Annotated in this window: 57 protein-coding genes, 1 tRNA gene and 1 pseudogene; 27 read left to right on the top strand and 32 right to left on the bottom strand. The window is 55.5% G+C overall.

The genetic code is table 11. The features are described 5' to 3' along the window. The first annotated feature begins 154 nt into the window (after positions 1-154). Positions 155-913, top strand: coding sequence for a metalloprotease LoiP (gene loiP, locus KCR01S_RS13595; RefSeq protein WP_061283257.1), 759 nt, complete (start codon positions 155-157; stop codon positions 911-913). Positions 914-1,301: 388 nt separating this feature from the next. Continuing rightward, positions 1,302-2,570 carry an OprD family outer membrane porin gene (locus KCR01S_RS13590; protein ID WP_061283256.1) on the top strand — a complete coding sequence of 423 codons (1,269 nt, stop codon included), beginning with the start codon at positions 1,302-1,304 and terminating at the stop codon, positions 2,568-2,570. A gap of 66 nt (positions 2,571-2,636) precedes the next feature. On the opposite strand, the gene KCR01S_RS13585 is transcribed toward KCR01S_RS13590, so the two are convergent. The 14 genes from KCR01S_RS13585 to KCR01S_RS13520 all read right to left on the bottom strand — a co-directional run bounded on the left by KCR01S_RS13585 (position 2,637) and on the right by KCR01S_RS13520 (position 15,343). Continuing rightward, positions 2,637-4,277, bottom strand: a complete 1,641-nt coding sequence (locus KCR01S_RS13585) for a thiamine pyrophosphate-binding protein (RefSeq protein ID WP_061283255.1) — start codon at positions 4,275-4,277, stop codon at positions 2,637-2,639. Between the two features lie 13 nt (positions 4,278-4,290). Then, positions 4,291-5,760, bottom strand: coding sequence for an aldehyde dehydrogenase (locus KCR01S_RS13580; RefSeq protein ID WP_061283254.1), 1,470 nt, complete (start codon positions 5,758-5,760; stop codon positions 4,291-4,293). Positions 5,761-5,769: 9 nt separating this feature from the next. Continuing rightward, complete coding sequence (locus tag KCR01S_RS13575; protein WP_061283253.1) at positions 5,770-6,540, bottom strand: aspartate dehydrogenase; 771 nt, start codon at positions 6,538-6,540, stop codon at positions 5,770-5,772. 9 nt (positions 6,541-6,549) lie between these two features. Further along, a complete protein-coding gene (locus KCR01S_RS13570) occupies positions 6,550-7,344 on the bottom strand; it encodes an SDR family oxidoreductase (RefSeq protein WP_061283252.1) in 795 nt (264 codons plus the stop codon). Next, on the bottom strand, positions 7,328-8,098 hold the full coding sequence (locus tag KCR01S_RS13565; protein ID WP_061283251.1) for an alpha/beta fold hydrolase: 771 nt from the start codon (positions 8,096-8,098) through the stop codon (positions 7,328-7,330). The genes KCR01S_RS13570 and KCR01S_RS13565 overlap by 17 nt, the downstream gene beginning before the upstream one ends. A 9-nt stretch (positions 8,099-8,107) precedes the next feature. Continuing rightward, complete coding sequence (locus KCR01S_RS13560) at positions 8,108-8,638, bottom strand: cupin domain-containing protein (RefSeq protein WP_061283250.1); 531 nt, start codon at positions 8,636-8,638, stop codon at positions 8,108-8,110. Between the two features lie 10 nt (positions 8,639-8,648). Next, a complete protein-coding gene (locus KCR01S_RS13555; RefSeq protein ID WP_061283249.1) occupies positions 8,649-9,905 on the bottom strand; it encodes an MFS transporter in 1,257 nt (418 codons plus the stop codon). Between the two features lie 26 nt (positions 9,906-9,931). Then, positions 9,932-11,119, bottom strand: a complete 1,188-nt coding sequence (locus tag KCR01S_RS13550) for an NAD(P)/FAD-dependent oxidoreductase (RefSeq protein WP_061283248.1) — start codon at positions 11,117-11,119, stop codon at positions 9,932-9,934. Continuing rightward, positions 11,116-12,042, bottom strand: coding sequence for a VOC family protein (locus KCR01S_RS13545; RefSeq protein ID WP_061283247.1), 927 nt, complete (start codon positions 12,040-12,042; stop codon positions 11,116-11,118). Before KCR01S_RS13545 ends, KCR01S_RS13550 begins: the two co-directional genes overlap by 4 nt. A gap of 88 nt (positions 12,043-12,130) precedes the next feature. Next, the gene (locus KCR01S_RS13540; RefSeq protein ID WP_061283246.1) at positions 12,131-12,919 is read right to left on the bottom strand and encodes an IclR family transcriptional regulator; all 789 of its coding nucleotides are present in this window, start codon (positions 12,917-12,919) and stop codon (positions 12,131-12,133) included. 13 nt (positions 12,920-12,932) lie between these two features. Next, positions 12,933-13,682: an SDR family oxidoreductase gene (locus tag KCR01S_RS13535; protein ID WP_061283245.1), complete on the bottom strand. Its 750-nt coding sequence runs from the start codon at positions 13,680-13,682 to the stop codon at positions 12,933-12,935. Further along, the gene (locus KCR01S_RS13530; protein WP_061283244.1) at positions 13,682-14,704 is read right to left on the bottom strand and encodes an aromatic ring-hydroxylating oxygenase subunit alpha; all 1,023 of its coding nucleotides are present in this window, start codon (positions 14,702-14,704) and stop codon (positions 13,682-13,684) included. The genes KCR01S_RS13535 and KCR01S_RS13530 overlap by 1 nt, the downstream gene beginning before the upstream one ends. 10 nt (positions 14,705-14,714) lie before the next feature. Then, entirely contained in the window at positions 14,715-15,023 is a 309-nt protein-coding gene (locus KCR01S_RS13525) for a recombinase-like helix-turn-helix domain-containing protein (RefSeq protein WP_061283243.1), read from the bottom strand. Continuing rightward, positions 15,020-15,343 (bottom strand): Rieske (2Fe-2S) protein, encoded by a 324-nt coding sequence (locus KCR01S_RS13520; RefSeq protein ID WP_061283242.1) that lies wholly within the window; start codon positions 15,341-15,343, stop codon positions 15,020-15,022. The genes KCR01S_RS13525 and KCR01S_RS13520 overlap by 4 nt, the downstream gene beginning before the upstream one ends. Before the next feature lie 417 nt (positions 15,344-15,760). On the opposite strand from KCR01S_RS13520, the pseudogene KCR01S_RS13515 reads away from it, so the two are divergent. Then, positions 15,761-16,973: pseudogene (locus tag KCR01S_RS13515) on the top strand (MFS transporter). 3 nt (positions 16,974-16,976) lie between these two features. Here the strand turns inward: KCR01S_RS13515 and speB are convergent. The 4 genes from speB to KCR01S_RS25870 all read right to left on the bottom strand — a co-directional run bounded on the left by speB (position 16,977) and on the right by KCR01S_RS25870 (position 20,420). Next, positions 16,977-17,897, bottom strand: a complete 921-nt coding sequence (gene speB / locus KCR01S_RS13510; RefSeq protein WP_002434404.1) for an agmatinase — start codon at positions 17,895-17,897, stop codon at positions 16,977-16,979. 171 nt (positions 17,898-18,068) lie between these two features. Next, positions 18,069-20,045 carry a biosynthetic arginine decarboxylase gene (speA, locus tag KCR01S_RS13505; RefSeq protein ID WP_072129034.1) on the bottom strand — a complete coding sequence of 659 codons (1,977 nt, stop codon included), beginning with the start codon at positions 20,043-20,045 and terminating at the stop codon, positions 18,069-18,071. An 8-nt stretch (positions 20,046-20,053) separates the two neighbouring features. Continuing rightward, positions 20,054-20,185 carry an acid stress response protein YqgB gene (gene yqgB / locus KCR01S_RS24240; RefSeq protein WP_072129037.1) on the bottom strand — a complete coding sequence of 44 codons (132 nt, stop codon included), beginning with the start codon at positions 20,183-20,185 and terminating at the stop codon, positions 20,054-20,056. Between the two features lie 97 nt (positions 20,186-20,282). Beyond that, on the bottom strand, positions 20,283-20,420 hold the full coding sequence (locus KCR01S_RS25870) for a hypothetical protein (protein WP_420883587.1): 138 nt from the start codon (positions 20,418-20,420) through the stop codon (positions 20,283-20,285). 417 nt (positions 20,421-20,837) lie between these two features. Between KCR01S_RS25870 and metK the strand changes: the two genes are divergently transcribed. The 8 genes from metK (at position 20,838) to ruvX (ending at position 28,162) form a co-directional block, all read left to right on the top strand. Continuing rightward, positions 20,838-21,992 (top strand): methionine adenosyltransferase, encoded by a 1,155-nt coding sequence (metK, locus tag KCR01S_RS13495; protein ID WP_061283240.1) that lies wholly within the window; start codon positions 20,838-20,840, stop codon positions 21,990-21,992. A 377-nt stretch (positions 21,993-22,369) separates the two neighbouring features. Continuing rightward, positions 22,370-23,764 carry a sugar porter family MFS transporter gene (locus KCR01S_RS13490; RefSeq protein ID WP_061283239.1) on the top strand — a complete coding sequence of 465 codons (1,395 nt, stop codon included), beginning with the start codon at positions 22,370-22,372 and terminating at the stop codon, positions 23,762-23,764. A gap of 76 nt (positions 23,765-23,840) precedes the next feature. Next, positions 23,841-24,341, top strand: a complete 501-nt coding sequence (locus KCR01S_RS13485; RefSeq protein ID WP_061283238.1) for a SprT family zinc-dependent metalloprotease — start codon at positions 23,841-23,843, stop codon at positions 24,339-24,341. Positions 24,342-24,435: 94 nt separating this feature from the next. Beyond that, the gene (endA, locus tag KCR01S_RS13480) at positions 24,436-25,143 is read left to right on the top strand and encodes a deoxyribonuclease I (protein ID WP_061283237.1); all 708 of its coding nucleotides are present in this window, start codon (positions 24,436-24,438) and stop codon (positions 25,141-25,143) included. A gap of 201 nt (positions 25,144-25,344) precedes the next feature. Further along, positions 25,345-26,076, top strand: a complete 732-nt coding sequence (rsmE, locus tag KCR01S_RS13475) for a 16S rRNA (uracil(1498)-N(3))-methyltransferase (RefSeq protein WP_061283236.1) — start codon at positions 25,345-25,347, stop codon at positions 26,074-26,076. 12 nt (positions 26,077-26,088) lie between these two features. After that, positions 26,089-27,036, top strand: a complete 948-nt coding sequence (gshB, locus tag KCR01S_RS13470) for a glutathione synthase (RefSeq protein WP_061283235.1) — start codon at positions 26,089-26,091, stop codon at positions 27,034-27,036. Positions 27,037-27,182: 146 nt separating this feature from the next. Continuing rightward, on the top strand, positions 27,183-27,746 hold the full coding sequence (locus tag KCR01S_RS13465; protein ID WP_061283234.1) for a YqgE/AlgH family protein: 564 nt from the start codon (positions 27,183-27,185) through the stop codon (positions 27,744-27,746). Next, the gene (ruvX, locus tag KCR01S_RS13460; protein WP_052281945.1) at positions 27,746-28,162 is read left to right on the top strand and encodes a Holliday junction resolvase RuvX; all 417 of its coding nucleotides are present in this window, start codon (positions 27,746-27,748) and stop codon (positions 28,160-28,162) included. Before KCR01S_RS13465 ends, ruvX begins: the two co-directional genes overlap by 1 nt. Positions 28,163-28,310: 148 nt before the next feature. Here ruvX and KCR01S_RS13455 read toward each other — a convergent pair whose 3' ends face one another. Both KCR01S_RS13455 and KCR01S_RS13450 read right to left on the bottom strand, forming a co-directional pair. Next, complete coding sequence (locus KCR01S_RS13455; protein ID WP_061283233.1) at positions 28,311-28,964, bottom strand: LuxR C-terminal-related transcriptional regulator; 654 nt, start codon at positions 28,962-28,964, stop codon at positions 28,311-28,313. Between the two features lie 515 nt (positions 28,965-29,479). Further along, complete coding sequence (locus KCR01S_RS13450) at positions 29,480-30,478, bottom strand: type IV pilus twitching motility protein PilT (RefSeq protein ID WP_061283232.1); 999 nt, start codon at positions 30,476-30,478, stop codon at positions 29,480-29,482. 16 nt (positions 30,479-30,494) lie between these two features. On the opposite strand from KCR01S_RS13450, the gene KCR01S_RS13445 reads away from it, so the two are divergent. The 8 genes from KCR01S_RS13445 (at position 30,495) to KCR01S_RS13410 (ending at position 36,949) form a co-directional block, all read left to right on the top strand. After that, a complete protein-coding gene (locus KCR01S_RS13445; protein ID WP_061283231.1) occupies positions 30,495-31,199 on the top strand; it encodes a YggS family pyridoxal phosphate-dependent enzyme in 705 nt (234 codons plus the stop codon). Between the two features lie 18 nt (positions 31,200-31,217). After that, the gene (locus tag KCR01S_RS13440; RefSeq protein ID WP_061283230.1) at positions 31,218-31,784 is read left to right on the top strand and encodes a YggT family protein; all 567 of its coding nucleotides are present in this window, start codon (positions 31,218-31,220) and stop codon (positions 31,782-31,784) included. After that, positions 31,781-32,071, top strand: coding sequence for a DUF167 family protein YggU (gene yggU, locus KCR01S_RS13435; protein WP_061283229.1), 291 nt, complete (start codon positions 31,781-31,783; stop codon positions 32,069-32,071). The genes KCR01S_RS13440 and yggU overlap by 4 nt, the downstream gene beginning before the upstream one ends. A gap of 8 nt (positions 32,072-32,079) precedes the next feature. Further along, on the top strand, positions 32,080-32,673 hold the full coding sequence (locus KCR01S_RS13430; protein ID WP_061283228.1) for an XTP/dITP diphosphatase: 594 nt from the start codon (positions 32,080-32,082) through the stop codon (positions 32,671-32,673). Further along, complete coding sequence (gene hemW / locus KCR01S_RS13425) at positions 32,666-33,802, top strand: radical SAM family heme chaperone HemW (protein WP_061283227.1); 1,137 nt, start codon at positions 32,666-32,668, stop codon at positions 33,800-33,802. Before KCR01S_RS13430 ends, hemW begins: the two co-directional genes overlap by 8 nt. Before the next feature lie 310 nt (positions 33,803-34,112). Beyond that, positions 34,113-35,099, top strand: a complete 987-nt coding sequence (locus tag KCR01S_RS13420; protein ID WP_061283226.1) for a TRAP transporter substrate-binding protein — start codon at positions 34,113-34,115, stop codon at positions 35,097-35,099. A gap of 45 nt (positions 35,100-35,144) precedes the next feature. Then, positions 35,145-35,648, top strand: a complete 504-nt coding sequence (locus tag KCR01S_RS13415) for a TRAP transporter small permease (protein WP_061283225.1) — start codon at positions 35,145-35,147, stop codon at positions 35,646-35,648. Continuing rightward, entirely contained in the window at positions 35,648-36,949 is a 1,302-nt protein-coding gene (locus tag KCR01S_RS13410) for a TRAP transporter large permease (protein ID WP_061283224.1), read from the top strand. The genes KCR01S_RS13415 and KCR01S_RS13410 overlap by 1 nt, the downstream gene beginning before the upstream one ends. A 58-nt stretch (positions 36,950-37,007) precedes the next feature. Here the strand turns inward: KCR01S_RS13410 and KCR01S_RS13405 are convergent, their stop codons facing one another. The 3 genes from KCR01S_RS13405 to trmB are packed head-to-tail and all read right to left on the bottom strand — an operon-like array spanning position 37,008 to position 38,826. Then, positions 37,008-37,727, bottom strand: coding sequence for a YggN family protein (locus KCR01S_RS13405; RefSeq protein WP_061283223.1), 720 nt, complete (start codon positions 37,725-37,727; stop codon positions 37,008-37,010). Between the two features lie 52 nt (positions 37,728-37,779). Then, positions 37,780-38,106 carry a YggL family protein gene (locus tag KCR01S_RS13400; protein ID WP_052281933.1) on the bottom strand — a complete coding sequence of 109 codons (327 nt, stop codon included), beginning with the start codon at positions 38,104-38,106 and terminating at the stop codon, positions 37,780-37,782. Further along, positions 38,107-38,826, bottom strand: a complete 720-nt coding sequence (trmB, locus tag KCR01S_RS13395; protein ID WP_061283222.1) for a tRNA (guanosine(46)-N7)-methyltransferase TrmB — start codon at positions 38,824-38,826, stop codon at positions 38,107-38,109. A 154-nt stretch (positions 38,827-38,980) separates the two neighbouring features. On the opposite strand from trmB, the gene mutY reads away from it, so the two are divergent. From mutY to KCR01S_RS13375, 4 genes are all read left to right on the top strand, one after another. Further along, positions 38,981-40,033 (top strand): A/G-specific adenine glycosylase, encoded by a 1,053-nt coding sequence (mutY, locus tag KCR01S_RS13390; RefSeq protein WP_061283221.1) that lies wholly within the window; start codon positions 38,981-38,983, stop codon positions 40,031-40,033. Positions 40,034-40,059: 26 nt separating this feature from the next. Continuing rightward, positions 40,060-40,335, top strand: coding sequence for an oxidative damage protection protein (locus KCR01S_RS13385; protein ID WP_061283220.1), 276 nt, complete (start codon positions 40,060-40,062; stop codon positions 40,333-40,335). A 44-nt stretch (positions 40,336-40,379) separates the two neighbouring features. Next, a complete protein-coding gene (gene mltC / locus KCR01S_RS13380; RefSeq protein WP_072277148.1) occupies positions 40,380-41,462 on the top strand; it encodes a membrane-bound lytic murein transglycosylase MltC in 1,083 nt (360 codons plus the stop codon). Between the two features lie 241 nt (positions 41,463-41,703). Continuing rightward, on the top strand, positions 41,704-42,960 hold the full coding sequence (locus KCR01S_RS13375; RefSeq protein ID WP_061283218.1) for a nucleoside permease: 1,257 nt from the start codon (positions 41,704-41,706) through the stop codon (positions 42,958-42,960). Positions 42,961-43,079: 119 nt separating this feature from the next. Here KCR01S_RS13375 and citG read toward each other — a convergent pair whose 3' ends face one another. From citG to KCR01S_RS13335, 8 genes are read right to left on the bottom strand one after another with little or no spacing between them, the layout of a single operon-like run. Next, complete coding sequence (gene citG / locus KCR01S_RS13370; protein ID WP_061283217.1) at positions 43,080-43,886, bottom strand: triphosphoribosyl-dephospho-CoA synthase CitG; 807 nt, start codon at positions 43,884-43,886, stop codon at positions 43,080-43,082. After that, complete coding sequence (gene citX, locus KCR01S_RS13365) at positions 43,864-44,403, bottom strand: citrate lyase holo-[acyl-carrier protein] synthase (protein ID WP_061283216.1); 540 nt, start codon at positions 44,401-44,403, stop codon at positions 43,864-43,866. The genes citG and citX overlap by 23 nt, the downstream gene beginning before the upstream one ends. A gap of 4 nt (positions 44,404-44,407) precedes the next feature. Continuing rightward, positions 44,408-45,925 (bottom strand): citrate lyase subunit alpha, encoded by a 1,518-nt coding sequence (citF, locus tag KCR01S_RS13360; protein WP_061283215.1) that lies wholly within the window; start codon positions 45,923-45,925, stop codon positions 44,408-44,410. Positions 45,926-45,935: 10 nt separating this feature from the next. Next, a complete protein-coding gene (gene citE, locus KCR01S_RS13355; protein ID WP_061283214.1) occupies positions 45,936-46,811 on the bottom strand; it encodes a citrate (pro-3S)-lyase subunit beta in 876 nt (291 codons plus the stop codon). Beyond that, the gene (gene citD / locus KCR01S_RS13350; RefSeq protein ID WP_061283213.1) at positions 46,808-47,101 is read right to left on the bottom strand and encodes a citrate lyase acyl carrier protein; all 294 of its coding nucleotides are present in this window, start codon (positions 47,099-47,101) and stop codon (positions 46,808-46,810) included. Before citD ends, citE begins: the two co-directional genes overlap by 4 nt. Before the next feature lie 16 nt (positions 47,102-47,117). After that, a complete protein-coding gene (gene citC / locus KCR01S_RS13345; RefSeq protein WP_061283212.1) occupies positions 47,118-48,137 on the bottom strand; it encodes a [citrate (pro-3S)-lyase] ligase in 1,020 nt (339 codons plus the stop codon). Positions 48,138-48,150: 13 nt separating this feature from the next. Further along, positions 48,151-49,014: a fumarylacetoacetate hydrolase family protein gene (locus KCR01S_RS13340; protein ID WP_061283211.1), complete on the bottom strand. Its 864-nt coding sequence runs from the start codon at positions 49,012-49,014 to the stop codon at positions 48,151-48,153. A gap of 21 nt (positions 49,015-49,035) precedes the next feature. Further along, positions 49,036-50,397: a 2-hydroxycarboxylate transporter family protein gene (locus KCR01S_RS13335; protein WP_061283210.1), complete on the bottom strand. Its 1,362-nt coding sequence runs from the start codon at positions 50,395-50,397 to the stop codon at positions 49,036-49,038. Between the two features lie 346 nt (positions 50,398-50,743). On the opposite strand from KCR01S_RS13335, the gene KCR01S_RS13330 reads away from it, so the two are divergent. Both KCR01S_RS13330 and KCR01S_RS13325 read left to right on the top strand, forming a co-directional pair. Continuing rightward, positions 50,744-52,381 (top strand): ATP-binding protein, encoded by a 1,638-nt coding sequence (locus tag KCR01S_RS13330; protein ID WP_061283209.1) that lies wholly within the window; start codon positions 50,744-50,746, stop codon positions 52,379-52,381. Further along, positions 52,371-53,063, top strand: a complete 693-nt coding sequence (locus KCR01S_RS13325; RefSeq protein WP_061283208.1) for a response regulator — start codon at positions 52,371-52,373, stop codon at positions 53,061-53,063. The genes KCR01S_RS13330 and KCR01S_RS13325 overlap by 11 nt, the downstream gene beginning before the upstream one ends. Before the next feature lie 36 nt (positions 53,064-53,099). Here the strand turns inward: KCR01S_RS13325 and KCR01S_RS13320 are convergent, their stop codons facing one another. After that, positions 53,100-55,235 carry an ornithine decarboxylase gene (locus KCR01S_RS13320; protein ID WP_061283207.1) on the bottom strand — a complete coding sequence of 712 codons (2,136 nt, stop codon included), beginning with the start codon at positions 55,233-55,235 and terminating at the stop codon, positions 53,100-53,102. A gap of 429 nt (positions 55,236-55,664) precedes the next feature. On the opposite strand from KCR01S_RS13320, the gene KCR01S_RS13315 reads away from it, so the two are divergent. After that, positions 55,665-56,372, top strand: a complete 708-nt coding sequence (locus tag KCR01S_RS13315; RefSeq protein ID WP_061283314.1) for a DUF554 domain-containing protein — start codon at positions 55,665-55,667, stop codon at positions 56,370-56,372. A gap of 105 nt (positions 56,373-56,477) precedes the next feature. Continuing rightward, positions 56,478-56,553, top strand: a tRNA-Phe gene (locus tag KCR01S_RS13310). The last annotated feature ends 12 nt before the right edge of the window (positions 56,554-56,565 follow it).

Here is a 56,565-nt window from a genome sequence, read left to right as displayed (position 1 = left end):
TGGAGCATCCTTTTGCGAATTCAGAAATCTCTGGAACAGACGTTAAGCCGATGTAATCCCCTCGCCCGCAACTGACGATATTCTTTATACTTAGCGTAACTCTGGCAATACCATTCCAGGGCACTATCAGATAAACGACTTTGGAAGCACTCTCATGAAAAAACGGGCGATAGTTCTGGCTTTCGGCGCGACTTTACTGCTTAGCGGCTGCCAGAATATGGATTCAAACGGCTTATTAAGTTCAGGTACTGGCGCACTGCAGGCGTTTTCCTTAAGCGATCAGCAGGTGCAAGCCCTGAGCGATCAGGCCTGTAAGGATATGGACAGCAAAGCTACCATCGCTCCGGCTGGCAGCGACTACGTTAAACGATTAAATAAAATTGCCGCTGCCCTTGGCGACAATATCAACGGCCAACCGGTGAACTACAAAGTCTATGTTGCCAAAGACGTTAACGCCTTCGCCATGGCCAACGGCTGCATCCGCGTTTACAGCGGTCTGATGGACCTGATGAATGATAACGAAGTTGAAGCGGTTGTAGGCCATGAAATGGGCCACGTCGCGTTAGGCCACGTGAAAAAAGGTATGCAGGTCGCCATTGGTACCAACGCCCTGCGCGCGGCGGCGGCCTCTGCGGGCGGTATCGTTGGCAGCCTGTCGCAGTCGCAGTTGGGCGATCTGGGCGAGAAGCTGGTGAATTCTCAGTTCTCGCAGCGTCAGGAATCTGAAGCTGACGACTATTCCTACGATTTGCTGCGCAAACGCGGCATTAACCCAACCGGCCTTGCCACCAGCTTTGAGAAGCTGGCGAAGCTGGAGGACGGGCGCCAAAGCTCAATGTTTGACGATCACCCGGGCTCACAGGAGCGCGCGCAGCACATCCGCGATCGCCTGAACGCCGACGGGATTAAATAATCCTCTACCGGGGGGCAATATTGCCCCCTTGCTATAATAAGTAAAAAATATTAAAAGAAGCTAAACGGCATTAATTGATAATTTAACCGCACAAACCGTTAAATATGCTTAGATGTCAACCAGGACGAATATATAAGTGACACACTCCGCCGCCAAACACTCGTTCTAAAAATGAAAGCAAAAATATATTAATTCTCTTCCAGAAAGGCCTTCAGCCATATTTTCAAATAGTCTACACCTTCCCACAGAAACCAGACACTGCAAGGCGTGAAAGGCGACACTCGCGAAATACCTGTTCATACAATGATTGCTTTTGACACGGTTTCAGGCGAATATCGAAATTGTAACAACACAATTCGACAGTTATATAAACAGAGAAGTTCCCTCCGTGAAAAATAAATTAGCTTTAATCACCTTAAGTATTATTGCCTCTGCGCCAGCTTTTGCCAGCCAGCAATCCGATAGCCAGGGTTTTGTTGACGACAGCCATCTGGATCTGTTTTTACGCAACGCCTATATCAAACGCGACTATCGCGATGGCCTACACGATAAAAGCGAATGGGGTCAGGGTATTATTGCCACCTTTGAATCCGGCTTTACTCAGGGCCCAATCGGCTTTGGTGTAGATGGTATCGCGCAGTACGCCGTACGCCTTGACGGCGGTCGCGGCAACAGCGGTGCAGGCGGCATTGACTTCTTTGCACAGGACAACGATGGTCGCGCAAAATCCGACCTGGCGAAATTTGGCGCTACCGCCAAAATGCGTTTTTCTAACACCGTATTAAGCTACGGCAGCCAGCGCCCAGCGCTGCCTATCATCAATGCCGATGATTCCCGCCTGCTGTATGAAAGCTACACCGGGACCATGCTGACCTCCCAGGAGATCGCCGGTCTGGAAGTCAACGCGGGTTACCTGACCGACGAACAGCGTAAAAGCGACGACAGCCACAATAGCGGACTGAAGAGCATTACCTTCGGCGGCGCCAGCTACCAGTTCAACGACCAGTTGAGCGGTGCACTGTATGCTTCCCACGTGGAAGATGTTCTGAACAAGCAGTACCTTGGCCTGAACTACGCGCAGCCGTTGACCGACGCTCAGAAACTGGTCTTCGATTTCAACGGCTATAACTCTCGCCTTGAGCAGGAATATGCCGATTCACTGGATACCGGCCGTAGCAACTCCATCTGGAGCCTGGCGACCAGCTACATCTGGGACATCCACACCTTCAAAATCGCCTACCAGCAGAGCAGCGGCAGCACCGGCTATAACTACGGCGGCTACCAGAACCAGGGCGGCGTCGGCGACGGCGGCAATACCATCTGGCTGGCAAACTCCTACTGGTCTGATTTTAACGGCGAAGATGAGCGTTCATGGCAGGCGTCCTATGCGCTGGACTTCGGCGGTCTGGGCTTGCCGGGTCTGAGCTGGACCACCGCCTACGTTCGCGGTGACAACATCAAGACGGCTGAGACCAACAACGGTAAAGAGCACGAGTGGTTTAACCAGGTGCAGTACCAGGTCCAGGACGGCCCGGCAAAAGATCTGAAATTTAAAGTTCGCTACTCGGTACTGCGCGTTTCCAGCAACGCCAGCGACTACAACGTCAGCGGCAACGAAGTCCGCGTTTACGTCGAGTATCCGTTCAACGCGTTCTAAGTTTTCGCCACCGTTTCACGGTAAGCATGCCCCTTTCCCGCCCGGGAGAGGGGCAATTTTTTCACCTTAATAAAGCGTCTTTTGCGGCGGCCCGGCAAACTTCAGCGCGCCAATCTGCCCCATCTTCACTTCCACCACCGATGGTCCCGGCATGGCAAGCGCTTCGGTCATCACCGCAGCGAAATCCTCCGCCCGATCCACGCTCCAGGCCTGCAGCCCAATAGCCTGCGCCAGCAGAGTAAAGTCAGGCGTATGCAGCTCGTTATAGTATTGGCGCCCGCCGAAATACTTATCCTGAATACCGCGCATCACGCCGTAGCCGCCGTCGTTCATAATCAGCAGCGTCACGTTGGCTTTCTCCTGCGCCAGCGTCGCCAGCTCACCGAGATTCAGACTCAACCCGCCGTCGCCAACCAATCCCACGACTTTGCGCTGTGGATTGGCAATCGCGGTACCGATAGCCATTGGCAGCCCCATACCAATCGCGCCGGCTAACGAATGAATATTCATCAATGGGCCATTGGCGCGGAACAGACGGCTGCCCCACAGGCTGCCAGAAACGGTAATATCGCGAACCAGCAGGCCATCTTCCGGCAACGCCTGATCGATAGCATCGTTGAGTTTGGCATACTCGCCGCACTGCTCACGCAGCCCCTGTTCCGCTTTCACCACCGCACCGCGCACCAGCGCATCCCACTGCGCGTTGCCCCATTCGCGTCCCTGTACTCTTTCCGCCAGCGCCGTCAGCAGCGCTGGGCAATCGGCAATCAGCGTGTTATCCATCAAATAGTTGCGGCTGGCCGCCGCCGGGTCGATATCAATTTGCACGCGCGGATGCGGCAGCTCCAGCGTCCATGACCGGGTTTCATTACTGCGCAACCGTGAGCCGGCCACCAGCGTGAAATCACAGCCCGACATCACCGCCTCGACCGATGGCGAGTTGTGGAACGCCCGCAGGCTCGCGCGGTGACTATCCGGCAACACGCCGCGCGCATGGGTGCTGGAAATGACCGTCATTCCGGCATCCGCCAGCTTTTTCACCGCCTCAGCGCAACCGAGCGCACCACCGCCCAGCCACAGCAAAGGCAGTTTCGCCTGTTTGAGCTGCGTCCACAGTGCGTCCACCACATGGCGGTCGACACTCTCCACCACACGCGCTTTAACCGGCGCGGTCACCAGCGACAGCGGGATCTTCGTCCCTTGAATATCAATCGGGATTTCCACCGACACCGGACCACACGGCGGCGTTTGTGCGTCCTGAATCGCCTTGTGCAAAATGGCGATAGCCTGATTGGCATTGCTAATACGATAGGCGCGCTTAGAACTGGCCTTGAGGAACGTCAGCTGATCGCGGGTTTCGTGAATAAAACCGGTATCCGCATCCAGCCAGGCCTTTTCTACCTGCCCGGTCAAATGCAGCAGCGGCGTGCAGGCGTTCATCGCCTCCACCAGCGCGCCCACCGCGTTGCCCGCACCGGCGCCGGTGCTGGTCAGCGCCACGCCAAGCCCGGAGAAACGGCCGTGGGCATCCGCCATGGTGACCGAGCCGGCTTCGCCGCGCGCCGGTACAAAACGGATGTTGCCGCGCTGGCCGACCGCATCGGCAATCGGCAGGTTATGAATCGAGATGACGCCATAAATGGCTTCAACGTGATACTGCTCCAGCGTTCTGGCGATAGCGTCGCCGACGGTAATCATTTCGCTCATTGCTCACCCTTTCTTAGTCGCACCAGTGGTTGACGCCATTACCCGTCGCCAGATAAATGCTCTTTTGTTGCATCCAGGCCTTTAATCCCTGAATGCCCTTTTCGCGGCCCAGGCCGCTCTCTTTAAAGCCCCCAAACGGGGTCGAAATCGAAAAGACTTTGTAGGTGTTGATCCACACCGTGCCGACTTCCAGCGCGTCGCTCAAGCGCAGCGCACGCCCGCTATCACGTGTCCAGATACCGGCCGCCAGCCCATAAATGGAATCGTTGGCTTCCGCAATCAGTTCCGCTTCGTCATTGAACGGCATCGCGATAAGCACCGGCCCGAAGATCTCTTCCTGGCAGACGCGGGCCTGATTATTCAGCCCCTCGATGATGGTCGGCATGAAGAAGCTGCCCGCCGCCAGCGCCGGATCGGCAGGAACCTCTCCCCCGCACAGCACGCGTCCCCCTTCACGCTTGGCCAGCTCGACATACTCCAGCACGCTCTGGCGATGCTTTTCACTGATGAGCGGCCCCAGATGGGTATCCGCGCTGAAGGGATGGCCCACGCGTAAGCCGCGAGTCAACTCCAGCAGTCGCGCCATCAGCGGTGCATAAACCTGCTCATGAATGAACAGGCGCGATCCGGCAATGCAGGCCTGCCCGGCAGAGCTGAAAATGCCATAGCAAATCCCCCGTGCCGCCAGCTCAATATCGGCATCCTCCAGCACAATGGTCGGTGACTTCCCACCCAGCTCAAGCGAGGTAGGGATCAGTTTTTCCGCCGCCACGTGCGCCAAATGACGTCCGGTGGTGGTGCCGCCGGTAAAGGATATTTTGCGCACCCGAGGATGACGCGCCAGCGCATCGCCAATCACCGAACCTTTGCCCGGCAGCACGCTCAACAGGCCCGCCGGAAGCCCGGCTTGCTCAAAAATACGCGCCAGCTCCAGCGCCATCAGCGGCGTGGCTTCCGCAGGTTTGAGGATCACCGCGTTACCGGCGGCAATCGCCGGAGCGACTTTTTGCATCTCGCTGGCAATTGGCGAGTTCCACGGCGTAATGGCGGCCACCACGCCCAGCGATTCATAGCGGCTAAGCGTCAACACATCCTGCTGGCGCGGGGTTGGCAGTTCGCCCTCCAGCAGCTCGCAGGCGGCGGCAAAATAACGCGCGGTACCCGCCGCGCTCATCACCAGCCCGCGCGCTTCTGCCAGCGGTTTACCGTTATCACGGCTCTGCATCCGTGCCAGCTCATCGACGCGCGATTCAATATTGTCCGCCACCTTATGCAGCAGCTTTGCTCTCTGGTGCGGCAGCGTATTACGCCACTGCGGGTCGCGCCACGCGCGCTCCGCATGGGTAATCGCCTCCTGTAAATCCTCAAGGCTTGCCGCATTCAGCGTGGCGTTGACGGAGCCGTCGGCCGGAAAATAGCTGTGCATCGTCTCTCCGCGACCAGTACGCCAGATGCCGCCAACAAAAATCGGTAATGGTTCCATAACAACCTCTTAGCGCATCGCCAGTTCACGGCAGGCGCGAACCGCGCTTAATGCTGCCAGGGTGGAGGTTTTAGGGTTGCTCGCCAGCGGCAACCCGCTGAGTTCCAGATGGAATTCGCCAAACAACCCTTTGACGTGAATGGTGTGGGTATTACGTTGAGTGGCCGGGTCGACCATCAGCTGCACCCGGGTTTCGTCCATGCCGACGCCGCCAAGCGCTACGGTCGCCGCCACGTTGGCATTGGCCGGAAACAGTCTGGCCGCCTCGCGGGCGCTGCCCTCAAAAAACACCTGCGCTTCAGAGACCGCATTAAGGTCGATAAGCTGCTCGGCGTAGCTGCCGCGCCAGCTGGCCGGGCTTTTACGCGACTGATAGGTCACGTGTTCCAGGCCGCCCTCTTTCGCCGCCGCCAGACCGTCAATCCCCGCCACCGCGCCGGACAGCAGCGTCAGTTGGCCGCCGGCGCGGTGCAAACGATTTTCCAACGTGCTATCGGCCAGCGCACCGGTTGAAATCACCGCCAGATGCCAGCCGCGTGCCAGCACCGCTTCACCGTACTGCGCCACCGCCTGCTGGCTGGCACATTCCAGTACCAAATCCGGCGTGTCGAGGCACGCCAGCGGTGATGTCAGCGCGTCTACCGCGTCGCCAAACTGGGCGCGAATGGCCGCATGATGCGACTCGCGCGCCACTATCCAGCCAATCGCCACCTGCGGTGGCAGACGTTCAATCACCGCCTGCGCCATCGCGCCATAGCCAATTAACATGATTTTTTTCATCACGCTTCCTTAAAGGTGACGGCAGAAACCGCCGGAGACATCGAGCGCCGCACCGGTGGTAAATGAGGCCAGCGGTGAGGCGAGGAATAACAGCGCCTGCGCCGGTTCCTGCGGCTTGCCAAGGCGCGCCATTGGGATCCCGCGCTTACGGGCAATTTCTGCCGTCCACTCCGTCCAGCCCTGGCTTTTATCGCTACGATTCTCAAAGCGGCGTCGCCACTGGCCGGACTCAACCATCCCCAGCAGAATGGAGTTCACGCGAACCCCTTTCTCCACCAGCTCTTTTGACAGCGTCAGAGTCATGTTCAGTAGCGCCGCACGGGCCGCTGAAGTGGCAATCATGTGCTCTTCAGGCTGCAGCGCCAGCAGCGAGTTCACGCAGGTAATCGACGCGATATCCGATTGTTCCAGCTGCGGCAGGAAAGCCTGCACCGGGTTAATGACGCCAAACAGCTTGAGCTCCGCTTCATGCAGCCAGGCCTCACGCGGCGTATCGGCAAAATGCGCCACGTAGCCCTGGCCGGCGTTGTTAATCAACATATCGACGGCGCCAAAGCGTGCGATGACCGCATCGGCAAAGGCCTGTACCTCATCGCTGTTCAGCACGTCGCAGCAGCAGGAGAAAATTTCACCTGCGGGATATTCGTTTTGTAACGTCGCGTGCGCGCTGGCGAGCCGGTCGGGATCGCGGCCGCAGAAGGCGACGTTTGCCCCCTCAGCCAGCAGCAGGCGTAGCGTTTCAAAACCGATACCTGAAGACCCTCCGGTGACTACCGCTACGCGCCCATCAATTTGTGCATTCATCGCGCACCTCTTCTTTAATACGTAAAAGCTGTTGATTGAAAAACACATCGTTATCGAGATAGCTGGCGTGTCCGGCCTGCGGTATCGCGGTAAACGGCATGGCATATCGCAGAGCCAGTCCCTGCACCAGCTCCGGCTGGGTGATGGCATCCTGCTCGCCGCACCACACCTCAAACGCCCCGGAATAGGATTTCAGCCAGCCGTGAATATCGTCATGCGCCAGCATCCATGCCGCCGCCAGATACCCCTCGGAACGCAGCTTGCGCATCCCGGCGGCCACGGTGGCGATATCCGCTTCGCGCGCACCGGGGCGCAACAGCTTCGCCGCGCGGGTCTGCGCCAGGATTTCACCACCGAGTGCCATTTGCTGCTCGCGGCTGCGCCAGATTTTTTCACGCTGCTCCGGCGAGCTTTGGCCATAGCCCTGCGCCGCATCGGCCAGCACCACGTGCAGCACGCGCTGCGGGTACTTCGCCGCAAACGCACAGGCCACCAGCGCACCGAGCGAATGCCCCACCAGCACCGTTTGCTTGACGCCCGCGCGGTCGAGCAACGCCGCCAATGCATCGGCATAATCCCCGGCATTCGCCCGCGTCACGTTCAGCATTGGGCTTTCGCCATAACCCGGCATATCCCACGCCAGGACGCGAAAACCGGGGAGTGCCATCTGCTTATGCCAGGAGGCCGCTCCGGAGCTAATACCGTGCAAAAGCATCAGCGGGATACCGGTTCCCTGCTCACGAAAACCCGTCATCATGCCCCCTTAGCTCCGCTTCACTTTGGACAGCGGATGATCCGCCGGATAGGTCGGAATATGCGGCTTCTGCGTGCCGAGCATGACGCACATCAGCGCTTCCTCTTCACCGTGGTTAAACAGCCCGCGGTAAATTCCCGGCGGAACAGAAATCAGGTCACGTTCGTGCAGCACGGTTTCGGTGTACTGGTCGCCGTCCTGGATCATCAGCGTGATCTGCCCTTTGAGCATGAAGAACACCTCTTCAACATCATCATGCAGATGCAGCGGCCCTTCGCACTTCGACGGCAGCACCATCGTCGAGAAGGTGAAATGCTCGGCGGGAACGGTGTTGGTATCGCTCGCCACGCCGGTCGCCCCGGTGCCGATATAGCGCATCTGCGCACGGCGATATTTCGGGTCATAGTCGGCCTGGAACTTCAGCGCATTCCAGTCATATTTGCGGCCTTCGAAACGCGCGATACGCGATTCGACCCACTCTTCCATGGTCAGATGCTCAGGTTTAATGCCCGGTTTTGCGGATACAGTTGAATCAGTCATGACACTCTCCTCAATAACGTCTTAACAGCGGCAGTAACAGGAAGCAGCCCACCGCCGCCATCACCGCCAGAAAAATCAATCCGGAATCCATGCTGTGAGTAAACGCGATAAGCGCGCCCATAACCGCTGGCGACAACGCCCCAGCAAAGTTTCCCAGCCCGTTGAAAATGCCCCCCGCCGTGGCGCTCACCCGTGGATGCGTCGCTTTAGCCAGCAGGGCAAAAATGTTGGGTGCACCGGTTCCCCACATAAAGGTGCTGAAGCTCATCGCGGCGATAATCGCCAGCGGGGTATTAAGATGCATCACCACCGCCAGCCCGACGCCGGCCCCCGCCATCGAGATAAAGCAGGCGGCGGCGCGTTTATCGACCCGGTCAGACAGCCATGCGCCAATCACTTCCCCCGCCAGCATGGCGATAAACGGCATCGACGAGAGCCAGCCCGCGTGTTCAAGGTGGATACCTTTCCCCTTGATCAAATAGCCCGGCAGCCAGCCGTTGATGCCCCACAGATAGGTCAGGAAAGTGATGTTAAAGATGCAGATAATCCAAAAATGCGGGCTGACAAACAGCTCACGGCGCGCGGCGCGCCGTTCGTCCTGTGACGTCTGAGTGGTTGAGGCTTTTGCCTCCAGACGGATCCCGCGCAGACCGATGCGCACAAAAACCAGTACCGGCACGGTGAGCATGGCCATCACGAAGAAGGTGCTCTGCCAGCCAAAGGTGTTGAGCAGCCAGAGAGAAAGCGGGAAACCAATCGCCGCGCCCACCGGCGTACCGAGCAGCCACAACATGGTGGCCCGCGCCTGCAGGTGCTGCGGAAAGTTGTGGCGGACGATGGCAAACGCCAGCGGGAACAGCGGCCCTTCGGCCACGCCAAGTAAAATGCGCAGCACAATCATCAGCGTGTAGTTATGGGTAAAGCCCATCGCCACCATCAGTACGCACCACACTGCCATCATGCCGGTCAGCAGACGCAGCGGCGCAATCTTGTCACCGAGTCCGCTTAAAAAAACGGAGGAAAAACCGTAGCTGAGCAAAAAGGCGCTCATCAAAATGCCCAGCCGCGTGGTATCGAAATCGATCCCCATCGCCTGTTGAAAATGGCCGTCGGAAAACAGCGCAGCAATGCTGATTTTGTCGAAAAAGGCCAACAGTACGCAGGCCAGTAGCGACAGCGGAATGGCCCAGCGAACGGCTTTTTCAGGCGTACGGATGCCCTCACCGCTCGCCTCAACCGGCGCGGTGTTCGTCTCTAATGTGGTCATTTATCCCCCCTGAGGGTGCGCGCGTTTTAGCGTAATGACATCAGTGAAAAGGTCGGGTCAGCGAGCGGTACGTCCGACAAATCTCGTCCCGCCGCCATCCAGCGTTTTGCCAGCTTGACGGTGCGTGCATCGTTAAACGCCACCAGCTGCGTGAGCCGTCCGTTATCATCCAGCGAGAAATAAAGGGCATTATCGCGAACGACTGTTTCACTCCCCTGAGATGGGATCCCGAGGATCTGAATGTTGTATTGATATTGATCCGACCACAGCCACGGCGCTTCGTCATAGCCTGCGGCCTGCGGGTCGAGCATCGCTTTGGCCGTTGCCACCGCCTGATTTTGCGCAAAGGCCCACGACTGAATACACAGGCCATAGTGATGGTGCTGAGCCACATCCCCGGCGGCAAAAATGGCCGGATCCGAGGTGCGCCCCTGCGCATCCACCACGATCCCCTGCGCGATATCCAGCCCGGCGTTGCGCGCCAGTTCGAGGTTAAGATCGACGCCGATCCCCACCACTACCGCGTCGAAGGTTTCGCGCTTGCCGTCGCATTGAATCACCGGGTGACCATTATCGTCCTCCAGCTCCAGCCCACCGCAGCCGGTGCGCACATCCACGCCCTGCTGGCGATGCATCAGCGCTAAATGTGCTGAAACATCGCGGCTGACCGAGCGCATGCACAGCGTCGGCTGCTGCTCGAATAACGTCACCGCAACGCCGCACTTGCGCGCCGAGGCGGCAATTTCCAGGCCAATCCAACCGCCGCCAATAATGGCCAGCCGTTGGCTTTGCGCCAGCCGCTGCTTCAAACGCTGCGCATCCTGCCAGTGGCGTAAGGTATAGACCTGCGGATGTTTCGCCCACTCGGCGCCCGGCAGGCGTGCGCGGCCGCCGGTCGCGATCAGCAACTGGTCGTAGGCCAGAGACTCACCGTTGCTCAGACGTACCGTTTTTGCCTCGCGATCAATCGCCTCGGCGCGCTGCGGACGATACCAGCGTAAATTCAGATTCTGCTGCACCTCTTCGCTGAACAGACGCGGCAGCGCGGCATCGGGCTCCAGCAGGGAGGCCTTCGACAACGGAGGGCGCTCGTAAAAATCCCACGCCTCTTCCGCCACCACGCAGATTTCACCGCTAAAGCCTTCATCGCGCAGCGTTTTTGCCGCCCAGCCGCCCGCCTGACCGCCGCCAATAATGACAATGCGTGCCGTCATACCGCCTCCGACTTCTGCTGCTGGCGACGAGTATCATGGTCAATCCCGCCTTCAACTGCCCATTCGGTAAACGACACCAGGGAGTGCTCCAGCTCGCGCGGCTGCCAGTTTTCCGTCAGGTAGTCATCGTTGGTGTAGTACTCAAACGCGCCGCCGGTTGGGCTGTTGACGTACCAGAAATAGGCCGAGGACACGGGATGGCGGCCAGGACCGATAAAGGTGCTCCAGTCGTGCTTGTTCATGGCGATACCGCCGCCAATCACCTCATGGATATCACGCACGGTGAACGCCACATGGTTCAGCCCACGTTTCCGATTAGGTAACTGAAGCAAAAAGAGGTTGTGGTGACCGCCGCGTGCGCCACAGCGCAGGAACACCGCGCGGTTGATGTAACGGTCAGAGACCTGGAAACCGAGCATTTCGCGATAGAATTTCTCCGCCGCCGCCAGCTCTTCAACAAAGAACACCACATGGCCGATGTTTATCGGCTGGGCGCGATCGTAAACCGGGCTTGGGGTATCGATGCGGCGCACGTCGCCCCACTGATTAATCGGCTCAACGTTGAGTTCAACCGGCACCTGCTGGCTAACCTGCACCCGTAGCGTCATGCCGTTCGGGTCAAGGCACTCCAGCGCGCCGTCCACTTCACGAAAGCCCGGCTGAATCGCCAGTTTCGGTCTTAGCGCTTCAAGACTCTGTGAGTCAGCCACCGCCCAGGTCATTCGGCGCAGGGTATTCCCGGCCTCAAAGGCCGGTGGAAGATCGGGGCAATCGGTAGCATTCAGTTCGACGCTCGCGCCGCTTAAGGTTGTAAAACGCTGGCCACTGGCGTCGCCGGTCAGGCCAAAATCATGCATAAATTTGGCGCAATGCGTCAGGTTATCGACGCCAAATTCCAGCTTTTCTATTCCAATCACGCTCATCACAGGTTGCCTCATTTACCGTTTATCACCCGAATTTGGGCGTAAGACATGCCCGACGCCCTTCGGCGCCTAGAGTTAACTCACTGATTTAACTGGCTTGAGAAAGATGCCCTAAGAAGCCAGAAATTTTGTCCGCCGCCAGGCGAACCTCCTGTTGCAAACGCTCTCTGTCGGTTTGCGGGATCTCCTCGGCGGGCACCAGAATGCTCACCACCGCGGCCACCCGGCCGCTGCGGTCATAGACCGGGTAGACGATGGACGAGATGCCGTGGCGGAAGAAGGATTCACCAATAACAAAGCCACGGGCTTTGTCCTGTTGCACCATCTGCCACAACGCTTCGCGCTCGAAAAGCTGGCCCGGCGTATTGCCCGGCAGTCGCTCCTGCGGGAACAACTGTTCAAAGTCAGCGCGGGAAACATCGGTTAACAGCATGCGGCCAAGCGAGGTGCAGTGCACCGGCAGTCGCGTACCGATACTGACCTGATTAATCCGTGAACCGGCAGCGCTGACGCGGGCGATGTAGATGATGTCGCGCCCATCGCGAATCGCCAGATGGCTGCTGCATTGGCTGGTGTCGCGCAGCTGTTCAATCACCGGCTGGCCTACCTGAGCAACATCCAGCGAGGCGATATATTCAAAGCCCAGACGCAGCACGTTCATGCCAAGCGAAAAGGTATTGGTGCGCGTATTTCGCTCCAGGAACCCCATGTACTCCAGCGTTTGCACCACGCGATAAGCAGTGGCTTTCGGCATATCCACCAGCCGGTGCAGTTCGGCAAAGGTCAGATCGCGATGCTGCTCGCCGAAGGCCAACAGCAGCTGTAAGCCACGTTCCAGCCCCGGCACCAGATACTTCACTTCCTGATCGTTCGCCATAGGAACTCCACCCTCAGTTAAAAACAAAACCGCCGTTGACCGGGATCAGTTGGCCGGTGATAAACCGCGACAGGTCGCTTAACAGCCAAACCACGCTGCCGGTGACATCTTCCGGCTGCTGTGCGCCGTTAAGCGCGCGCCCGTTTTCATAAAGCTGGTGTCGCTCCGCAGGCACATATTCTGTCGCCTCAACGCGGGTTAGCCCCGGCGCAATGGCGTTGATATGAATGCGTTTCTCACCCAGTTCACGGGCCATTGAACGCGTCATGGCAATCACCGCCCCTTTGCTGGCGACGTAGGCCATCAGACGCGGTGCGCCCCACAGCGCAGTGTCCGAAGCCACGTTGACGATGCCCGATCCTTCGCGCAGCAGCGGCACCGCCGCACGAGTGACAAGCCAGGTGCCTTTGACGTTTACCGTCATCACCCGATCCCAAAGATCCGCATCGTAATCGAGCATGTTTTTACCGCCGACGCCGGTGGCCATCGCCGCGTTGTTGACCAGACCATCAATCTGGCCCTTCTCAGCGATCGCGCTGAAGGCGCTGTCGATCGCGCGCGCATCCGCCAGATCGATAACGTGCGATTCAATCGCGTAGCCCTGCTCGCGCAGCCCGTGGGCGCTTTCGGCAAGCTCACCTGCCAGAATGTCGCACATCACCACCGCTGCGCCCTGCTCTGCGCAGGCTTTGGCAAAGTGGTAGCCCAGCCCGCGCGCTGCACCGGTAATCACAATCCGTTTACCGTTCAGAAGGCCATTCATCAGGCCGCTCCCTGCTGCTGTTCCCGGCGTGCCAGCTGTTCTTTAGCCGCCTTTTGCATCATGCGGCGCAGACGGGACAGCCCGACATCATGCTGATAGAGGTATTCATGTTCACGGGCGTTCGGCGCCAGGCTTTCGAGCACCACGCGGTCTTGTTCCAGCACTTCCCAATGCAGTTTTTCCAGGCGATTGCGGTACATGAAGCGCCACATGTCGCGCTGCCAGCCCTGTACGCGGCGGATACGCCAGAAGAACACGCGGCAGTGATCGTTATCTTCCGGCACCACCATGCCGACGATAAAGAAGTGGCCGCCTGGCCCGAAACGCTGCTTGTAGGGGATCGACAGGCGCATCCAGTAGGTGCCGCTGTTACCCAGCTCCACCCAGTCAAAGTTGACGCCGCTTTGGCCTTTTTTCTCAAAAATGAAGCCGGTTTTGGTGGGCTGTAGCACCATATCGGCTTTGCGATCGCCTTCGGCCATCGAGTGCGAGGAGGAGTGCAGGTAGGTACCGTGCATCGGATCCATCACGTTTTCCAGCGCGTACTGATAGTTACAGTCCCACGCCGCGGTGCACAGGAAGTTGCTGTAGGCTTCGCCGTCGGCCAATTCCGTTGGGAAGGTTAGCTCATCGGGCTGCTGGTCTGCGGTGACGCCAAACCACAGGAAAATCGCGCCGTGCGCTTCCTGTACGTTGTAGCTGCGCACGCACTGCTGCCCGACCAGCGGGCATTTATCGACAGCGGGAACATCTTTGACTTCACCATTGCCCGCCACTTCAACCCCGTGATACCAGCAGGCGATACGGTCGCCCAGGTTCCAGCCCATCGACAGACGCGCCCCGCGGTGCGGGCAGCGGTCTTCCAGCGCCTGCACTTGGCCATCTTTGTTACGCCAGACCACAATCTGTTCGCCAAGGCGGGTAATACCCACCGGTGCCGACTGGACTTCCCAACTGGCCAGTACCGGATACCAAAGGCCGCGCAGGCCCGTGTCGAGATAGTGTTGTACGCTCGTCGTCATCGCCCTGCCCTCAGTAACCATTAACCTGTAAGAATGCCTGGAAGCTGCTGTCGCTCCACGGCTCACCCTGCTGATCGTGCATGCGGGCCGCGTTCAGCCCGTTGACCAGCTCAGGGAGCGTATCAACGCCCTGTTCGAAGAGCGTCTCCAGTGCCGCAATCAGATTCAGTTCCCAGTTTTCCGGGACGCGGCTGCGGGTCTGCCAGATAAGATTCTCATAGCTCCCCGGTTTATGAATCGCACCATTACCGCCTTCGGCCGGCGGAGTGAACTGACGGCTCTCCGGCAACGCGGGGTTAAAATCCTGGGTTTCGCTCATGCCACGGTCTCCTCGATAAACGTAATCTGAATCTGGTTCTCAAATACCCGAACCGGGTAGCGGTTAAGATCGCGTCCGCCGGGGCCGTGCAGGCACTGCCCAGTTTTGACATCGAAAACGGCCTCGTGCAGTGGGCACTCCACTTTGCCGTCTTCGACAAAGCCCTGGCTCAACAGCGCATAGGCGTGGGGGCATACATCTTCCAGCGCAAAATATTCGCCATCTATCAAATAAATGCCGATCTCTTTGCCTTCGATATTGCCGCTAAAAGGGAAATCTTCCTGTACTTGCTCTGCATCACATACGCCTATCCAGCTCATCGCGATCCTCCAGGCCTTTGTTTCATATATGAAACTCTGTTTCTTATTTAATACGGTCAATATAAAAGCGGTGTGGGCTACGTCAAGGGGGAATGTGACCGAATTGTTAATCGAGCACTATTTAATTAGCTAAGTGTGCAAACGATCACGAAAAAATGCAGCGATATGAAAATTTCATTACCACAAACGTCAGGAATACATTTTATTAATGACCTCTATTTTTTATAAATAGATATTGACTTGTTCTACCATTAGTCTCTAAAAATTATTAAATGCGGCTGCCAAACTGTTTCACATATGAAACAACATGTTATCTTTATCAATAAAAACAATTAGTTTCATATATGAACCATTTTAGATCCGTGATAATAACCAGAATAACAACACAACCCAATAAAAATCCTTAAGGCGGAAGTCATGACGGCAAGATGGCAGGGAACAATCGCATTGCTTTTGTTAATTATTATTTCCTATATCGACCGGGTAAATATCTCGGTGATGATTCTCAACCCAGAATTCGCGGATCACTTCCGTTTAAATGAAAACAGAATGTTACAAGGAATGCTGATGACCTGTTTTCTTCTGGGTTATGGATTTTCCGCTTTATTATTAACTCCGGTTATTGAAAATCGCTTCAATTACCGGCAAGGACTGCTGGGCAGCATCCTTATTTGGGCTACGGTATGCGCCATATCGCCCCTGCTGGGATCGCTGATGGGTATGCTGGTGGCACGCATCATTCTGGGCATCGCAGAAGGGCCACTGTTCTCACTGAAAACACGCTTTATCAGCGATAACTTTAATGCCGATGAGATCGGTAAACCTAATGCGGTTACCGCACTGGGCGTCTCTTTGGGGCTGGCAGTTGGCTTTCCGCTGGTCACCTGGACAATGACGCACTTTGGCTGGATGGGATCGTTTTACGCGCTGGCGGTGATGAACCTGCTGCTCGGCGGCGGTCTCATCTGGCGCTTTCTCCCCGCCCCTCATCGGGAAGCCAAACGCCGCAGCGCGAGCTTTGTGCAAACTTTCGGTCTTGCCTGGCGGACGCCACTGCTGGGCTGGATCCTGCTGGTCGAAATCGCCACGCTCAGCTACCTCTGGGGCAGCAGTGCCTGGCTGCCGGCATGGTTGCGCGATGAGCACCACTTTTCGCTGCATGCAACCGGCTTGCTCGCGGCCGTTCCTTTCATCCTGAGTCTGGGTTCTAAGTTTCTCGGCGGCGTGCTGCTCGACAAAATGCGTCCGGAACAGGCACCGGTGCTGTTTGTGGCGGGCGGTTTACTGACGGCGCTGTCAGTGATGGCGCTGATGTTAAGCCATCAACCGGCCATGCTGGCGCTGTTTATGCTTTCGGCGAATATTTTCTGGGGTTTGCAGGGCGCGGCAATTCCAGCAGTAGTACAGCATCATGCCGCGCGGGAAGTGGTGGGCAGTGCTTACGGGATTATCAATGGCATTGGCAACATCTGCGCGGCGTTCATCCCGCTGTTGATGGGGATCGTGATGAAATCGGTGGGATCGGTCAGCTCCGGGTTTTCGGTGCTGGTTGCCTCGCAGATTATCACGCTGCTGGCGGGGGGGAATGCTGCTGCTGCGCATGCGTCGCGCAGCAGCAGTGAGCGTCTAAGGCTTATTCGCCTTTTTTCGCCGCCTGGATATAGAGCATTTCCAGCGCCAGGGTTGCCGCGGCCAGCGCGGTGATTTCAGACTGGTCGTAGGCCGGAGCAACTTCAACCACGTCCATACCGACAATGTTGAGATCCTTGAGGCCACGCACCAGCTTAATGGCGCGATCGGAGGTCAGGCCGCCGATCACCGGCGTACCGGTACCCGGTGCAAACGCCGGATCCAGGCAGTCGATATCAAAGGTCAGGTAAACCGGCATATCGCCAACAATCTGCTTAACCTGTGCGATGATATCGTCCACGCCGCGATCGTTCACCTGGCAGGCGTCGAGCACGGTGAAGCCGTTGTCTTTATCGAACTCGGTGCGGATACCAATCTGCACCGAGTGGTTCGGATCAATCAGACCTTCGTTCGGTGCGGTGTAGAACATAGTGCCGTGGTCAAATTCGCAGCCGTTGGCGTAGGTGTCGGTATGGGCATCAAAGTGCACCAGCGCCATTTTGCCGAAATGTTTAGCGTGCGCACGCAGCAGCGGCAGAGTCACAAAGTGGTCGCCACCGAAGGAGAGCATACGTTTACCGGCCGCCAGCAGTTTTTCCGCATGCGCCTGCAGTTTTTCGCTCATTTCACGGGCATCGCCGAAAGCGTAAACCAGGTCGCCGCAGTCCACTACGTTCAGACGCTCGCGCATGTCGAAGTTCCACGGGAAGCGGTTGTGCTCCCAGGCCAGGTTAGTGGAAACCTGACGAATCGCCGCCGGGCCGTGACGGCCGCCGGCACGACCGGAGGTCGCCATATCAAACGGTACGCCAGTAATCACCCAATCTGCGTCGCTGTCGTACGGCTGGAAGTTCATCGGCAGACGTAAAAAACCAAACGCATTGGAAACCAGGGAGTTGTCGTATTGATGACCTAAGGTGCTCATGTGCTGACCTCTTGTAAAATCATGCTAAAAAAAATCCCCTCCGCGTCGTTAGGCCCGACGAGGAAGGGATTGATTTGGGTAACTGCTTATATGGGCGAATTATCGCCGTTATTTTGTGCGGATACAAGCGATGTGCGCTTGTCCCCTCTCCCTGAGATAGGGAGGGTTAACTTACTCGTCTTCGAGATAAGTATAGCCGTACAGTCCAGCTTCAAACTCTTCCAGGAACTGCTGCTGCAGCTCAGCGTCCAGATCGGTGTTTTTCACCTGGTCGCGGAACTGGGTTAACAGCGTGTTCGGATCGAGCTGTACGTACTGCAGCATATCCGCCACGGTATCCCCTTCATCGGACAGCTCAACTTCCACGCTGCCGTCAGGGAAGACGAACACGTCAACCGCTTCGGTATCACCGAACAGGTTGTGCATGTTACCGAGGATCTCCTGATACGCGCCGACCATAAAGAAGCCCAGCATCGGCGGGTTATCGACGTCGTATTCCGGCATTGGCATCGTGGTGGCAATACCATCGCCATCGACATAATGATCGATAGCGCCATCGGAGTCACAGGTAATATCCAGCAGCACTGCACGACGTTCAGGTGCCTGATTCAGCCCTTCCAGCGGCATCACCGGGAACAGCTGATCGATACCCCACGCATCCGGCATCGACTGGAACAGGGAGAAGTTGACGTAAATCTTATCCGCCATACGCTCCTGCAGCTCGTCGATAATCGGACGGTGCGCGCGGTTGCTCGGATCGAGCTGTTTTTGCACTTCATGGCACATGTTCAGATAGAGCTGTTCCGCCCACGCTCGCTCCTGCAGGCTAAAGGTGCCTGAAGAGTAGCCGACGTGGATATCGTGCAAATCCATCTGACTGTCGTGTAGCCATTCGCGCAGCGAGCGGCGAGTGCCCGGCTCATGCATCTCCTGCCAGGTTTCCCACATGCTTTGCAGGGCACGCGGGGCGTCTTCAGCCGGAGGCGTGGCCTCGGTGTTTTCGCTACGCTCAACGCCGATAATATTAGAGACCAGCACCGTATGGTGCGCGGTTACCGCACGGCCCGACTCGGTAATCACCGTCGGGTGCGGCAGGCCATGCTCTTCACAGGCATCGCCAATCGCCCAAATGATGTTGTTCGCGTATTCATTCAGCCCGTAGTTCACGGAGCAGTCAGACTGCGAACGCGTACCTTCGTAGTCAACGCCCAGGCCACCGCCGACGTCGAAGCACTGAATATTCACACCCAGCTTATGCAGTTCAACGTAGAAACGGGCGGACTCGCGCACGCCGGTGGCGATATCGCGAATGTTGGCCATCTGCGAGCCGAGGTGGAAGTGCAGCAGTTGAATGCTGTCCAGGCGGCCGCGTTCACGCAGAATCTCGACCAACTGAAGCACCTGGTTGGCCGCGAGGCCGAACTTGGATTTTTCACCGCCGGAAGACTGCCACTTACCGGAGCCTTGCGATGCCAGACGGGCGCGCACACCCAGACGCGGAACCACGTTCAGGCGCTCGGCCTCTTCCAGCACGATGGCGATTTCGGACATCTTTTCGATAACCAGATAGACCTTATGGCCCATCTTCTCGCCGACCAGCGCCAGACGAATATATTCACGGTCTTTATAACCGTTACAGACGATCACGCTACGCGTCATACCTGCATGCGCCAACACGGCCATCAGCTCGGCTTTCGAGCCAGCTTCCAGCCCCAGCGGTTCACCGGAGTGGATCAGCGATTCGATCACGCGACGATGCTGGTTCACCTTAATCGGGTAGACCAGGAAGTAATCGCCTTTATAGCCATAGGATTCACGGGCGCGTTTAAACGCGGCGTTAATCGAGCGCAGACGATGCTGCAGGATCTGCGGGAAGCAGAACAGCGCAGGTAGACGTTGCCCCTGCGCTTCACGGGCCTTCACCAGTTCAGCGAGATCGACGCGGGCATCCGGAACATCAGGGTCCGGGCAGACGCTGATGTGGCCAAGCTCGTTGACGTCGTAGTAGTTATTGCCCCACCAGGCAATGTTGTATGTGCGTAGCATTTTGCTGGCTTCCTGGGAGCTCATCGCAACCTCCTGCATGGAACGTAGTACACCGCGTTCGCCTGCTGACGAAAGCGAATCCAATGAAATGTCGTCAGACATAGCGAACCTCAATTATTTATAACAAGTGTAAAACAGTTAACTACTATCGCAGCGTAACGTTGCGATAACAACCCATAAGCAGACGGATTAGCCAGCAGAACATGCTGACGCACCGACTGTGCGACCGGTTTCTTATTCATATCATTGTAAAACACGTACCTGAACCTGGTATGACGGTTCAGCGAAACCACGAGAAAACCCTTGCCACAAGCAAGAGCGCCCTTGTTCAGTCTTCAGTTACCTACCGGCTCTGGAGTCCTGAGAAGCGCCGAAATGGGTATAACATCGGCTGGTATGCAATGCAGAAATGGGAGTTGCGGGGGGTATGTTCGCGCCAGAACGGCACGACAAAATCGGCAGAATACAACGGTTCATTATCTCGTATCACCTCCACGGCCGCCCTGAAAGAACGGACCAACAAGCCAAAGCAAAAGTTTTAGCCCGGCTGGAAGTGGCGACACGTGAAAATGACGTGTGCTTATTGGTATGAGCCGCGCGCGGCGTTTTATACCGATAAGGCGGCGAAAAAGCAAAATATAAATGTGCACATTGACGACAGTGTCAGGAAAAATTTCCATTCTATTGAACAGCAGAATGAGAGCCATCTCAAAAAAAACTGGCAATGAGGTGAAGATGTGACCTAAAATAGCCGTCCAGATGTTAATCCATCTATACTGATTAACACTCAGACTGCCAGTGACAGAAAGCGATAAGTCCGTGGTAGAATCCTCCATCGTGACTATGCAGCACGACAGTTCGAGCTAACCAAATTCCTATTGGGTGATATTAAATATGGCAAAACACCTTTTTACGTCCGAGTCTGTATCCGAAGGGCATCCTGACAAAATTGCGGACCAAATTTCTGACGCCGTGCTGGACGCTATCCTCGAGCAGGATCCAAAAGCCCGCGTAGCGTGCGAAACTTACGTCAAAACCGGTATGGTGCTGGTTGGCGGTGAAATCACCACCAGCGCTTGGGTTGATATCGAAGAGATCACCCGTAAAACCGTTCGTGATATTGGCTATGTGCATTCGGATATGGGCTTTGATGCCAACTCCTGTGCGGTACTGAGCGCTATCGGTAAACAGTCTCCTGACATTAACCAGGGCGTTGACCGTGCCGATCCGCTGGAACAGGGTGCGGGCGACCAAGGCCTGATGTTCGGCTATGCAACCAACGAAACCGACGTGCTGATGCCAGCACCAATCACCTACGCACACCGTCTGGTGCAGCGTCAGGCTGAAGTGCGTAAAAATGGCACCCTGCCGTGGCTGCGCCCGGATGCAAAAAGCCAGGTGACCTTCCAGTACGACGACGGCAAAGTTGTCGGTATTGACGCGGTAGTGCTGTCTACCCAGCACGCTGAAAGCATCGATCAGAAATCGCTGCAGGAAGCGGTGATGGAAGAGATCATCAAGCCGGTTCTGCCAACCGAGTGGCTGAACGCATCAACCAAATTCTTCATCAACCCAACCGGCCGTTTCGTTATCGGTGGCCCAATGGGCGACTGCGGTCTGACCGGTCGTAAAATCATCGTGGATACCTACGGCGGCATGGCTCGTCACGGTGGCGGTGCATTCTCCGGTAAAGATCCGTCTAAAGTTGACCGTTCCGCCGCTTACGCTGCGCGTTACGTCGCGAAGAACATCGTTGCCGCAGGCCTGGCTGACCGCTGCGAAATTCAGGTTTCTTACGCGATCGGCGTTGCCGAACCAACTTCCATCATGGTTGAAACCTTTGGCACCGAAAAAGTGCCAACTGAACAGCTGACCCTGCTGGTACGTGAGTTCTTCGACCTGCGTCCATACGGCCTGATTCAGATGCTGGATCTGCTGCACCCAATCTACAAAGAGACAGCCGCATACGGTCACTTCGGTCGTGAACATTTCCCATGGGAAAAAACCGACAAAGCAGCCCAACTGCGCGAAGCGGCTGGCCTGAAATAAGCCCCCACCGCCTCGATAAAAGCCAGCCTCGTGCTGGCTTTTTTTATGCCTGCTCATCCCCCTTCTACGTATGAATTTACATTTCCACACAAACTAATGAAAGCGATTACATAATTAGAATGGCGTGGATAAAGCCTTGTGATATCGCATTGAAACGCCTTTTCATCTTTATGCGTTGTGTTTCAGTTAATTCTCATTATTTGCTTTTATCATCTGGATAAAACAGATGAACGCATTTGATTTTATTATGATTTAACCTAATTTTAACCAAAACGTCAGTGTAACCGATTACACAGTCGTGATTGTTATCACATTTTTTTACTTCGTACTCTCCTACCCTAAGCATTACAAAATCAATGACTCAACTGGAGGGCATAATGCCTAACAATAAAAAACAGGGTCGCTCTAACAAGACAATGACCTTTTTTGTCTGTTTCTTAGCCGCTCTGGCCGGACTGCTGTTCGGCCTTGATATCGGCGTTATTGCCGGTGCATTGCCCTTTATTACTACCGATTTCCAGCTCAGCGCACACACCCAGGAGTGGGTAGTGAGCTCCATGATGTTCGGCGCTGCGGTGGGTGCCGTAGGCAGCGGCTGGCTCTCCTTCCGTTTAGGCCGTAAGAAAAGCCTGATGATCGGTGCAATCCTGTTCGTTGCCGGTTCCCTGTTCTCCGCCGCCGCGCCAAACGTCGAAGTTCTGCTGGTATCCCGCGTGCTGCTGGGTCTGGCCGTGGGTGTTGCATCCTATACCGCGCCGCTTTATCTGTCTGAAATTGCGCCTGAGAAAATTCGCGGCAGCATGATCTCCATGTATCAGTTAATGATCACCATCGGTATTCTGGGGGCCTATCTCTCCGATACCGCCTTCAGCTACAGCGGCGCATGGCGCTGGATGCTGGGTGTTATCATCATCCCGGCGATTCTGCTGCTGATTGGCGTCATTTTCCTGCCGGACAGCCCACGCTGGTTCGCCGCGAAACGTCGCTTCAACGATGCTGAACGCGTGCTGCTGCGTCTGCGCGATACCAGCGCAGAAGCCAAACGTGAACTCGACGAAATCCGTGAAAGCCTGAAGGTAAAACAGAGCGGCTGGGCGCTGTTTAAAGAGAACAGTAACTTCCGCCGCGCGGTGTTCCTCGGCATTCTGTTGCAGGTAATGCAGCAGTTCACCGGGATGAACGTCATCATGTACTACGCGCCGAAGATTTTTGAACTGGCGGGTTATACCAACACCACCGAACAGATGTGGGGGACGGTGATCGTTGGCTTGACCAACGTGCTGGCGACCTTTATCGCTATTGGCCTGGTTGACCGTTGGGGCCGTAAACCAACGCTTATCCTTGGCTTTATCGTCATGGCCGTCGGTATGGGCGTGCTGGGCAGCATGATGCACGTCGGCATTCACTCTGCCGCCGCACAGTACACGGCTGTCCTGATGCTGCTGATGTTTATCGTCGGTTTTGCGATGAGCGCCGGTCCGCTGATTTGGGTACTGTGTTCTGAAATCCAGCCGCTGAAAGGGCGTGATTTTGGTATCACCTGCTCGACTGCCACCAACTGGATTGCCAACATGATCGTCGGCGCAACCTTCCTGACGATGCTGAACTCGCTGGGCAGCGCCAATACGTTCTGGGTATACGGTGGTCTGAACGTGCTGTTCATCTTCCTGACCCTGTGGCTGATTCCAGAAACCAAAAACGTCTCTCTGGAACACATTGAACGCAATCTGATGCAAGGCCGTCCGCTGCGCGAAATTGGCGCACGCGACTAACCCTGAATGACGCTTCCTCCTGCGGGAGGAAGCTTCCCCTTGCACCACCCCGCCTCACGTTTTATCCTCAGCCGTTATGAAAAGCCCTCGAATTCCTATCGCCATCCAGCAAAACGTCATGCGCAGCCTGCGGGAAAAACTCGCCCAGGCCAACCTCGCGCTGGGCCGAAATTACCCGGAGCCCAAACTGGTTTATCAGCAGCGCGGGACGTCCGCCGGTACCGCATGGCTTCAGCAGTATGAGATCCGCCTGAATCCTGTGCTATTGCAGGAAAATCAGCAGGCGTTTATTGATGAAGTGGTACCACATGAGTTGGCCCATTTGCTGGTATGGAAACACTTTGGCCGCGTGGCGCCGCACGGCAAAGAGTGGAAGTGGATGATGGAAAGCGTGCTTGGCGTTCCGGCTCGTCGTACGCACCAGTTTGAACTGGAGTCCGTGCGCCGCCAAACCTTCCCCTATCGTTGCCGCTGCCAGCTACACCAACTGACCGTCCGGCGTCATAACCGCGTGCTGCGCGGTGAAGCCACCTATCGCTGCGTCCACTGCGGCGAGCCATTAGTTGCAGAAATGTAACCATTGGAAATATCAGGAAGTTTTCCGTTCTAACTGATTGCATCTGGCAACCACATTCGTTACGTTGCGGGCTCGATTTGAGATGGAGTTCGTGATGTACCGTAAATTGTCTTTTGCCGCCGCGTTTCTGGCGACGGCGCTTTCAGGCCAGGCATTCGCCGAAGGTATCAATAGTTTTTCCCAGGCCAAAACGGCGGGTGTAAAAGTTAATAACGACGTTCCCGGCGACTTTTACTGCGGCTGTAAAATCAACTGGCAGGGTAAGAAAGGCGTCATCGATCTGGAGTCCTGCGGCTATAAAGTCCGTAAAAATGAAAACCGCGCCAGCCGGGTCGAGTGGGAACACGTCGTGCCGGCGTGGCAGTTTGGCCATCAGCGCCAGTGCTGGCAGGACGGTGGCAGAAAAAACTGCGCCAAAGATCCGGAATATCGCAAAATGGAAAGCGATATGCATAACCTGCAGCCCGCCGTCGGTGAGGTTAACGGCGACCGCGGTAACTTTATGTACAGTCAGTGGAACGGTGGCGAAGGCCAGTACGGTCAGTGCGGCATGAAGGTTGATTTCAAAGCTAAAGTCGCTGAGCCGCCGGAACGTTCGCGTGGCGCGATTGCCCGCATTTACTTCTATATGCGCGACCGCTACAGCCTCACTCTTTCTCGCCAGCAAACCCAGTTGTTCAACGCCTGGGATAAAATGTATCCGGTCAGCCACTGGGAGTGCCAGCGCGACGAGCGTATCGCTAAAGTGCAGGGCAACCATAATCCTTATGTCCAGCAGGCTTGTCAGGCGCAAAAGAGCTAACCTCATATACATTATTCTCCAGGATGCCTCGGCGTTGACTGCGTTCGCTCCCCCAAATGACTTTCTTGAGTAAGGTTATCGGGGGACTCTCTTGCCGCCTTGATGCATCTTGGATGATTTTGTGTTTACACTATCGGCAATCGTTTATTTTCCCTGCCCTCTTCATAAGCTGAGGGCACCGCTACAGATGGAAGTCAGACTATGCGTATCCCCCGCATCTATCACCCGGAACCGATTACCGTCGGCACGCAGATCCCTCTGTGCGACGATGCTGCTAACCACGTTGGCCGCGTCCTGCGCATGGGTAAGGGCCAGGAAATTCAGCTATTTGATGGCAGTAATCAGGTTTTTGACGCTGTCATTACCGATGCCAGCAAAAAAAATGTCATGGTCGAGATCCAGCGCGGCGCGGTGGACGATCGGGAATCACCGGTGCATATTCATCTCGGCCAGGTGATGTCGCGGGGCGACAAAATGGAATTTACTATCCAGAAATCGATAGAACTGGGTGTAAGCCTCATTACGCCACTTTTTTCTGAGCGCTGCGGGGTTAAACTGGATGCCGAGCGTCTGAATAAGAAGCTCCAGCAGTGGCAAAAAATCGCTATTGCCGCCTGTGAGCAGTGCGGTCGCAACGTTGTACCGGAAATTCGCCCGGCAATGGATGTCGAAGAGTGGTGCGCCGAGCAGGATGACGCGTTAAAGCTGAACCTCCATCCGCGCGCCAGCGCTAGCATTAATACCCTGCCGCAGCCGGTTGAGCGCGTACGCTTGCTGATTGGCCCGGAAGGAGGGCTGTCCGCGGATGAAATTGCCATGACCGCACGCTACCAGTTTACTGATATTCTGTTGGGGCCTCGCGTTTTGCGCACAGAGACTACCGCACTCACCGCCATCACCGCACTGCAGGTGCGCTTTGGCGATTTGGGTTAAAGGAGAACAATAATGATCAAGCTCGGCATCGTGATGGATCCCATCGCAAGCATCAACATCAAGAAAGACACCAGCTTCGCTATGCTGCTGGAAGCCCAGCGCCGCGGATACGAACTCCACTATATGGAGATGAACGATCTGTATCTGGAAAACGGCGTGTCGCATGCGCGCACGCGTCTACTGAGCGTTGAGCAGAACTACGACAAATGGTACGAGTTCGGCAGTGAGCAGGAGATTAAGCTGGCCGATCTTGACGTCATTTTGATGCGCAAAGATCCGCCGTTCGATACTGAATTTATCTACGCGACCTATATTCTGGAGCGCGCAGAAGAGCAAGGCACGCTCATCGTCAATAAACCGCAGAGCCTGCGCGATTGTAACGAGAAGCTGTTTACCGCCTGGTTCTCCGACCTGACGCCGGAAACGCTGGTCACCCGTAACAAAGCGCAGCTGAAAGCGTTCTGGCAAAAACACGGCGATATCATCATGAAGCCGCTGGACGGTATGGGTGGCGCATCGATCTTCCGCGTGAAAGAAGGCGATCCGAATATTGGCGTAATTGCCGAAACCCTGACCGAATTGGGCAGCCGCTACTGCATGGCGCAAAACTACCTCCCGGCCATCAAAGACGGCGACAAACGCGTGCTGGTGATTGACGGCGAGCCGGTGCCTTACTGCCTGGCCCGTATTCCGCAGGGCGGCGAAACGCGCGGCAACCTGGCCGCCGGTGGCCGCGGCGAGCCGCGTCCATTAAGCGAAAGCGATTGGGCGATTGCTCGTAAAGTCGGCCCTACGCTGAAAGCGAAAGGTCTGATCTTCGTTGGCCTCGATATCATCGGCGACCGTCTGACTGAAATTAACGTCACCAGCCCAACCTGCGTGCGTGAAATCGAAGCGGAATATCCGATTTCCATCACCGGCATGTTGATGGACGCTATCGAAAAACGTCTGCAAAAATAAAGCGTTGTCTTTAAACGGCGGGAGGGAACCCGCCGCCAGCCAGGCCCATCGCCCACTCTACTACCGGGCAAGCCTGGTGACAGCAGTGCGCTTTCCCCTCATACTGGGTGCTGCTGCTTTTTGAAACAGGACAAGAATCTCTGATAATGAATTTACAGCATCATTTCCTCATTGCTATGCCAACCCTTCAGGATCCTATCTTCCGTCGTTCCGTGGTCTACATCTGCGAATATAACGATGACGGTGCGATGGGGATCATCATCAATAAACCACTGGATAATTTGCAGATCGAGGGGATCCTCGAAAAGCTAAAGATCACGCCTGAACCACGCGATCCTTCCATTCGCCTTGATAAACCGGTGATGTTGGGTGGCCCACTGGCAGAAGATCGCGGCTTTATCGTGCATACGCCTCCGGCAGCGTTCTCTTCCAGCATTCGCATCTCTGATAACACTATCGTCACCACTTCGCGTGACGTGCTGGAAACGCTGGGTACCGAACGCCAGCCATCGGATGTACTGGTCGCCCTCGGATACGCATCCTGGGAGAAAGGCCAGCTTGAGCAGGAGATCCTTGATAACGCCTGGCTTACCGCTCCGGCAGATTTAAATATTCTGTTTAAAACCCCGATTAGCGATCGCTGGAAAGAAGCAGCTAAGCTTATTGGTATCAATATCCTGACCATGTCAGGCACCGCGGGGCACGCATAATGAGTGGAACACTGCTGGCATTCGACTTTGGCACCCGCAGCATTGGCGTAGCTATTGGCCAACGTATCACCGGAACCGCTCGTCCGCTGACGGCTATCAAGGCCCAGGACGGCACGCCGGACTGGAATATCATTGGCCGCCTGCTCAAAGAGTGGCAGCCAGAAGCGGTGATCGTGGGTCTACCGCTGAATATGGATGGTACAGAGCAGCCGTTAACCGCGCGGGCGCGTAACTTTGCCAATAAAATTCATGGTCGCTTTGGTGTGGCAATTACGCTGCACGATGAAAGATTGAGTACCGTGGAAGCACGTGCGGGATTATTTGAACGCGGCGGGTTCCGCGCACTGAATAAAGGCAGCGTCGACTCAGCGTCTGCCGTGGTGATTCTGGAAAGCTTTTTCGAGCAGGGTTTCTAGGCTGACGGCCCCCGGGAATCGCTTCCCGGGAGCTCGCCAAATAGCGTGACTCGCACTGCATCAAGTTATCGGCACGTTGGCAGCCATCGCGTATCAAAGTCGCTGACTGCCTTTCTGCAACTTAATTTATGTCGGAGAGGTGTGTCGATTAGTGACGCAGGTTTTCGTTCGCCCAGCTCACCGCCTGGGTTCTGTTTTTCACGCTCAGTTTGCGGAAAACATTATACAGATGAGTACGTACGGTATTTTCGCTAATGAACAAAGCGCGAGCAATATCCATATTGGTTGCACCATGGCGCAGTTCGTTCAGAATTTCACATTCACGCTCAGTCAGCGGCACGCTATCATTCGTATCTGGAGTATGTTCAACGGCATACATTGCCGGGTGCATCACGCTCAATTCAGCCGTCTGCTCGCCGTTTAAGACCGCTTTGACGCCCTCAATTAAGCGCGATTCTTCGTCGTCGTGACGGAATACGCCGTACAATGCTGGCCACTGTGCCATTTCGTATAATTCATACTTCTGCGCGCTGTTAATAATCAGCAGACGCGGAGCATCAAACTGAGTGCGAATAATATCACGCCAGATGCCGTTGAGTTTTTTGTTGGAAACTGCGATATCGAACAATACCACGGAGCCTTTGTTCAGGCGCTGTACCAGAGGCTTGTTGATGTTATGAACATCGACAGAAACTGACAGTAAATCAGTAAGGTAGTTTGCAAACGCGTTTGCTTGCACGGACGGATGGGTGATTAAAATAATTTTACGGGAATTAGATACACTCTCTGTCACTTCAAACATTTCGAAACTCTCCATAGTTCATATCCACCATCATGGTGATTAAATAAGTCAAAGCAAAGGCAAACCTAATACCATTAATAATAAGAACCGCTCAGTATGTGAAACCTTATTTCATAAGATTAGTCCTAATTACACAAATAGGATAGAACGAAGTCCTTGGAAGTGTCAAAAGAATATCAACCTTTTTTTGTAAGCCTACGCAACATAATGTAATCAGCCATTCACATTAATCTCGTCTTAATGGTTTATCTCGATGTAACCATATTAGAACAAATGTCGTAGGAAGTTTTGTTTCCGCCTGTTTAAAAATTACGCCAGAATTACAAAAAAATACATTCGCGCAACAGTGATAAAAATAAAGTTTACAACTTCCGATTAATAAACAGATTATTAATTCAATATTATTTAGGAAACAAAACATTCATCACATTACTGACTAAATCGTTATGCTAGCCATTAAAATGCTTTAATGAACCATTATTTCATTTTTTGCAGACCTCGTTACTGATTAGAGGTTAGGCAGACTCACTCTTTCGCAGCATACCTGCCTTTATACGTTGCTGGTAGCTTTGGCTAAAAGTCTGCATCCCTGACTGTAATCCGGTCTGCATAACGCCCGTAAGCTGGTGCGTTTTACCTTCACGAATGAGATTACCCACGGCGGGCGTATTGACCAGCATCTCAAATAAGGCCACCCGCCTCCCTTGCCCGTCGGGTTGCAGCTTTTGTGCGACCACCGCGGTCAGACAATTTGCCAGCTGACTGCGTACCGGCTCCTTTTCCTGCGCGGGGAAAACATCGACCAAACGTTCGATTGCCTGGGCGGCATCGCGGGTATGCAGGGTTGCCAATACCAGATGCCCGGTCTCTGCCGCAGTGAGGGCCAGGCGAATAGTTTCGCTATCGCGCAGCTCGCCGAGCAGAATCACATCAGGATCCTGACGCAAAGCTACCCGCAGCGCCTGGGCAAAAGACGGCGCATGCTGGCCTATCTCGCGCTGAGAAATCAAACACCCCGCACTGGCATGGAGAAATTCCACCGGATCTTCGAGCGTCAGAATATGCCCTGACACATGGTGATTAAGATAATCCACCATTGCCGCCAGCGTAGTCGATTTCCCGCTCCCCGTCGCGCCGGTGACCAAAATTAACCCGCTCTCTTCGTGTAGCAGTTCCAACAGCGCTACCGGTGTATGCAGCTCGGCGAGCGTAGGGCAGCGAGTAGGCAGCAGCCGTAGAACCAGCGAAATACCGCTACTGTTGGCATACGCACTGGCACGCAGGCGCGGGCAGCTTTCTAAAGACACCGAGAAATCAAGCTGCCGGTACTCCCGCCACTCCCGCTGTTGCTCTTCGCTCAACCACTGCGCCAGCAGCGTATCCGGTTCCGCTGCCGTAAACGGCGCCATTTCCAGCGCCCCAACCCGACGCCAGCGAACCGCTCCGCCGCTACACAGGTGTAGATCCGAGACGTTATGCTTTACACTAAGCGCCACAATTTCTTGTATATCCATAGACCCACCAGAACATATGAACGATATTGCGCATAACCTGGCACAGGTCAGGGAAAAAATCTCAGCAGCAGCAACGCGTTGCGGCCGTGCTTCAGAAGAAGTTACGCTGCTTGCCGTGAGTAAAACAAAACCTGCGAGCGCCGTCGAAGAAGCGGTTGCGGCTGGCCAAACGGCGTTTGGTGAAAACTATGTTCAGGAAGGGGTGGAAAAAATCCTCCACTTCCGCGAAAAAGGCGAGAGCGGGCTGCAATGGCACTTTATTGGCCCGCTGCAGTCCAATAAAAGTCGCCTCGTCGCCGAACATTTTGACTGGTGCCACACCGTCGATCGCCTGAAGATTGCGACTCGTCTGAGTGAACAGCGCCCAGCCGGAATGGCACCGCTCAACGTACTGATTCAGGTAAACATTAGCGATGAGCAGAGCAAATCCGGTATTGCGCTGGACGCGCTGGATAGCCTGGCTGCCGAAGTCTCGGCGCTGCCAAACCTGTGCCTGCGCGGTCTGATGGCCATTCCGGCACCGGAACATGAATACGCAAGGCAGTTTGCCGTCGCCAGCCAAATGGCAGTAGCATTGGCCCGGCTCAAGGCGGAGTATCCGACCGTAGACACCCTCTCTTTGGGCATGTCTGACGACATGGAGGCCGCGATTGCGGCAGGTAGTACAATGGTACGCATCGGCACCGCGATTTTCGGTGCGCGTGATTACACAAAAAAATAAGGGACCTCAAGAAACGCCATGAAGACGTTGACCTTCCTGCTCTCCACAGTTTTTGAACTGTATACTATGGTGCTACTGCTTCGCGTCTGGATGCAGTGGGCACGCTGTGATTTTTACAACCCGTTCTCGCAGTTCGTGGTGAAAATTACCCAGCCGGTTGTTGGGCCGCTGCGCCGTATTATTCCACCAATGGGGCCGCTGGACAGCGCGTCGCTGCTGCTGGCCTTCATACTGTGCGTGGCAAAAGCCATCGTGCTGTTTATGGTCATCACCTTCCAGCCGATTATCTGGATCTCCGCGGTCCTTATTTTGCTCAAAACCATTGGTCTGCTGATCTTCTGGGTACTGCTGCTGATGGCTATCATGAGCTGGGTCAGCCAGGGCCGCAGCCCGGTTGAGTTTGTGCTGATGCAATTGGCTGAGCCGCTGTTACGTCCGATTCGTCGTCTGCTGCCATCAATGGGCGGGATCGATTTCTCGCCGATGGTTCTGGTCCTGCTGCTGTACGTCATTAACATGGGCATCGCCGAGGTGCTTCAGGCCACCGGTAATATGCTGCTGCCGGGGCTGTGGATGGCGCTATGAGTGCCGTCACTGCCTGTGATGATGGGCTGGTTCTGCGGCTGTATATTCAGCCAAAGGCCAGCCGCGACGCGATTGTTGGGGTTCATGGCGACGAGCTAAAAGTCGCCATTACCGCCCCTCCCGTTGATGGGCAGGCCAATGCCCATCTGGTGAAGTATCTCGCCAAACAGTTTAAGGTCGCCAAAAGCCAGGTCATCATTGAGAAAGGTGAACTGGGGCGGCATAAACAGGTTAAAATTATTCATCCGCAACAGATCCCATCGGGCGTCGACGCCCTGACAAATTAGGATATCCCATGCAAAAAGTTGTTCTCGCTACCGGTAACGCCGGTAAAGTGCGCGAGCTCGCCTCGCTGCTCGCCGATTTTGGTCTGGATGTCGTCGCGCAGACCGAACTTGGCGTTGAGTCGGCCGAGGAAACCGGACTGACCTTTATTGAGAATGCGATCCTGAAAGCGCGCCATGCCGCTCAGGTGACCGGCCTGCCGGCCATTGCCGATGACTCCGGCCTCGCGGTTGACGTGCTCGGTGGCGCACCGGGGATCTACTCCGCTCGCTACGCCGGCGTGGACGCCAGCGACCAGCAGAATCTTGAAAAGCTGTTGGACGCCCTGAAAGATGTCCCCGACGAACAGCGCCAGGCGCAGTTCCACTGCGTGCTCGTCTACCTGCGCCACGCCGACGACCCAACGCCGCTGGTGTGCCACGGTAGCTGGCCAGGCGTCATCGCGCGTACCGCGGCCGGTGCCGGCGGGTTTGGCTACGATCCTATTTTCTTCGTGCCATCCGAAGGTAAAACGGCCGCCGAGCTCACGCGTGAAGAGAAGATTGCCATCTCCCATCGCGGGCAGGCGCTGAAGCTGCTACTGGAAGCCCTACGTAATGGTTAATTTGCCGCCGCTGAGTCTCTACATTCATATCCCGTGGTGCGTGCAAAAATGCCCGTACTGCGACTTCAACTCGCATGCGCTGAAAGGCGAAGTGCCGCACGATGACTATGTGCAGCACCTGTTGAGCGATTTAGATGCGGATGTTGCCTACGCGCAGGGACGTGAGGTCAAGACCATTTTTATCGGCGGTGGTACGCCGAGCCTGCTCTCCGGCCCGGCGATGCAAACCTTGCTGGACGGCGTGCGTGCCCGTCTGACGTTGGCCGCCGATGCGGAAATTACCATGGAAGCCAACCCCGGAACGGTGGAAGCAGACCGCTTCGTGGAGTATCAGCGCGCAGGGGTGAATCGCATCTCTATCGGCGTACAAAGTTTTAGCGAACCCAAACTCAAGCGTCTGGGTCGTATCCACGGGCCAGAAGAAGCCAAGCGTGCTGCGCGTCTGGCAACCGGCCTGGGGCTGCGTAGTTTTAACCTCGATTTAATGCATGGGCTGCCGGATCAGTCGCTGGAAGAGGCGCTGGACGATCTGCGCCAGGCGATTGAGCTTGCGCCGCCGCATCTCTCCTGGTATCAGTTAACCATCGAGCCCAACACCCTGTTTGGTTCGCGTCCGCCGGTACTGCCGGATGATGACGACCTGTGGGATATCTTCGAACAGGGCCATCAGTTGCTGACTGCCGCAGGCTACCAGCAGTACGAAACCTCGGCCTACGCGAAGCCGGGCTACCAGTGCCAGCACAACCTCAACTACTGGCGTTTTGGCGATTATCTCGGTATCGGCTGCGGCGCGCACGGTAAGGTGACGTTCCCCGATGGCCGCATTCTGCGTACGGCAAAAACCCGTCATCCTCGCGGTTATATGGAAGGTCGCTATCTGGAACGCCAGCACGATGTGGAAAACAGCGACAAGCCGTTTGAGTTCTTTATGAACCGTTTCCGTTTGCTGGAACCGGCACCCCGCGCCGAGTTTAGCCGTTATACCGGCCTGGATGAGAGCGTCATTCGCCCACAGCTCGATGAAGCACTGGCGCAGAACTATCTGACCGAGTGCGAGCAGTACTGGCAGATAACCGAACACGGAAAGCTATTTTTAAACTCCCTGCTCGAGTTATTTCTCAGCGAATAAACCGTCATGATAATTCGCTATTACCGAATAATGGTAATAGCGAATTATATCGCTCGGTTATTTCGAAGCATCTCCAGCATTCTTTTCGAATAATAACCAACATAACACTTCAATTAAATATTAATAGCGTCTTAGTCATAGCTAATTAATTTAATCCAGCGCACAAAAAACACATTAACCATGCAGATAGTGTAGAAATTCACGCGAGGCACAGTAAAGTTGTCGGACAACCAGGTTAATATGTCATACAGAAAAATAAATCACCCCGATAGATATATACCGCGATCATCAATGTGCATGGAGCTTATTAATGAAACCTCTCTCTTTTACAAAATCTTTGGTTTGCGCGTCGCTTCTCGCGCTGCTGTCTACCGGTGCTTCTGCCGCCGAAAAAGTGACGCTAAAGCTAGCGCATAATCTCGAACGCAGCCACGTTGTACACCAGGCGTTTGAAGCAATGGCCAAAGAGGTCAAACAGCTCTCCGATGGCAAAATGACGATTCGAATTTATCCCAGCAGCCAAATGGGCAGCGCGCGTGAAACCATGGAATTATTGCAAAATGGTGCCCTGGATATGACCAAAGGTTCCGCCAGCGATCTTGAATCCTTCGATAATGTTTACGCCATCTATAATTTACCTTTCTTATTTAAAGACCAAGCGCACTTTAATAAAGTGGTATTTGGCGAGGTGGGTAAAGACATTATGACCACGACCAAAGAAAAAGGTTTCTTTGCGCTTTCCGCCTACGTCGCAGGAACCCGCAGTTTCTATGCCAAAAAGCCGATCACGAAACCTGAAGATTTAAAAGGTTTAAAAATACGCGTTCAGCCAAGCCCTACCACAATTAAAATGATTGAATTAATGGGTGGCTCGCCAACGCCTATTTCATTTGGCGAAGTTTATACCGCGATGCAGCAAGGCGTGGTCGATGGCGCAGAAAATAACGTGCCGTCGTGGGTCCAGACCCGCCATATCGAGATTGCTAAAGTCTTCTCAGAAGATGAACACGCTTCCATCCCTGACTTCCTGGTCATCTCAACCAAAACCTGGGACAAACTGACGCCAGAGCAGCAGCAGATCCTCGCCAAAGCGGCGACGGCGTCCGAAGCCTATCAGCAGACGCTATGGGATAAAATTGACGCCGACACCCGCGCCCAGGCCAAAGCAATGGGCGGTGAGATCGTTAAGGTCGATAAAGCCCCGTTCCGCGCCGCCGTCCAACCGCTGTTTGATGATTTCAGTAAAGATCCAAAGCAGGCCGCGCTGCTGGCCAGATTTGAAGCCGCCGCACAGTAAAACCCTTTCGGGCCAGCTTCTGGCCCGCTTTCACCAGGATATCTCATGACTCTATTCTCCCGCATTAAACAGGCGGTGGATCGCCTGATCGCCGCATTCTCGGTGGCGGTGATGATCGCGCTGGTTGTCTGCGTCGTCTGGCAGGTCTTCAGCCGCTACGTCTTAAACCAGCCCAGCACGCTGACCGATGAGTTAGCCCGCTTTCTGATGATCTGGGTCGGCCTGCTCGGCGCCGCCTATACCGTTGGCGCACAGCGCCATCTGGCTATCGATCTGCTGGCGATGTCGATTACGCCGCGCAAACAACAGCTACTCGGCGTGGTGATTAATCTGCTGATCTTTATCTTCTCAGGCGCGGTGATTGTCACCGGCGGCGTGAAGCTCATCGCCAAAACGCTGGCGACCTCTCAGGTTTCTGCCGCCATGCAGATCCCGATGGGCTACGTCTATCTGATCCTGCCGCTGACCGGCATCATCATGATGTTTTACGCATTATGGTTTATCACCAACGGCTTACGCAGCCTGAAACAGCCCGAAGGAGCCTGCTGATGGACGGGTATATTGCATTAACGCTTTTTGGTTCGTTCTTCGTGCTGGTGTTTATTGGCGTGCCCATCTCGTTTTCTATCGGCATTGCCACCGTCGCCTCGATGTTGCTGATGTTCCCATGGGATATTGCAGCGATTACCGTGGCCCAGCGTCTGGCTAATGGGCTCGATAACTTTGCCCTGCTGGCGATTCCGTTCTTCATCTTTGCCGGCACGCTGATGAACAGCGGCGGCATTGCGATACGCCTGATAAACCTGGCACAAGTGATGGTTGGCCGCGTTCCCGGCTCCCTCGGCCACGTTAACGTCCTCGCCAATATGATGTTTGGTTCCATCTCCGGTTCAGCGGTTGCCGCGGCGGCGGCGGTCGGTGGCACTCTGCATCCCATTCAGACTAAGAAAGGCTATGACCCGGCGTTCTCCACGGCAGTCAACGTGTCGTCATGCATCACCGGGTTGCTGATCCCACCGTCTAACGTGCTGATTGTCTTCTCCCTCACCGCCGGCGGCGTGTCGGTAGCATCGCTGTTTATGGCCGGCTATCTGCCTGGCATTTTGATGGGGCTGGCAATCATGACGGTCTGCGCCATTATCGCCAAACGCCGCGGCTATCCGGTCTCTGAACGCCCTACCTGCGCCCAGGCGGCGAAAGCGTTCTTCGATGCGCTACCGAGCCTGCTGCTGGTCATTATCGTGATGGGGGGCATTTTAGGCGGGATCTTCACGGCCACCGAGGCGTCCGCCATTGCGGTGGTATACACCTTTATTCTGTCGGTAATGATTTATCGCGAAGTGAAGTGGCGCGATCTGCCTAAACTGATTCTGGAATCGGTGGTCACCACCTCAATAGTGCTGCTGCTGATCGGATTCTCCGTCGGGATGTCGTGGGCAATGACCAATGCGGATATCCCTTATATGATCAGCGACACACTGATGGGGATCTCTGAGAATCCGATGGTGATCCTGCTGCTTATCAACATCGTGCTGCTGATCGTCGGTATCTTCATGGACATGACGCCGGCGGTACTGATCTTCACGCCAATCTTCCTGCCTATTGCTGAAGAGCTAGGCATGAACCCGGTACATTTCGGCATCATGATGGTCGCCAACCTGTGCATTGGCCTACTGACGCCGCCTGTCGGTAGCGCGCTGTTTGTCGGTTGCTCGATTTCCGGGGTGAAGATCCAACAGCTGATTAAACCGCTACTGCCGTTCTACTTCGCGCTATTGGTGGCACTGATGATGATTACCTATATCCCGCAGATTTCGCTGTTTATACCGCAGCTACTGGGGCTGATGTAACAAGGCTAAATGAACGTGGTTTTTGGCTACCTGCAGAACACAGGTAGCCGATAAGCTGTTACTTCAGGGTGCCAACCAGCGCTTTGCGGCTGTCTTCCAGCGACACCACGCGGCTGCAGACATCCTTGCCGAAAGCCTGGAAATCCGCTTCCTGGTTTTTCCACTCGTTCTGAATGGCGGTTTGCAGGCCGCCTAAGCTGCCCAGCACGCCCTGCAGCGGGTTACCGCCGCCTTTGAGCACCGCTTTGGCACCCATTTCATTAATACTGTCTTGCAGAATACCGCCCATCGCCTGATTCACCAGCTGCTGCCCATCGGCACGCACCTGATCGATAGCTTTATAGTGGAAGGTTAAGCCATCGGTACGATGTTCAATAATACGGTTCATCTGCTGTTTGAGCTGGGCATCAAGCTTGGTCAACCGACCGCGCATATTGCTGCTTTCTCCCACCTCTTTCGCAATAATTTTATCCAGCGCCACGCGGCCTTTTTCGACACGATTACGGGCACCTTCATCAATCCACGGCAGCGCGCTGCGCAGCTCGGTCTGATAATCTTTCGCTTGCTCGCGCTGGGCGGCAGTGAGCGCGTACGCCTTACCGTTAAAGGTTACGTCACCGTTCGGGGTAATGACCAGATTGCCGTTCTCCCCCTTCACCTTCACCGTCTGCGGGTTGAGGACAACATCATCACGGGGAGTCACGCTGCACTGATAGTCAGCGTGGGCGGCCATCGTCGTGAACGTGAGAACTGCCGTTAGCAGCGTTTTGCGCATCATTACTTTCCCTCAAGACAAATCGGGCCAGCAAATGCTGGCCCCGTATACGCTATTAGTCCCACCAAACGTCGAAAAGTTCGCTGGTGCGTACTTCTTCGAACTTGTGGTCTTCCAGCCATTTACGTACCTGAGCCTGGTGCTCTTCGGTGCATTTGCCGATTTCCTGGGTGCAAATCAGACCTTCCCAAGCCAGGTAGCCACTGCCATCAAACGCCAGTTTGTTCGGCTCGATGACTTCGTCGATAAACTGATCGACGGTCTGGTCGATCTGCTCTTCGCTGGTCCCTTCCGGGAAACGCCATGCTACTGAGAAACCGATCTCCTGGAATTCATCGATGTGCATTTTTTTACGCAAACGACGGCTACGATTCTTTGCCATTTATTTCACCCTCTCGAACATTAAGTCCCATACGCCGTGGCCAAGACGATGACCACGTTGTTCAAATTTGGTTACCGGGCGCGATTCCGGGCGCGGTACATAATCTTTACTCTCAGACAGGTTCAGATATCCGTCCAGCGAGGACATCACTTCCAGCATGTGCTCCGCGTAGGCTTCCCAGTCGGTCGCCATGTGGAACACGCCGCCCAGCTTCAGTTTGCTTTTCACCAGCTCAGCAAACGGAACCTGAACGATACGGCGTTTATTATGACGCGCTTTGTGCCATGGGTCAGGGAAAAAGAGCTGAACCATGTTCAGAGAGTTGTCAGGGATCATTTTGTGCAGTACTTCCACCGCATCGTGACACATCACGCGCAGGTTATCGACACCCTCTTCATGAGCCGACGCGAGGCAGGCGCCAACCCCCGGCGAGTGCACTTCGATACCGAGGAAGTTTTGATCCGGGCGCGCTTTAGCCATAGCCACCAGCGAGGCGCCCATACCAAAACCAATCTCCAGCGTGGTTGGCGCGTCATGGCCAAACAGCGCGGCGAAGTCGACAGGCTCTTCGCTGAACTCAACGCCCATCACCGGCCAGTAGTTTTCCAGCGCGTGCTCCTGCCCTTTCGTCAGTCGCCCCTGGCGACGAACAAAACTACGAATACGGCGCTGTGGGCGGCCGTTCTCATCAAATTCCGGTGAAATGACGTCGTTCTTCATAAAATAAGTCTGCTTGTGAGAGTGTTCGGGAAACGGGCATTATCCAAAGTTAGTTGCCGGATGCAAGCACCGGAAAGTTCCTGTTTACAGCATAGTGCCGCTGTGCTGCAATTTGGCCCCTCATTATAACAAGAGTGGAATCCCTGCTTTGACCATGCAAGCCGCGCAATTTTCAGCCCAGGTGCTGGACTGGTACGACAAATACGGGCGTAAAACCCTGCCCTGGCAAATTGAAAAGACGCCCTACAAAGTATGGCTGTCTGAGGTCATGTTGCAACAAACGCAGGTTGCCACGGTTATCCCCTATTTTGAACGTTTCATGTCACGTTTTCCGACGGTCACCGATCTGGCCAACGCGCCGTTAGACGATGTACTGCATCTGTGGACGGGGCTGGGCTATTACGCTCGTGCGCGCAACCTGCATAAGGCCGCGCAGCAGGTCGCCACGCTGCACCACGGGCGCTTCCCGGAAACGTTCGAGGAAGTGGCGGCGCTGCCCGGCGTTGGCCGCTCTACCGCCGGCGCAATATTGTCACTCTCGCTCGGTAAGCATTTCCCAATCCTCGACGGTAACGTCAAGCGCGTGCTGGCCCGCTGCTATGCGGTGGACGGCTGGCCGGGGAAAAAAGAGGTCGAGAAGCGGCTGTGGGAACTTAGCGAGCAGGTCACCCCTGCCGAAGGCGTTTCACGCTTCAACCAGGCCATGATGGATTTGGGCGCAATGGTTTGTACCCGTTCAAAACCGAAATGCTCGCTGTGTCCGTTGGACAATGGCTGCGTTTCGTCAGCGAACGGCAGTTGGGCGCAGTATCCGGGCAAAAAACCGAAGCAGACCATTCCGGAGCGTACCGGCTATTTTCTGATGATGCAGCAGGGCAGCGAGGTGTTTTTACAGCAGCGTCCGCCTAGCGGACTGTGGGGCGGTCTATACTGTTTCCCGCAGTTTGCGGATGAGGAGGCGCTGCGCGACTGGTTGAACGAACGGCAGATCCCAGCCGATACGCTGACCCAGCTCACCGCGTTTCGCCATACTTTCAGCCATTTCCATCTGGACATTGTGCCAATGTGGCTTAGTGTGTCCTCAGTGACGTCATGCATGGATGAAGGCAGCGCTCTCTGGTATAACTTAGCCCAGCCGCCCTCTGTAGGGCTGGCCGCACCGGTTGAGCGCCTGTTGCAGCAGTTACGCGCCGATTCACTCGTTTAGAGTTTGGCGCCATAAGAGGATTGATTATGAGCAGAACGATTTTTTGTACTTACCTGCAGCAAGATGCCGAAGGGCAGGATTTTCAGCTGTACCCGGGCGAACTGGGCAAACGCATTTATAACGAGATCTCGAAAGAGGCCTGGAAACAGTGGCAGCATAAGCAGACCATGCTCATCAATGAAAAGAAACTCAATATGATGAACGTCGAGCACCGCAAACTGCTGGAAGAGGAAATGGTCAATTTCCTGTTTGAAGGTAAAGATGTGCACATTGAAGGCTACACGCCACCTGAAAAACAGTAAGGGCCTGACGGCCCTTTAAGACCACAACAACACGCGCTCCCGGAATGATGAAAAAACTATTTGCTCTGGCGTTGATTGCGCCGCTGCTTGTGTCCTGTTCCTCGAATAAAAAGGGCGATGCCTATAACGAGGCGTGGGTAAAAGACACCAACGGTTTTGATATATTAATGGGGCAGTTCGCCCATAACATTGAAAACATTTGGGGTTTTAACGAGGTCCTGATAGCCGGCCCGAAAGACTACGTCAAGTATACCGACGGCTATCAGACCCGTAGTCACATCAACTTCGACGACGGTACCATTACCGTTGAAACCATCGCCGGTACTGACCCCGCCGCACGTCTACGGCAGGCCATTATCACCACGCTGCTGATGGGTGACGATCCGGGTTCAGTTGACCTTTACTCCGATGCCGACGATATCCAGATCTCCAAAGAGCCGTTCCTCTATGGCCAGGTCGTTGATAACAACGGCGAAGCCATTCGCTGGCAGTGGCGCGCCGAGCGCTTTGCCGACTATCTCCTGCAAACGCGGCTGAAAAAACGCAGCAGCGGCCTGCACATTATCTATAGCGTGACCATCAATCTGGTGCCGAACCACCTCGATAAGCGTGCGCATAAATATTTGGGCATGGTACGCCAGGCGTCGCGTAAATATGGGATTGATGAATCACTGATTCTGGCGATTATGCAGACCGAATCCTCCTTCAACCCGTATGCGGTCAGTCGATCTGACGCCATGGGGCTGATGCAGGTCGTCCAGCATACCGCCGGGAAAGATGTTTTCCGCTCGCAGGGCAAATCCGGCACGCCAAGCCGCAGTTTCCTGTTCGATCCGGCCAGCAATATCGATACCGGTACGGCCTATCTGGCCATTTTGAACAATATTTATCTGGGTGGTATCAATAACCCAACGTCACGTCGATACGCGGTGATCACCGCCTATAACGGTGGTGCGGGCAGCGTGCTGCGCGTCTTCTCTAACGATAAGGTGCAGGCGGCAAATATCATCAACAGCATGGCGCCGGGCGATGTCTACCAGACGCTGACTACGCGGCACCCGTCCGCAGAATCACGCCGCTATCTCTACAAGGTGAATTCCGCCCAGAAAGGCTATCGCCGCAAGTAACAATTGTCACATAGCAGACCATCTCACCGCCGGCTTGCCGGAGGGGAAGATGGTCTTCCCCATCATTTTCCGCGCAAAAATGTTACGTTTGTCACTAATTCGTTGTGCAAAGAAAGAATAATTGCAATTTTATGCGGCGCTTAACAATGCCCGCCCCTCTCCATTGCTAGAATCGACACAAACACCACCTCTTAATGTTATTAAAAAAACATAATCTCGCCATTCTTGTGAGGAAAACAACATGAATTTAAAGCTGCAGCTTAAGATACTGTCGTTTCTGCAGTTCTGCCTTTGGGGGAGCTGGCTGACAACGCTGGGTTCGTACATGTTTGTGACGCTGAAGTTTGACGGGGCGTCTATCGGGGCGGTATACAGCTCTCTGGGGATTGCCGCGGTCTTTATGCCGACGCTTCTCGGCATCGTCGCGGATAAGTGGGTCAGCGCCAAATGGGTCTACGCCATCTGTCATCTGGTTGGCGCCGGTACGCTATTTATGGCTGCCGAAGTGACCACGCCAAGCGCCATGTTTATGGTTATCCTGCTGAATTCATTGGCCTACATGCCAACCCTCGGCCTGATTAACACGATCTCCTACTACCGCCTGAAATCAGCCGGCCTGGATATCGTGACCGACTTCCCGCCTATCCGTATTTGGGGCACCATCGGCTTTATTCTGGCGATGTGGGCGGTGAGCTTTGCCGGCTTCGAACTGAGCCATATGCAGCTCTATATTGGTGCTGCGCTCTCCGTGGTGCTGGCGCTGTTCACGCTGACGCTGCCGCACATTCCGGTCTCCAATCAGCAGGCAAAACAGAGCTGGAGCAGCATGCTGGGCCTGGATGCTTTTGCACTGTTTAAAAATAAGCGCATGGCGATTTTCTTCATCTTCTCCATGCTGCTGGGCGCAGAGCTGCAGATCACCAATATGTTCGGCAACACCTTCCTGCACAGCTTCGATAAAGACCCACTGTTTGCCACCAGCTTTATCGTGCAGCATGCCTCGGTGATGATGTCGATTTCACAAATCTCCGAAACGCTGTTCATTCTGACCATCCCGTTCTTCCTGAGCCGCTATGGCATTAAGAATGTGATGCTGATTAGTATTTTCGCGTGGATGCTGCGCTTTGGTCTGTTCGCTTACGGCGACCCGTCAGCCTTCGGTACCGTCCTGCTGGTGCTGTCGATGATTGTCTACGGATGCGCTTTCGACTTCTTCAACATCTCCGGTTCGGTGTTCGTGGAGAAAGAAGTTAAACCAGAAATCCGCGCCAGTGCGCAGGGTATGTTCCTGATGATGACCAACGGCTTTGGCTGCATCCTCGGCGGTATGGCCAGCGGGAAAGTGGTTGAAATGTATACCGTTGACGGCATCACCGACTGGCAGAGCGTGTGGCTGATTTTCGCCGGCTATTCGCTGGTTCTGGCCGTGGCGTTCGTGGGTCTGTTCAAATACAAACACGAGCGTGTGGCTCCAGGTGCGGTACCGGTCGCGCACTAAGGTGCCGCCCCCTCACCCCAACCCTCTCCCCACTGGGGAGAGGGAGAATAGAATCCACACGCCGCAGTTAAAAAACGCACCTGACCGTTCCCTCTCCCCCACGGGGAGAGGGGGTAGGGTTAAGGAGTAACGGCCGACAGCACCCATCCCACCGACAGTAAATCCGCACTGCCTCCTGGACTTAAATTTCGCGCAATCAGCGCCTGATCCATTTTGATTAAATCCTGCTTATCCCAGCCCCGATCCAATAACTGCTGGGCGTATCCCTGCACATAGTGCAGCCCGTTCAAACCGCCACGCGATACCAGGTTACTGTCCGGATTCACCGCCATTAAACTCAGCAACAGCGTATGCAGGCTACGGCGATTCCAGCCGGGCAGCACTCGCCGTACCGTGGCAAAGCCGCTCTCCGCTTCCCCACGCGCACCGGTCAGGCCAAACTGGTGAAACTGACGCTCTCCGGCGGTAGCCTGTGAACCACGAACCGCTAATTCACGCGCCACCAGCCCATCGCAGATAGCGCTGACTTCATGGCACAAGCTGGCCTGGCTCACCTCGCCCAACCGTCCGGCGGCAAAGCACAAGAGCCCCAGCGCAAAGATGCCGCCTTTATGCGTATTCACGCCGTTGGTTGCCCGGTACATGGCCTGTTCACAGGCGATGCCCATCGGGCGGATAAGCCGTAGCTGCTGGTTTACCGGCAAATGGGCGTGGCTCTCACCCAGTTCGGCGAATCGTCGAAACCACGGGCTAATTGCCTGAATGCTGCGCACGAACAGCGCGTGGTCCATATCCCGATGGGCGCCATTGTTGAGCCTGTCGACCAGCCCCGGCTTTGGCGTCAACTCCAGCTCCTGCCATAGCGCATCTTCCGCCAAAGCAGCGACATCAACCGGGCGGGGGTTAATCGCGATGGAACCAGTCATCAATCATCTTCTCCACGCAGGCCACGACCTCATCAACCGGATGTTTACGCGAGCGAGAACACGCGTGCGCTGGCTCATCGCAAATCAGGCAGCGCCGCAGATGCCGCCCCAGGGATAACCGTCCAACGTGACCTGACTGTGGGCAAATCACATCCAGATCCCACAGCCGCCCCAGCGGATGCGTTTGCTCAAGCGCCGCACAGTGCGCCTTTATCTCCGGCGCCTGATGCGCCACACACCACATGGCTTCCGGCCCGGTCGGCAGCCACAAGACCTGACGGTCGAGTACCGACCAGCCGTTTTGCCACAGCATCTGATCGCACATTTGCAGCGCCACGCCCATCGTGTTGCGATAGCGCGGGCTGTTTTTCACCGCCCCCGGGGTCACCAGGGTGAGTGAAATAACCGGCTGTTGGTAATGGGTTAACCAGTCAGCCTGACGCGCAGCGCGGCTCTCTTTCGCCGCCAGCAGCGCATCAAGGCTGACACCCATTTTCACGGGTGTCATTGTCGTCATCGAATTACTCCTTCACCTGACGAACGGTGTCAATCACGCTGCCATCGCGGTAGCGGATCACACCGACGATCTTATCGGTGAACTCAATCGGTTTAGGCATGCCGGTCAGCGAAACCGCGCGCGCATACAGCGCTTCGATATCGACAATTTTCAGCCCCGCCTCAACCAACCGCTGGCGAATTTCCGGGCGTGCCGGATTAACCGCGATCCCATGGTCAGTCACCAGCACATCGATGCTTTCTCCCGGCGTCAGGCGCGTGGTCACGCGCTTCACCACCGTGGGAATACGGCTACGCAGCAGCGGCGCAACCACGATGGTCAGGTTAGCGGCAGCGGCCACGTCACAGTGACCGCCGGATGCGCCGCGCATCACACCGTCGGAACCGGTAATCACGTTAACGTTAAAATCAACATCAATTTCCAGCGCGCTGAGGATCACCACGTCAAGCCGATCGCAGCTCGCCGCTTTGCTCCCTGGGTTGGCGTAGACGTTGGTGGAAATCTCGACGTGGTTCGGGTTACGCGCCAGTGAAGCCGCCGCCTGGCCATCAAAGCACTGGGTATCAAGCAGTTTGCCAATCAACCCTTTTTCATGCAGATCCACCAGACCGCCGGTGATACCTCCCAGCGCGAAGCTTGCCGTCACTCCGCTGCGCTCCATCTTCTCTTCCATAAAGCGCGTACAGGCGGTTGCCGCCGCACCGGAGCCGGTCTGCATTGAGAAACCGGGCACGAAGTAACCCGAGTGTTCAATCACATCCGCCGCATAGCGAGCAATCATCAGCTCACGCGGATTGCTGGTGACGCGCGCCGCACCGACGCTAATTTTTGCCGGATCGCCCACGCTCTCAACCTGCACAATGTAGTCCACCTGATCCTGAACCAGGCTGGCGGGCATATTGGGGAACGGCACCAGTTCTTCGGTCAGCAGCACCACTTTATGAGCAAAATGGGCATCGACCATCGCGTAGCCCAGCGAACCACAGCAGGACTTACCGTGCGTACCGTTCGCATTGCCAAACTCATCGCTACACGGAACCCCCAGGAAAGCCACGTCAATAGTCAGCTCGCCGTCCTGGAGCAGCTTCACGCGGCCGCCGTGGGAGTGAATTTGCACCGGCTCATCCATCAGCCCGTGGGAGATCGCATCCGCCAGTTTGCCGCGCATACCGGACGTATAGATACGGCTAATCACGCCGTTCTCGATATGCTCAATCAGCGCATCGTTACAGGTCATTAGCGAGCTGGACGCGAGGGTCAAATTCTTGAATCCCATCTGTGCAAGCTTCGCCACCACGCCGTTGATCACCCGGTCGCCTTCGCGAAACGCATGGTGAAACGAAATGGTCATGCCATCTTTAAGCCCGCATCGTTCCACCGCCTGCTCGACCGACTCGCACAGCTTGCGATGGTATTTCGTGTCCCTATCAGCCAGCCACGGCGTAGCGTGATGGGCGGAGTTAAACGGTTTGAGCTCCCGCAAATGGGGAAAATTCAGGTGAAGAAGTTCTGTCTGATTCATTGCTTTATCCTTAACGACGCACGCCAGAAGCCGCCGCACGTTCGAGTACCCTTTGCGCGTGGTCAATGATTGGCGCATCGACCATTTTCCCGTTGAGCGACACCACGCCCAGCCCAATGCGCGCGCCCTCTTCCGCCGCTTCAATCACCCGCTGGGCGTGGTCGACTTCCTGTTGCGTTGGCGCATAGGCATTGTGGAGCAGGTCAATCTGGCGCGGATTAATCAGCGATTTGCCGTTGAAGCCCATCTTGCGGATCAATTCCACTTCGCGCAGGAATCCAGCTTCGTCATTGACGTCTGACCACACCACGTCGAAGGCGTCGATACCGGCCGCACGAGCTGCGTGCAGTACCGCACAGCGCGCGTAAAACAGCTCGGTGCCGTCACCGCGCTCGGTCTGCATATCCATCACATAGTCAAACGCAGCCAGCGCTATCCCTATGAGACGCGGCGAGCGGCGGGCTATCGCCACGGCGTTAATGACGCCAATCGCCGATTCAATGGCCGCCATCACGCGGGTAGAGCCCACTTCGCGGCCACACTCCCGCTCAATGCGTTCGAGATGCCCTTCCAGTTCGTCGATATCTTCCGGGGTGTCGGTTTTCGGCAAGCGGATAACATCAACGCCGCCGCGCACCGCGGCTTCCAGATCCAACAGCCCAAACGGCGTGTTCAGCGGATTAATACGGACAACGGTTTCAATGTCCTGATACATCGGGTGCTGTAATGCGTGGAACACCAGCAGGCGGGCGCTGTCTTTTTCACGCAAGGCGACGGCGTCTTCTAAATCGAACATGATCGAGTCCGGGCGATAGATAAACGCGGTAGACAGCATGGCGGCGTTGGCCCCCGGCAGGAACAGCATACTGCGGCGAAGTGTACTCATTGCAGCGCCTCCCACGTTATCTGCTGCGCGTCGGCTGCGCGCAGAACCGCGCTTTGCAGGCGGGCGCGAATGACGCAGTCCAGTGCGCCTTTGTCTTCGACGATAATCAGCCCCTGATGCACGGCCATCGCCTGTAAAGTCTCTTCCACCACGCGGAGGATTTGCTCGCCAAACTGCTTGATCACTTCACTGTGGATGACAATCTCCAGCTCGCCGTCGGCGGGGGCGATTTTCACCATCAGGTCGCTGGACTCCTGCGTTCCGGCCAGCGCCTCCCTTACAATTTTCATGATAATGTCCTGATAGTTATGCGACTTCCGCGCTGTAATGCATTTCGAGATGCGCGAAAGTTGATTCCGGGACGATGTCCCGAATACGAGAAAACTGCTGCGTTTTGAGTAAGCGCCGCACTTCCGATGCGGAAATGGCGCTGCCCATCATTTTGATGCGCGGGATTTCCACCACCGTCACGCTCCCGGCCAGCAGCGCGTGTAGCGTCTGGTTGTACTGATGGGTGACGGCGCAAAACGGTTCTGAACCGATAAAACGGTGGGTAATGCCCAGCGCCGGCGCGATGTAATTGCGGAAGATCAGCACATCGATTTCGCTCCACGCCTGCTGTACCTTGCCCGACTCTTTGAGGAAATAGGCCGGAAAGGTGGCGCGGGAAATGATGTACTGTGAGCCTTCATGCACGGTGACATTGCGCAGATGCGCGACGCCTGCGCGGACCATCTCCAGCCGTGCGCAAAAGGGGAAGAACGAGGCGTCTTCACGCACCACGAACAGGTGCAGCCAATCGCATTGGCTTGCGGCCTGCTCCACCAGATGACGGTGGCCGAGGGTGAACGGGTTGGCATTCATCACGATGCCTCCCACTTTGTCACCCGGCTGGCGTTTCTGACGCAGCGAACGGCAATAGCGCTCGATACCCTGCGGGGTGTTTTCCATCAGCACCGCATTATTCCCGCTTTGCGCAATGGGCCAGAAACCACTGCGGCCAAAACGTTCTTTGTTGCAAGGACGGGTGCAAAGAAAGAGGTGGAAATCGCCGCGCGCCAGCGCGACGTTTTCCACTTCAGCCAGCAGCCGCGCGCTCAGATTGGCGCCGCGCAGACGCTCATCCACCGCCACGCATTTAATGACGTTAGCCGCCAGCCCCGCGCATCCCACCAGCGCCGTATCGGCCCAGGCTTCGATAAACAGCGTGATATCGCTGTCCATCCCCAGCCCGCTATCCACCAGCAGCGAACGAATCTGCGCGAGCCGTTCCGGGTGTTTCGCTACGAGGGTGACCCGAAAGTCGATTGGGAGTTGCGTATGCATCGTGCCGCCTTACTTAGTGCGCTGCCGTCAGCGTGTTCGCTGGCGCTTCCATGATGATGTTGCTGAGATGGCCGATGTGCTCAATCTCCACTTCGATACGATCACCTTCCTGCATAAACAGCGGCGGATTCCGTTTTTTACCGACACCGCCAGGAGAGCAGGTGATGATCACATCACCTGGGCTTAGGCAGGTGAAGGTGCTGATGTACTCAATCAGCTCCGCCACTTTGTGGATCATGCTGCTGGTATTGTCGTCCTGCACCATGCGCCCGTTGAGCCACGTGCGGATAGCCAGTTGATGTGGGTCAGGAATTTCATCGGCGGTCGTCATCCATGGGCCGAACGCCCCGGTCTGGCGCCAGTTTTTCCCAGCGGTAAACCAGGTGTGCTGCCAGTCGCGGGCCGAGCCGTCCATGTAGCAGCTATAGCCTGCCACGTGGCTCAACGCCTCTTCGCGGCTGATATTCTCGCCGCCTCTACCGATAATCACCGCCAGCTCGCCTTCATAGTCAAATTCACGGGAGTGGCGCGGTTTGAGCACCGGTGCGTTATGCGCCGTTTGCGAATCAGGAAAACGAACAAACAGCGTCGGTGCCGGATTATGCTGGTCAAACTCTTTGCGTTTTTCGGCGTAGTTCATGCCCACGCAGAGGATCTTTTCCGGGTGCTCAATCACCGGTAAAAAGGTCACCGCGTCCATTGGCACATCGACTGCGTCATGCAGATAGCGGGTGGCATCCGCCAGCCCGTTGCCCTGTAACAGCGCCTTAAGGTCGCTGTAGCGATCGCCAAGTCGGCGACCTAAATCAATCATCCCTTGCGCATTCACGATGCCGTAGCTGCGAACGCCCTGATAGATAAAGCTTGCGAGTTTCATTGTTAATCCTGAATACCATGTTTAAACAAGGAAGTTGCCCAGTACCAGCAGCGAGATGGAGACGTTGATTGCGCCACCAATACGGGTCGCAATCTGCGCAAACGGCATCAGGCTCATACGGTTGCCAGCGGTCAGAATCGCCACGTCACCGGTACCGCCCTGGCCGCTCTGGCAGCAGGAGACGATGGCGACATCAATCGGGTGCATGCCGATTTTTTTACCGACAAAGAAGCCCGTGGCGACCAGTGCAGAAACGGTGCTGACGATCACCAGCAGGTTGCTGAGGGTGAAGGCGTTAACCAGCTCCTGCCATGGGGTGATAGCCACACCGACGGCGAACAGAATCGGGTAGGTCACCGAGGTCTGGAAGAATTTGTAAACCACCTGCGAGCCTTCGAGCAGACGGGGAGAGGCACCGTTGCACAGTTTCACCAGTACCGCCACAAACAGCATGCCAACCGGTGCAGGCAGGCCAATCAGCTTGTGACCCAGCATCCCTATCATGTACAGCAGCACCGCCAGCAGCGCGCCGGAAGCAATTGTAGTCACATCGGTTTTGCCGGAGAACGCAGGCTGCGAAGATTGGGTATCCGCGTTGCCGCGGTTTGGCATCAGTTGGCCTTCACCGGTCAGGTGTGGGAAACGCTTGCCGAGCTGGTTCAGGCAGCCGGAAATAATGATGGCGGTAAGGCCCCCGAGCATGACCATCGGCAGTACGCGACCCAGCGCAACGCCCTGATCCATGTGCAATATGGTGGCATAGCCGATCGACAGCGGGATCGCCCCCTCACCCACGCCACCCGCCATGATCGGCAGAATGATAAAGAAGAAGATCTGGAACGGTTCAAGGCCCAGCGCCATCCCGACGCCCATCCCGACAATCATGCCGACGATTTCACCGCACAGCATCGGGAAGAAGATGCGCAGGAAACCCTGAATCAGTACGGTGCGGTTCATGCTCATGATGCTGCCGACGATGATGCAGCAGATGTAGAGGTAGAGAATGTTGGTCGATTTGTAGAACTTGGTGGTCGACTCGACGACAACGTCCGGCAGTAGGCCGTAATAGACCATCGCGGATGGGATAAAGGTAGCGCAGATGGCCGCCGCACCCAGCTTGCCAACGATAGGCAGACGCTTACCGAATTCGCCGCAGGCAAAACCAAAAAATGCCAGCGTCGCCACCATCACCACGATATCGCTCGGCAGCTTACCGCCCAGACAATCGATGGCAATCAGCGCTCCGGCTAACACAAACAGCGGCAGAGGAATAATACCGACTTTCCATGTATCCATAATATGCCACCAGCGCTCTTTGAGTGCCGGACGTTGAATTTCGATCGGTTCATGGGTTACAGAGAATGAATCATCAGTCGTGCTCATATTGAAGCCCTCTAGTTATTTTGTAGTTTTAGCTTAAGGGTCTAAAGGCTTACTTTATGTGAGTGAAAGCATATTAAAACCGAAGTTTTAATGGCATCTATGGTTTTAATGGTTTCTTTATTTTAATGTGACTAACGCCTTATTTATAAGCGTGGTTTTTATGGTTTCTTTTCTAAACCGAACAAATAAATAACATTTATTAATTTAGCCTTAATTGAACTCCTTTTTCAGAAAAATCTCTTTTCACCCCTTGCTGTGCAAGGGATCACAAGTTTCCGGCAAACCAGCAGCCCGGGGTAAAAAAGATGATATATTGCACCTTCCGTTGCAGCCCTGCGTGAGAGTAATGAAAGTATCATTTCAAATAAAACTGTTTATTTCGCTGGTTGTCTTTTTCTCAATGCTGTTTGCATTGCTGGGTAGCTATTATTATATCGACGTCGGCAAACAGCTATATCAGGAGATGAGTGGCCGAGCAAAAATACAGGCCGAGGAAATAGCCATCATCCCCAGCTTGCGTAAACAGGTGGCGGATAAAAATATCCCCGCGATCCATGATTTCATGCAGAAATTAGCCGCCCGCAGCGATGCCAGCTTTATCGTGATTGGCGATAATAAGGGCCTGCATTTGTATCATTCGGTGTTTGACGACAGGGTAGGCAAAACGCTGGTCGGGGGAGATAACGCTGAGGTGCTGCAAGGTAAGAGCACCACCACCATTCGCCAGGGGGGGCTGGGCATTTCTCTGCGCAGCAAAGCCCCCATATTCAACGACCACGGACAGGTAGTGGGCATTGTCTCGGTAGGCTATCTGACCAGCTATCTTGATACCATTACCGTCAGCAAAGTAGTCAACATCCTGATTGCCGCGGTGCTTTTGCTGATCGCGCTGTTCATCTTCTCGTGGTTTTTCACCCGCAGTATTAAAAAACAGATTTTCTCACTCGAACCGCGCGAGATTGGTCTGCTGGTGCGCCAGCAAAAAGCGATGATGGAGTCGATCTACGAAGGGGTCATCGCCATTGACGATAATCTCCGTATTGAAGTGATAAACCAGGCGGCAAGAACGCTGCTCGGGCTCAGCTTGCCGGCACGCGAGCTGCGCGGTCAGTTGATTGACGAGGTCATTGCCCCGGTCCCCTTTTTCTCTCGCGAAACCATGCTTCGACAGGATAACCATGATGAGATTTGCCGCTTTAACGATCTGACGGTGATCGCCAGCCGCGTGCGGATCATGCTGGAAGATTCCCTGCAGGGCTGGGTGATCACCTTTCGCGATCGCAACGAAATTGACTCGCTCAGCGCCCAGCTAAGCCAGGTTAAACGCTACGCCGACAACCTGCGCATCATGCGCCATGAGCAGTTGAACCGTATGACCACGCTTTCCGGCTTGCTGCACATGGGGCGCTACGATGAGGCAATTCGCTATATCCAGGCCCAGTCGGAGCATGCGCAAGAGCTGCTGGACTTTATCTCCTCACGCTTTAGCTCCCCAACGCTGTGTGGCCTGTTGCTGGGGAAAGCGGCCCGCGCCCGCGAGAAAGGCGTGGCGCTTCGCTTCGATCCCGGTTGCTCAATGAAAGAGCCGTTTACGCCGCTGGCGGAATCCGAGGTCATTTCGATTATTGGCAACCTGCTGGATAACGCCATTGAAGCCACGCAGCGTGCGCCGCTACCGCATGAACCGGTGGAGGTGCTGATCCTGCTTAACGAAAGAGAGCTGATCATTGAAGTGGCCGATCAGGGAATCGGCATTAACGCGGAGATCCGTGAACGAATCTTTGAACGCGGTGTGACCACCAAAACCCAGGGCGATCATGGGATCGGGCTTTATTTGATCGAAAGCTATGTGACGCAGGCTGGCGGTCTTATCGAAGTGGCCGATAACACCCCGCATGGCACCATTTTCTCGCTGTTTATCCCCGCCACGGGAAACGCCCGGTGTACCACACAGGAACTGGAAGAGACCGACTATGCAACATGAACTTATTGATGTGCTTATCGTGGAAGATGAGAATGAACTGGCCGAGCTGCACGCGGAACTTATCAGTAAGCACCCTCGCCTGCGGCTGGTAGGCATTGCCGCTTCGCTGGCCGAGGCGCAAGAGCAGCTTGAGAGCAAGCAACCGCAGCTGATGCTTTTGGATAACTACTTGCCGGACGGTAAGGGCATTACCCTCATCAGCAATCCGATGCTGCTGCGCGCCAACTGCTCGGTCATTTTTATCACCGCAGCCAGCGACATGGACACCTGTAGTCAGGCCATTCGTAACGGCGCGTTTGATTACATTCTTAAACCGGTGTCGTGGAAACGTCTTAGTCAGTCTCTGGAGCGCTTCGTGCAATTTGCTGAGCAGCAGCGGGTGTGGAAGATTGTCGATCAGCAGAACGTCGATTCACTCTATCAGCTACAGGCGAAAAACTATCGCCAGGACAACGGCAGTAAAGGAATTGAAGAAAACACCCTCGCGCGGGTGCAGAAGCTGTTTAACGATCGGGTCACGCACTGTTTTTCGGTGGATGAAGTGGTCAGTGAAACCGGGTTGAGTAAGACCACCACCCGGCGCTATCTGGAACACTGCGTGGAAGCCGGGTTTCTCAGCGTCGAGATGCTGTACGGCAAGATTGGTCACCCGCGCAGGATGTATCGCCGCAGCGCCGCGTGATCCCCCCATCCTCAGCGGATGAGGGGAAGTCGCCCGCTACTTCAGCACATAGCCAAACAGCCGCATAATGCCGTCGGCATCTTTCTCGCTGTACACCCCCTGAAGCTCCGGCGAGAAGCCGGGCAGCAGGTTGACGCCCTCTTCCAGCGCCAGGAAGTAGCGCTGCACCGCGCCCCCCCACACTTCCCCGGGTACGACGCACAGCACGCCGGGCGGATACGGTAGCGCCCCCTCGGCGGCAATACGCCCTTCCGCTTCGCTAATCCGCACCAGCTCAACGTTGCCGCGAATAAATTCGCTGTTGGCATCCTGCGGATTCATCGCCACCGCCGGCAGGCTTGCTTTGCGGAACATCGCTTTTTGCAGATCTTTCACGTCAAAACTGACATACAGATCGTGCATCTCCTGGCACAGTTCACGCAGGGTGTAGTCGCGATAGCGCACCGGATATTTGTTGTAAATGGTCGGCAGCACGTCCGCCAGCGGCGTGTCGTCTTCAATATGCTGTTCAAACTGACCCAGCATCGCCACCAGTTGCGCCAGCTTCTCCGGCGTTTCGGCCGGGGTGAGAAGGAAGAGGATCGAGTTGAGATCGCACTTCTCCGGCACGATGCCGTTCTCACGCAGATAATGAGCCAGAATAGTCGCCGGAATCCCGAATTCGGTATAGCGCCCGGTTTGGGCATCGATCCCCGGCGTGGTCAGCAGCAGTTTGCACGGATCGACAAAATACTGATCCTGCGCGTAGCCGTCAAAACCGTGCCAATGCGCGCCCGGCGCAAAGCTAAAGAAACGGCGTTCGCGGGCGATCGTTTGAGTGGGATGATCCTGCCACGGGCGACCGTCGACGATCGGCGGGATAAACGGCTGGATCATTTTACAGTTCGCCACGATTGCCTTGCGCGCTTCGATCCCCAATGCCACGCATTCGGCCCATAGACGGCGGCCGCTCTCGCCTTCATGAATTTTGGCGTTAATATCTAACGCCGCAAAAAGCGGGTAGAACGGGCTGGTTGAGGCGTGCAGCATAAAGGCGTTGTTCAGCCGCTTGTGCGGGCAAAAACGCGCCTGACCGCGAATATGGTTATCTTTTTTATGGATCTGCGACGTCTGCGAGAATCCGGCCTGCTGCTTGTGCACCGATTGAGTGACAAAAATGCCCGGGTCGTTTTCATTGAGATCCAGCAGCAGCGGCGAGGTATCCGCCATCATGTCGATAAACTGTTCGTAGCCCACCCAGGCGGAATCAAACAGAATGTAGTCACACAGGTGGCCGATTTTGTCCACCACCTGACGCGCGTTGTAAATGGTGCCGTCGTAAGTCCCCAACTGAATAATCGCCAGCCGGAATGGACGCGCGGCATCGGCCTTTTGCGGCGCCACTTCACGGATGAGTTCGCGCAGATAGGCGTCATCGAAGCAGTGTTCATCAATCCCGCCGATAAAACCGAACGGGTTGCGCGCAGCCTCCAGATAGACCGGCGTCGCCCCAGCCTGAATGAGCGCACCGTGGTGGTTGGATTTGTGGTTATTGCGGTCAAACAGCACCAGATCGCCACGGGTCAGCAGCGCGTTGGTCACCACTTTGTTGGCCGCTGACGTGCCGTTTAGCACAAAGTAGGTTTTGTCGGCGTTAAACACTTTCGCAGCAAACTTCTGCGCGTGCTTGGCCGAGCCTTCGTGGATCAGCAGGTCACCTAGCTTAACGTCGGCGTTACACATGTCGGCACGAAAGACATTCTCACCGAAAAACTCATAGAACTGGCGCCCTGCGGGGTGCTTTTTAAAGAATGCGCCGTGCTGATGTCCCGGACAGGCAAAGGTGCTGTTGCCCATTTCGACGTATTGGCTCAGGGTGTCGAAGAACGGCGGCAGGAGCTCCTCTTCGTAACGGCAGGCCGCCGTCTCCAGCTCAAGCCACTCCTGCTCTTTACCGCTTATGACGGCATCTACCCCTTCGGGAGCATCTATATTGTCGGCCGTCAAGACAAACACCGGCAGATGAAAACCTGTGCGTTTGAGTAAGGCCAGAATACCGCTGTGGCTATCTGCCACCGTCATGACGACTGCTGCGACATCGGTAAAGTCGGTGCTGTCCAGCGCCACGACGCTGCGATGGGTGGACAAGCGAGAGACCAGTTCACGACTGGCAGCAATATTCATTGATTTCATAAGCGCAACTACCCGCTGAGGGAGTGTGAAAGCCCCGGACAAAGCGTTTGGCTTTGCCCCACGAAACGTCTGGGTGCAGCTGAATTACAGCTCCGACCGCCAGACATCAGTAAAAGCAGACAGGGTCTGATCTTACTGTTGTCCTGCAGTGAGCGTGCGTTGCCGTCACCGCATGGTGAACGGGAGGTACGGCGCAGGGGTACGGGAGAGCCTTCGCAAACCAGCGAAGCGGCATTGACGATGTAATGGCAAGAATGTCATTGCAGGCTGCCCCCTATCAGGAAAGGAGAATTTTCGCGCAATCATTGCACCTTTATTCAGAGGGTGCAAGACGAAATCTTTATGCATTTACCTCAAGGAAAATAGCCACTGAACCGATTAATCGGTCCATAATAATGCAGGATTCAGCGATAGTTATTAGGAGTGAATGTGGTTATTGGACCTTTTATCAATGCTGGCGCGGTGCTGGTCGGTGGGCTTCTCGGCGCGCTTTTAAGCCAGCGTTTACCGGAACGTATCCGCGTTTCCATGACTTCGATTTTCGGCCTGGCCTCGCTGGGTATTGGTCTGCTTCTGGTGATCAAATGCGCCAACATGCCGGTGATGGTGCTAGCCACCCTGGTCGGCGCGCTGATTGGCGAGTTTTGCTACCTGGAAAGAGGCATTAACAACGCCGTATCCCGGGTGCAAAAACGGATGCTCAAACCCGGCCAAAGCAGTCAGCACGAAAATTTTATTCAGAGCTTTGTCGCCATCATCGTGCTGTTTTGCGCCAGCGGCACCGGGATTTTTGGTTCAATGCATGAAGGCATGACCGGCGATCCCACCATTCTGATTGCCAAGTCGTTTCTCGATTTCTTTACCGCGATGATTTTCGCCTGCTCGTTGGGTTTTGCCGTCTGCGCCATCAGCGTACCCATGTTAATCATCCAGCTGTCACTGGCATTCTGCGCCTTTTTGATTCTGCCGCTCACCACTCCGGCAATGATGGCCGATTTTACCGCCGTTGGCGGCCTGCTGCTGCTGGCAACCGGCCTACGTATCTGCGGCATCAAAATGTTTGCGGTAGTGAATATGCTGCCCGCCCTGCTGCTGGCGATGCCGATTTCCGCCGCCTGGACGGCATTTTTTGCCTGAAAAGTCGTGCTAACTGCGTGAAGTGGTGATAGATTGTGCAACTCGCCGCAAATTTTATAAATTTCGTTGACGAGTCGAGGCGATTACGGTTTAATGCGCCCCGTTGCCCGGATAGCTCAGTCGGTAGAGCAGGGGATTGAAAATCCCCGTGTCCTTGGTTCGATTCCGAGTCCGGGCACCACTATTTAAAGAA

This window comes from Kluyvera cryocrescens NBRC 102467 (assembly GCF_001571285.1).
Taxonomy (GTDB): Bacteria; Pseudomonadota; Gammaproteobacteria; order Enterobacterales; family Enterobacteriaceae; genus Kluyvera; species Kluyvera cryocrescens.
The sequence above is the reverse complement of the archived record's forward strand: the minus strand, read 5'-3'. Positions and strand labels throughout refer to the sequence as shown.

Bases quoted from the DNA above. Each gene is read 5' to 3' on its own strand.
- KCR01S_RS13490 (WP_061283239.1), top strand. From the start codon at position 22,370: ATGCCTAACAATAAAAAACAGGGTCGCTCTAACAAGACAATGACCTTT.
- KCR01S_RS13400 (WP_052281933.1), bottom strand. From the start codon at position 38,106: ATGGCAAAGAATCGTAGCCGTCGTTTGCGTAAAAAAATGCACATCGAT.
- rsmE (WP_061283236.1), top strand. From the start codon at position 25,345: ATGCGTATCCCCCGCATCTATCACCCGGAACCGATTACCGTCGGCACG.
- citF (WP_061283215.1), bottom strand. From the start codon at position 45,925: ATGAATCAGACAGAACTTCTTCACCTGAATTTTCCCCATTTGCGGGAG.
- KCR01S_RS13545 (WP_061283247.1), bottom strand. From the start codon at position 12,042: ATGAGCGTGATTGGAATAGAAAAGCTGGAATTTGGCGTCGATAACCTG.
- citC (WP_061283212.1), bottom strand. From the start codon at position 48,137: ATGCATACGCAACTCCCAATCGACTTTCGGGTCACCCTCGTAGCGAAA.
- yqgB (WP_072129037.1), bottom strand. From the start codon at position 20,185: ATGAATAAGAAACCGGTCGCACAGTCGGTGCGTCAGCATGTTCTGCTG.
- citD (WP_061283213.1), bottom strand. From the start codon at position 47,101: ATGAAAATTGTAAGGGAGGCGCTGGCCGGAACGCAGGAGTCCAGCGAC.
- KCR01S_RS13465 (WP_061283234.1), top strand. From the start codon at position 27,183: ATGAATTTACAGCATCATTTCCTCATTGCTATGCCAACCCTTCAGGAT.
- speB (WP_002434404.1), bottom strand. From the start codon at position 17,897: ATGAGCACCTTAGGTCATCAATACGACAACTCCCTGGTTTCCAATGCG.
- KCR01S_RS13565 (WP_061283251.1), bottom strand. From the start codon at position 8,098: ATGACGGGTTTTCGTGAGCAGGGAACCGGTATCCCGCTGATGCTTTTG.
- trmB (WP_061283222.1), bottom strand. From the start codon at position 38,826: ATGAAGAACGACGTCATTTCACCGGAATTTGATGAGAACGGCCGCCCA.
- KCR01S_RS13410 (WP_061283224.1), top strand. From the start codon at position 35,648: ATGGACGGGTATATTGCATTAACGCTTTTTGGTTCGTTCTTCGTGCTG.
- loiP (WP_061283257.1), top strand. From the start codon at position 155: ATGAAAAAACGGGCGATAGTTCTGGCTTTCGGCGCGACTTTACTGCTT.
- KCR01S_RS13450 (WP_061283232.1), bottom strand. From the start codon at position 30,478: ATGGATATACAAGAAATTGTGGCGCTTAGTGTAAAGCATAACGTCTCG.
- KCR01S_RS13520 (WP_061283242.1), bottom strand. From the start codon at position 15,343: ATGAGCTGGATAGGCGTATGTGATGCAGAGCAAGTACAGGAAGATTTC.
- speA (WP_072129034.1), bottom strand. From the start codon at position 20,045: ATGTCTGACGACATTTCATTGGATTCGCTTTCGTCAGCAGGCGAACGC.
- KCR01S_RS13405 (WP_061283223.1), bottom strand. From the start codon at position 37,727: ATGATGCGCAAAACGCTGCTAACGGCAGTTCTCACGTTCACGACGATG.
- KCR01S_RS13525 (WP_061283243.1), bottom strand. From the start codon at position 15,023: ATGAGCGAAACCCAGGATTTTAACCCCGCGTTGCCGGAGAGCCGTCAG.
- KCR01S_RS13325 (WP_061283208.1), top strand. From the start codon at position 52,371: ATGCAACATGAACTTATTGATGTGCTTATCGTGGAAGATGAGAATGAA.
- citG (WP_061283217.1), bottom strand. From the start codon at position 43,886: ATGACTGGTTCCATCGCGATTAACCCCCGCCCGGTTGATGTCGCTGCT.
- metK (WP_061283240.1), top strand. From the start codon at position 20,838: ATGGCAAAACACCTTTTTACGTCCGAGTCTGTATCCGAAGGGCATCCT.
- KCR01S_RS13580 (WP_061283254.1), bottom strand. From the start codon at position 5,760: ATGGAACCATTACCGATTTTTGTTGGCGGCATCTGGCGTACTGGTCGC.
- KCR01S_RS13420 (WP_061283226.1), top strand. From the start codon at position 34,113: ATGAAACCTCTCTCTTTTACAAAATCTTTGGTTTGCGCGTCGCTTCTC.
- ruvX (WP_052281945.1), top strand. From the start codon at position 27,746: ATGAGTGGAACACTGCTGGCATTCGACTTTGGCACCCGCAGCATTGGC.
- KCR01S_RS13540 (WP_061283246.1), bottom strand. From the start codon at position 12,919: ATGGCGAACGATCAGGAAGTGAAGTATCTGGTGCCGGGGCTGGAACGT.
- KCR01S_RS13550 (WP_061283248.1), bottom strand. From the start codon at position 11,119: ATGACGGCACGCATTGTCATTATTGGCGGCGGTCAGGCGGGCGGCTGG.
- KCR01S_RS25870 (WP_420883587.1), bottom strand. From the start codon at position 20,420: ATGAACCGTTGTATTCTGCCGATTTTGTCGTGCCGTTCTGGCGCGAAC.
- citX (WP_061283216.1), bottom strand. From the start codon at position 44,403: ATGACGACAATGACACCCGTGAAAATGGGTGTCAGCCTTGATGCGCTG.
- KCR01S_RS13340 (WP_061283211.1), bottom strand. From the start codon at position 49,014: ATGAAACTCGCAAGCTTTATCTATCAGGGCGTTCGCAGCTACGGCATC.
- KCR01S_RS13455 (WP_061283233.1), bottom strand. From the start codon at position 28,964: ATGTTTGAAGTGACAGAGAGTGTATCTAATTCCCGTAAAATTATTTTA.
- KCR01S_RS13530 (WP_061283244.1), bottom strand. From the start codon at position 14,704: ATGACGACGAGCGTACAACACTATCTCGACACGGGCCTGCGCGGCCTT.
- yggU (WP_061283229.1), top strand. From the start codon at position 31,781: ATGAGTGCCGTCACTGCCTGTGATGATGGGCTGGTTCTGCGGCTGTAT.
- KCR01S_RS13570 (WP_061283252.1), bottom strand. From the start codon at position 7,344: ATGAATGCACAAATTGATGGGCGCGTAGCGGTAGTCACCGGAGGGTCT.
- KCR01S_RS13445 (WP_061283231.1), top strand. From the start codon at position 30,495: ATGAACGATATTGCGCATAACCTGGCACAGGTCAGGGAAAAAATCTCA.
- KCR01S_RS13385 (WP_061283220.1), top strand. From the start codon at position 40,060: ATGAGCAGAACGATTTTTTGTACTTACCTGCAGCAAGATGCCGAAGGG.
- endA (WP_061283237.1), top strand. From the start codon at position 24,436: ATGTACCGTAAATTGTCTTTTGCCGCCGCGTTTCTGGCGACGGCGCTT.
- KCR01S_RS13430 (WP_061283228.1), top strand. From the start codon at position 32,080: ATGCAAAAAGTTGTTCTCGCTACCGGTAACGCCGGTAAAGTGCGCGAG.
- KCR01S_RS13320 (WP_061283207.1), bottom strand. From the start codon at position 55,235: ATGAAATCAATGAATATTGCTGCCAGTCGTGAACTGGTCTCTCGCTTG.
- KCR01S_RS13440 (WP_061283230.1), top strand. From the start codon at position 31,218: ATGAAGACGTTGACCTTCCTGCTCTCCACAGTTTTTGAACTGTATACT.
- KCR01S_RS13575 (WP_061283253.1), bottom strand. From the start codon at position 6,540: ATGAAAAAAATCATGTTAATTGGCTATGGCGCGATGGCGCAGGCGGTG.
- KCR01S_RS13375 (WP_061283218.1), top strand. From the start codon at position 41,704: ATGAATTTAAAGCTGCAGCTTAAGATACTGTCGTTTCTGCAGTTCTGC.
- citE (WP_061283214.1), bottom strand. From the start codon at position 46,811: ATGAGTACACTTCGCCGCAGTATGCTGTTCCTGCCGGGGGCCAACGCC.
- hemW (WP_061283227.1), top strand. From the start codon at position 32,666: ATGGTTAATTTGCCGCCGCTGAGTCTCTACATTCATATCCCGTGGTGC.
- KCR01S_RS13330 (WP_061283209.1), top strand. From the start codon at position 50,744: ATGAAAGTATCATTTCAAATAAAACTGTTTATTTCGCTGGTTGTCTTT.
- KCR01S_RS13585 (WP_061283255.1), bottom strand. From the start codon at position 4,277: ATGAGCGAAATGATTACCGTCGGCGACGCTATCGCCAGAACGCTGGAG.
- mutY (WP_061283221.1), top strand. From the start codon at position 38,981: ATGCAAGCCGCGCAATTTTCAGCCCAGGTGCTGGACTGGTACGACAAA.
- KCR01S_RS13485 (WP_061283238.1), top strand. From the start codon at position 23,841: ATGAAAAGCCCTCGAATTCCTATCGCCATCCAGCAAAACGTCATGCGC.
- gshB (WP_061283235.1), top strand. From the start codon at position 26,089: ATGATCAAGCTCGGCATCGTGATGGATCCCATCGCAAGCATCAACATC.
- KCR01S_RS13555 (WP_061283249.1), bottom strand. From the start codon at position 9,905: ATGACCACATTAGAGACGAACACCGCGCCGGTTGAGGCGAGCGGTGAG.
- KCR01S_RS13560 (WP_061283250.1), bottom strand. From the start codon at position 8,638: ATGACTGATTCAACTGTATCCGCAAAACCGGGCATTAAACCTGAGCAT.
- KCR01S_RS13535 (WP_061283245.1), bottom strand. From the start codon at position 13,682: ATGAATGGCCTTCTGAACGGTAAACGGATTGTGATTACCGGTGCAGCG.
- KCR01S_RS13415 (WP_061283225.1), top strand. From the start codon at position 35,145: ATGACTCTATTCTCCCGCATTAAACAGGCGGTGGATCGCCTGATCGCC.
- KCR01S_RS13335 (WP_061283210.1), bottom strand. From the start codon at position 50,397: ATGAGCACGACTGATGATTCATTCTCTGTAACCCATGAACCGATCGAA.
- mltC (WP_072277148.1), top strand. From the start codon at position 40,380: ATGATGAAAAAACTATTTGCTCTGGCGTTGATTGCGCCGCTGCTTGTG.